The organism is Nocardia arthritidis NBRC 100137 (assembly GCF_001612765.1).
Taxonomy (GTDB): Bacteria; Actinomycetota; Actinomycetes; order Mycobacteriales; family Mycobacteriaceae; genus Nocardia; species Nocardia arthritidis.
On the sequence record NZ_BDBB01000015.1, the window covers coordinates 1 to 57,196 of the forward strand.

General features: G+C 69.4%; 53 protein-coding genes and 1 pseudogene (1 of these 54 cut by a window edge). 21 read left to right on the forward strand and 33 right to left on the reverse strand.

Features of this window, described 5'->3' with window-relative positions; all coding sequences use genetic code 11:
• Positions 1–191: 191 nt before the first annotated feature.
• Positions 192–1,100 carry a LysR family transcriptional regulator gene (locus NA8_RS11990; RefSeq protein ID WP_063050472.1) on the forward strand — a complete coding sequence of 303 codons (909 nt, stop codon included), beginning with the start codon at positions 192–194 and terminating at the stop codon, positions 1,098–1,100.
• Positions 1,101–1,123: 23 nt separating this feature from the next.
• On the opposite strand, the gene NA8_RS11995 is transcribed toward NA8_RS11990, so the two are convergent.
• Positions 1,124–1,615 (reverse strand): pyridoxamine 5'-phosphate oxidase family protein, encoded by a 492-nt coding sequence (locus NA8_RS11995; RefSeq protein WP_063050473.1) that lies wholly within the window; start codon positions 1,613–1,615, stop codon positions 1,124–1,126.
• Positions 1,616–1,679: 64 nt separating this feature from the next.
• Between NA8_RS11995 and NA8_RS12000 the strand changes: the two genes are divergently transcribed.
• Entirely contained in the window at positions 1,680–2,651 is a 972-nt protein-coding gene (locus NA8_RS12000; protein ID WP_063050474.1) for a helix-turn-helix transcriptional regulator, read from the forward strand.
• Positions 2,652–2,779: 128 nt separating this feature from the next.
• On the opposite strand, the gene NA8_RS12005 is transcribed toward NA8_RS12000, so the two are convergent.
• Positions 2,780–4,009, reverse strand: a complete 1,230-nt coding sequence (locus NA8_RS12005) for an epoxide hydrolase family protein (RefSeq protein WP_063050583.1) — start codon at positions 4,007–4,009, stop codon at positions 2,780–2,782.
• Between the two features lie 62 nt (positions 4,010–4,071).
• On the opposite strand from NA8_RS12005, the gene NA8_RS12010 reads away from it, so the two are divergent.
• Positions 4,072–5,049 (forward strand): helix-turn-helix transcriptional regulator, encoded by a 978-nt coding sequence (locus NA8_RS12010; protein WP_063050475.1) that lies wholly within the window; start codon positions 4,072–4,074, stop codon positions 5,047–5,049.
• Here NA8_RS12010 and NA8_RS12015 read toward each other — a convergent pair.
• The 5 genes from NA8_RS12015 to NA8_RS12035 form a co-directional block, all read right to left on the reverse strand.
• Positions 5,046–6,146: an FAD-dependent monooxygenase gene (locus tag NA8_RS12015; RefSeq protein ID WP_063050476.1), complete on the reverse strand. Its 1,101-nt coding sequence runs from the start codon at positions 6,144–6,146 to the stop codon at positions 5,046–5,048. The genes NA8_RS12010 and NA8_RS12015 overlap by 4 nt on opposite strands.
• Before the next feature lie 162 nt (positions 6,147–6,308).
• Complete coding sequence (locus NA8_RS12020; protein ID WP_439957383.1) at positions 6,309–7,604, reverse strand: type III PLP-dependent enzyme domain-containing protein; 1,296 nt, start codon at positions 7,602–7,604, stop codon at positions 6,309–6,311.
• A 38-nt stretch (positions 7,605–7,642) separates the two neighbouring features.
• Complete coding sequence (ppc, locus tag NA8_RS12025; protein WP_439957379.1) at positions 7,643–10,414, reverse strand: phosphoenolpyruvate carboxylase; 2,772 nt, start codon at positions 10,412–10,414, stop codon at positions 7,643–7,645.
• A gap of 66 nt (positions 10,415–10,480) precedes the next feature.
• A complete protein-coding gene (locus NA8_RS12030; protein WP_063050478.1) occupies positions 10,481–10,900 on the reverse strand; it encodes a VOC family protein in 420 nt (139 codons plus the stop codon).
• A gap of 125 nt (positions 10,901–11,025) precedes the next feature.
• Positions 11,026–11,625 carry a GTP-binding protein gene (locus tag NA8_RS12035; RefSeq protein ID WP_245663789.1) on the reverse strand — a complete coding sequence of 200 codons (600 nt, stop codon included), beginning with the start codon at positions 11,623–11,625 and terminating at the stop codon, positions 11,026–11,028.
• A gap of 283 nt (positions 11,626–11,908) precedes the next feature.
• Here NA8_RS12035 and NA8_RS34340 point away from each other — a divergent pair, with 283 nt between their 5' ends.
• Complete coding sequence (locus NA8_RS34340) at positions 11,909–12,409, forward strand: DUF3558 domain-containing protein (RefSeq protein ID WP_169810494.1); 501 nt, start codon at positions 11,909–11,911, stop codon at positions 12,407–12,409.
• 7 nt (positions 12,410–12,416) lie between these two features.
• Here the strand turns inward: NA8_RS34340 and NA8_RS12045 are convergent, their stop codons facing one another.
• The 6 genes from NA8_RS12045 to NA8_RS12070 all read right to left on the reverse strand — a co-directional run bounded on the left by NA8_RS12045 (position 12,417) and on the right by NA8_RS12070 (position 20,005).
• Positions 12,417–13,436: a hypothetical protein gene (locus NA8_RS12045; RefSeq protein WP_063050481.1), complete on the reverse strand. Its 1,020-nt coding sequence runs from the start codon at positions 13,434–13,436 to the stop codon at positions 12,417–12,419.
• Between the two features lie 43 nt (positions 13,437–13,479).
• Positions 13,480–13,998: a PspA/IM30 family protein gene (locus tag NA8_RS32650; protein ID WP_084466721.1), complete on the reverse strand. Its 519-nt coding sequence runs from the start codon at positions 13,996–13,998 to the stop codon at positions 13,480–13,482.
• Positions 13,999–14,037: 39 nt separating this feature from the next.
• On the reverse strand, positions 14,038–14,805 hold the full coding sequence (locus tag NA8_RS12055) for an alpha/beta hydrolase (protein WP_063050586.1): 768 nt from the start codon (positions 14,803–14,805) through the stop codon (positions 14,038–14,040).
• A gap of 4 nt (positions 14,806–14,809) precedes the next feature.
• Positions 14,810–17,317 (reverse strand): phenylalanine--tRNA ligase subunit beta, encoded by a 2,508-nt coding sequence (gene pheT / locus NA8_RS12060; protein WP_063050482.1) that lies wholly within the window; start codon positions 17,315–17,317, stop codon positions 14,810–14,812.
• A gap of 33 nt (positions 17,318–17,350) precedes the next feature.
• Complete coding sequence (gene pheS, locus NA8_RS12065) at positions 17,351–18,412, reverse strand: phenylalanine--tRNA ligase subunit alpha (protein ID WP_063050483.1); 1,062 nt, start codon at positions 18,410–18,412, stop codon at positions 17,351–17,353.
• Positions 18,413–18,577: 165 nt separating this feature from the next.
• A complete protein-coding gene (locus NA8_RS12070; RefSeq protein ID WP_063050484.1) occupies positions 18,578–20,005 on the reverse strand; it encodes an MFS transporter in 1,428 nt (475 codons plus the stop codon).
• Positions 20,006–20,152: 147 nt separating this feature from the next.
• On the opposite strand from NA8_RS12070, the gene NA8_RS12075 reads away from it, so the two are divergent.
• Positions 20,153–20,680: a TetR/AcrR family transcriptional regulator gene (locus NA8_RS12075; protein ID WP_245663790.1), complete on the forward strand. Its 528-nt coding sequence runs from the start codon at positions 20,153–20,155 to the stop codon at positions 20,678–20,680.
• A gap of 75 nt (positions 20,681–20,755) precedes the next feature.
• Here NA8_RS12075 and NA8_RS12080 read toward each other — a convergent pair whose 3' ends face one another.
• The 4 genes from NA8_RS12080 to infC form a co-directional block, all read right to left on the reverse strand.
• Entirely contained in the window at positions 20,756–21,553 is a 798-nt protein-coding gene (locus NA8_RS12080; protein WP_063050486.1) for a TrmH family RNA methyltransferase, read from the reverse strand.
• A 40-nt stretch (positions 21,554–21,593) separates the two neighbouring features.
• Complete coding sequence (rplT, locus tag NA8_RS12085) at positions 21,594–21,974, reverse strand: 50S ribosomal protein L20 (protein WP_039797323.1); 381 nt, start codon at positions 21,972–21,974, stop codon at positions 21,594–21,596.
• A 110-nt stretch (positions 21,975–22,084) separates the two neighbouring features.
• The gene (rpmI, locus tag NA8_RS12090) at positions 22,085–22,279 is read right to left on the reverse strand and encodes a 50S ribosomal protein L35 (RefSeq protein WP_039797322.1); all 195 of its coding nucleotides are present in this window, start codon (positions 22,277–22,279) and stop codon (positions 22,085–22,087) included.
• Between the two features lie 61 nt (positions 22,280–22,340).
• Positions 22,341–23,003 (reverse strand): translation initiation factor IF-3, encoded by a 663-nt coding sequence (gene infC / locus NA8_RS12095; RefSeq protein WP_084466723.1) that lies wholly within the window; start codon positions 23,001–23,003, stop codon positions 22,341–22,343.
• A 336-nt stretch (positions 23,004–23,339) separates the two neighbouring features.
• Between infC and NA8_RS12100 the strand changes: the two genes are divergently transcribed.
• The 3 genes from NA8_RS12100 (at position 23,340) to NA8_RS12110 (ending at position 25,162) form a co-directional block, all read left to right on the forward strand.
• Positions 23,340–23,867 carry a DinB family protein gene (locus NA8_RS12100; protein WP_063050488.1) on the forward strand — a complete coding sequence of 176 codons (528 nt, stop codon included), beginning with the start codon at positions 23,340–23,342 and terminating at the stop codon, positions 23,865–23,867.
• 4 nt (positions 23,868–23,871) lie between these two features.
• Positions 23,872–24,213: a DUF1844 domain-containing protein gene (locus tag NA8_RS12105; RefSeq protein ID WP_063050489.1), complete on the forward strand. Its 342-nt coding sequence runs from the start codon at positions 23,872–23,874 to the stop codon at positions 24,211–24,213.
• A 238-nt stretch (positions 24,214–24,451) separates the two neighbouring features.
• Positions 24,452–25,162: an alpha/beta fold hydrolase gene (locus NA8_RS12110; protein WP_063050490.1), complete on the forward strand. Its 711-nt coding sequence runs from the start codon at positions 24,452–24,454 to the stop codon at positions 25,160–25,162.
• Positions 25,163–25,216: 54 nt separating this feature from the next.
• On the opposite strand, the gene uvrA is transcribed toward NA8_RS12110, so the two are convergent.
• Complete coding sequence (gene uvrA, locus NA8_RS12115; RefSeq protein WP_063050491.1) at positions 25,217–28,168, reverse strand: excinuclease ABC subunit UvrA; 2,952 nt, start codon at positions 28,166–28,168, stop codon at positions 25,217–25,219.
• A 488-nt stretch (positions 28,169–28,656) separates the two neighbouring features.
• Here uvrA and NA8_RS12120 point away from each other — a divergent pair, with 488 nt between their 5' ends.
• Complete coding sequence (locus tag NA8_RS12120; protein ID WP_369690252.1) at positions 28,657–30,246, forward strand: sensor histidine kinase; 1,590 nt, start codon at positions 28,657–28,659, stop codon at positions 30,244–30,246.
• Between the two features lie 3 nt (positions 30,247–30,249).
• Here NA8_RS12120 and NA8_RS12125 read toward each other — a convergent pair whose 3' ends face one another.
• Both NA8_RS12125 and NA8_RS12130 read right to left on the reverse strand, forming a co-directional pair.
• Complete coding sequence (locus NA8_RS12125; protein ID WP_245663791.1) at positions 30,250–30,960, reverse strand: sigma 54 modulation/S30EA ribosomal C-terminal domain-containing protein; 711 nt, start codon at positions 30,958–30,960, stop codon at positions 30,250–30,252.
• A 249-nt stretch (positions 30,961–31,209) separates the two neighbouring features.
• On the reverse strand, positions 31,210–32,352 hold the full coding sequence (locus NA8_RS12130) for a beta-ketoacyl synthase N-terminal-like domain-containing protein (protein WP_063050588.1): 1,143 nt from the start codon (positions 32,350–32,352) through the stop codon (positions 31,210–31,212).
• A gap of 276 nt (positions 32,353–32,628) precedes the next feature.
• Here NA8_RS12130 and NA8_RS12135 point away from each other — a divergent pair, with 276 nt between their 5' ends.
• From NA8_RS12135 to NA8_RS12145, 3 genes and pseudogenes are all read left to right on the forward strand, one after another.
• On the forward strand, positions 32,629–33,978 hold the full coding sequence (locus NA8_RS12135; RefSeq protein WP_063050493.1) for a diguanylate cyclase domain-containing protein: 1,350 nt from the start codon (positions 32,629–32,631) through the stop codon (positions 33,976–33,978).
• A gap of 5 nt (positions 33,979–33,983) precedes the next feature.
• A pseudogene (locus NA8_RS12140) lies at positions 33,984–34,268 on the forward strand (antibiotic biosynthesis monooxygenase family protein); the annotation flags it as partial.
• 171 nt (positions 34,269–34,439) lie between these two features.
• Positions 34,440–36,737 (forward strand): HelD family protein, encoded by a 2,298-nt coding sequence (locus tag NA8_RS12145; RefSeq protein WP_439957380.1) that lies wholly within the window; start codon positions 34,440–34,442, stop codon positions 36,735–36,737.
• Between the two features lie 85 nt (positions 36,738–36,822).
• Here the strand turns inward: NA8_RS12145 and NA8_RS12150 are convergent, their stop codons facing one another.
• From NA8_RS12150 to NA8_RS12160, 3 genes are all read right to left on the reverse strand, one after another.
• A complete protein-coding gene (locus NA8_RS12150) occupies positions 36,823–37,275 on the reverse strand; it encodes a universal stress protein (protein WP_040866066.1) in 453 nt (150 codons plus the stop codon).
• Between the two features lie 487 nt (positions 37,276–37,762).
• Entirely contained in the window at positions 37,763–38,176 is a 414-nt protein-coding gene (locus NA8_RS12155) for a DoxX family protein (protein WP_063050495.1), read from the reverse strand.
• A 28-nt stretch (positions 38,177–38,204) separates the two neighbouring features.
• The gene (locus NA8_RS12160) at positions 38,205–39,104 is read right to left on the reverse strand and encodes a helix-turn-helix domain-containing protein (RefSeq protein ID WP_084466724.1); all 900 of its coding nucleotides are present in this window, start codon (positions 39,102–39,104) and stop codon (positions 38,205–38,207) included.
• A gap of 52 nt (positions 39,105–39,156) precedes the next feature.
• Between NA8_RS12160 and NA8_RS12165 the strand changes: the two genes are divergently transcribed.
• Positions 39,157–39,627 carry a VOC family protein gene (locus NA8_RS12165; RefSeq protein WP_063050496.1) on the forward strand — a complete coding sequence of 157 codons (471 nt, stop codon included), beginning with the start codon at positions 39,157–39,159 and terminating at the stop codon, positions 39,625–39,627.
• A gap of 65 nt (positions 39,628–39,692) precedes the next feature.
• On the opposite strand, the gene uvrB is transcribed toward NA8_RS12165, so the two are convergent.
• Positions 39,693–41,882 (reverse strand): excinuclease ABC subunit UvrB, encoded by a 2,190-nt coding sequence (gene uvrB / locus NA8_RS12170; protein ID WP_063050591.1) that lies wholly within the window; start codon positions 41,880–41,882, stop codon positions 39,693–39,695.
• A gap of 500 nt (positions 41,883–42,382) precedes the next feature.
• Here uvrB and NA8_RS12175 point away from each other — a divergent pair, with 500 nt between their 5' ends.
• Complete coding sequence (locus NA8_RS12175; RefSeq protein ID WP_084466725.1) at positions 42,383–43,033, forward strand: ribonuclease FAU-1 family protein; 651 nt, start codon at positions 42,383–42,385, stop codon at positions 43,031–43,033.
• A 56-nt stretch (positions 43,034–43,089) separates the two neighbouring features.
• On the forward strand, positions 43,090–43,614 hold the full coding sequence (locus NA8_RS12180) for a ribonuclease FAU-1 family protein (protein WP_063050497.1): 525 nt from the start codon (positions 43,090–43,092) through the stop codon (positions 43,612–43,614).
• Positions 43,615–43,672: 58 nt separating this feature from the next.
• Here the strand turns inward: NA8_RS12180 and coaE are convergent, their stop codons facing one another.
• Both coaE and NA8_RS12190 read right to left on the reverse strand, forming a co-directional pair.
• Entirely contained in the window at positions 43,673–44,884 is a 1,212-nt protein-coding gene (gene coaE, locus NA8_RS12185; protein WP_063050498.1) for a dephospho-CoA kinase, read from the reverse strand.
• Positions 44,885–45,922: 1,038 nt separating this feature from the next.
• Entirely contained in the window at positions 45,923–46,345 is a 423-nt protein-coding gene (locus tag NA8_RS12190; protein ID WP_063050499.1) for a MarR family winged helix-turn-helix transcriptional regulator, read from the reverse strand.
• A 105-nt stretch (positions 46,346–46,450) separates the two neighbouring features.
• Here NA8_RS12190 and NA8_RS12195 point away from each other — a divergent pair, with 105 nt between their 5' ends.
• On the forward strand, positions 46,451–48,049 hold the full coding sequence (locus NA8_RS12195) for an MFS transporter (RefSeq protein WP_084466726.1): 1,599 nt from the start codon (positions 46,451–46,453) through the stop codon (positions 48,047–48,049).
• Here NA8_RS12195 and NA8_RS12200 read toward each other — a convergent pair.
• Positions 47,991–48,356: a hypothetical protein gene (locus tag NA8_RS12200; RefSeq protein WP_218019441.1), complete on the reverse strand. Its 366-nt coding sequence runs from the start codon at positions 48,354–48,356 to the stop codon at positions 47,991–47,993. The two genes, NA8_RS12195 and NA8_RS12200, sit on opposite strands and share 59 nt — an antisense overlap.
• Before the next feature lie 58 nt (positions 48,357–48,414).
• On the opposite strand from NA8_RS12200, the gene NA8_RS12205 reads away from it, so the two are divergent.
• On the forward strand, positions 48,415–49,011 hold the full coding sequence (locus NA8_RS12205; protein WP_063050501.1) for a TetR/AcrR family transcriptional regulator: 597 nt from the start codon (positions 48,415–48,417) through the stop codon (positions 49,009–49,011).
• A 65-nt stretch (positions 49,012–49,076) separates the two neighbouring features.
• Here NA8_RS12205 and NA8_RS12210 read toward each other — a convergent pair whose 3' ends face one another.
• Positions 49,077–49,520, reverse strand: coding sequence for a TetR-like C-terminal domain-containing protein (locus tag NA8_RS12210; RefSeq protein ID WP_245663792.1), 444 nt, complete (start codon positions 49,518–49,520; stop codon positions 49,077–49,079).
• Here NA8_RS12210 and NA8_RS12215 point away from each other — a divergent pair.
• A complete protein-coding gene (locus NA8_RS12215) occupies positions 49,498–50,160 on the forward strand; it encodes an NAD(P)-dependent oxidoreductase (RefSeq protein WP_245663798.1) in 663 nt (220 codons plus the stop codon). The two genes, NA8_RS12210 and NA8_RS12215, sit on opposite strands and share 23 nt — an antisense overlap.
• 114 nt (positions 50,161–50,274) lie before the next feature.
• Positions 50,275–50,814 (forward strand): hypothetical protein, encoded by a 540-nt coding sequence (locus tag NA8_RS12220; protein ID WP_157106659.1) that lies wholly within the window; start codon positions 50,275–50,277, stop codon positions 50,812–50,814.
• A 68-nt stretch (positions 50,815–50,882) separates the two neighbouring features.
• On the opposite strand, the gene rpsA is transcribed toward NA8_RS12220, so the two are convergent.
• Positions 50,883–52,349, reverse strand: a complete 1,467-nt coding sequence (gene rpsA, locus NA8_RS12225) for a 30S ribosomal protein S1 (protein WP_040866056.1) — start codon at positions 52,347–52,349, stop codon at positions 50,883–50,885.
• A gap of 240 nt (positions 52,350–52,589) precedes the next feature.
• Between rpsA and NA8_RS12230 the strand changes: the two genes are divergently transcribed.
• Positions 52,590–53,441, forward strand: coding sequence for a class I SAM-dependent methyltransferase (locus NA8_RS12230; protein WP_063050503.1), 852 nt, complete (start codon positions 52,590–52,592; stop codon positions 53,439–53,441).
• Here NA8_RS12230 and NA8_RS12235 read toward each other — a convergent pair.
• The 4 genes from NA8_RS12235 to NA8_RS12245 form a co-directional block, all read right to left on the reverse strand.
• A complete protein-coding gene (locus NA8_RS12235; RefSeq protein ID WP_157106660.1) occupies positions 53,419–53,727 on the reverse strand; it encodes a hypothetical protein in 309 nt (102 codons plus the stop codon). The two genes, NA8_RS12230 and NA8_RS12235, sit on opposite strands and share 23 nt — an antisense overlap.
• Before the next feature lie 171 nt (positions 53,728–53,898).
• On the reverse strand, positions 53,899–54,057 hold the full coding sequence (locus tag NA8_RS34345; RefSeq protein ID WP_168434213.1) for a type II toxin-antitoxin system antitoxin: 159 nt from the start codon (positions 54,055–54,057) through the stop codon (positions 53,899–53,901).
• A 12-nt stretch (positions 54,058–54,069) separates the two neighbouring features.
• Positions 54,070–54,954 (reverse strand): SPFH domain-containing protein, encoded by an 885-nt coding sequence (locus NA8_RS12240; RefSeq protein ID WP_063050505.1) that lies wholly within the window; start codon positions 54,952–54,954, stop codon positions 54,070–54,072.
• Positions 54,955–55,032: 78 nt separating this feature from the next.
• Entirely contained in the window at positions 55,033–56,394 is a 1,362-nt protein-coding gene (locus NA8_RS12245) for an FAD-binding oxidoreductase (RefSeq protein ID WP_063050506.1), read from the reverse strand.
• 71 nt (positions 56,395–56,465) lie between these two features.
• Between NA8_RS12245 and NA8_RS12250 the strand changes: the two genes are divergently transcribed.
• Positions 56,466–57,196: the 5' portion of a LysR family transcriptional regulator gene (locus NA8_RS12250; RefSeq protein ID WP_063050507.1), read on the forward strand. It continues 169 nt past the right edge of the window; 731 of the gene's 900 nt are visible here — the first part of the coding sequence; it begins with the start codon at positions 56,466–56,468; its stop codon lies beyond the right edge, outside the window.

The window sequence follows — 57,196 nt, forward strand, 5'->3', positions numbered from 1 at the left end:
CTCGGGCGATCTGTCGGGCGATGCCCGATCCACCGCCGACGATGACGAGCTTCTTGCCGTCCAACGTGCCTGTCATGAGTGTGCCTCTCGGTAGGTGGTGTGCTGTCCCCCACCGAGAGGAACGAGCTGGGCGACCACCCGTCATCCCGTCGTGAGATCGATAGTTTCGTGCTTTGCCATAGAATTTCCGAATGCCTACGCTGCGCGCGCTGGAGTGCCTGATCGCCGTGCTGGACTCCGGGTCGGTGACCGAAGCCGCCGCGCGACTGCATCTGTCGCAACCCGCGCTGTCGCATCAGATCGCCGCGCTGGAGCGCGAACTCGGCACGCCGGTGTTCGAGCGGCTCCCGCGTGGGGTACGGGCGACGGCCGCGGGCCGTGCGATCGCCGCGGACGCACGCGCCGCGGTGGCTGCCGCCGAACGGGTGGTCGCGGGCGGCCGCGCCGTCGCCGCGGGCGCGACCGGGCAGTTGCGCATCGCGTGTGCGGACAGCATGTCCGCGAGCCTGCTCGCGCCCGTATTGCGCGTCTGGCATCGCCGTCGTCCAGAGGTGCGCCTCACCCTGTCCGAGTTGTCCAGCGCCGACGCCATGGCCGAGATGGTGGCCATCGGCACGGCCGATCTCGCTCTCGGGCCGAGGCCGTCACGCTGGGAGGGCCACCTCGTCGTGATCGGAACCGAGGAGATCGTCGCGGCCTTGCCGGACGACGCCGGGAATCCCCCCGCGGCGATGACACTGGCGGACATCGCCGAACGCCCGGTGGTGCACTACCACCCCGACCACGGCCTCAGCGCCTGGCTCGACGAAGTCGCCGCAGGCCGAGGAGTGGCGCTGACCGCGGCGACCAGGACCCGTCACGCCACCACCGCCGCCCAGCTGGCCGCCGCCGGTCTCGGCACCGCCCTCGTGCCCACCAGCGCGCTGACCGCGACGTTCCCCGGCGCCGTCCGCAGCTTGCGGCCGCCACTGATGCGCGAGGTCGTCTGCCTCACCTCCACCCCGGGCGATCCCCTCGTCCGCCGATTCCTCACCGACCTGCACCGCCGCGGTATCCCGGTTCCGAGCCCGATCGCCGCCCAGCTGACGGCGCGGGAGTGAGGTCGTCGCGCCGAGCCGCCGGCTCAGTGCTTGTGCACCACGCGCTCGCCTTCGCCGGGCTTCCAGATGGTGATGTCGAGGCGGTTCCCGGCGACCTCCACCGTCGACGCCCCGGTGAGATCGGCGACGTAGAAGTGGTCGAACTCCCGGCCGCGGACGTCGAAACCGGTCGCGTCGAACAGGTGCTGGGCGAAGCGGGCGTGCACGTCCCGGTCGGGAAGGTCGACGACGGTCCCGAAGAGTTTGGCGTCGCCGTCGGACACATTCGTGTCCACGGTCGCGGTGTGCAGGCAGAAGCGCGGATCCCGAGCCAGATCGCGGAACTTGGTCGTGCCCGGCATCCCCGCGAGCACGAGGAATTCCTCGAAGATTCGCGGCTCGACCGGGCTGATCCGCGGGTATCCGTCGGAACGAAGCGTGCCGAGCATGCAGAGATTGCCCGCGGCGCGGTGCCTGCGCAGGAAGATCTCGGCGACGTGCGGCGCTTCTTCGATGAATCGGCTCCAAGAGGTCATGGCGAGGACGGTACGGCGAATACTTGCCAACTGCTGTCAGGTTTCCCCGGCTAGTCTCGCTCGCATGCGGGCGAGTCGACTTGTGCAACTGCTTTTGCTGTTGCAGACGCGAGGCAGGGTGACCGCGCCCGAACTCGCCAGGGAGCTGGAAGTGTCGGTGCGCACCGTCTATCGCGACGTCGAGGCACTCTCGGCCGCTGGGGTCCCGGTGTACAGCGAACCGGGGCGCGGGGGCGGCGTCCGACTGGTGGACGGCTACCGGACGCGGCTGACCGGACTAACCACCGACGAGGCCGACGCGGTGCTGTTGACCGGGTTGCCCGGCGCCGCCGCCGATCTCGGGCTCGGCACCGTCTTGGCCACCGCGCAACTGAAAGTGCTCGCCGCGCTGCCGCCGGAACTGCGCGGCCGCGCGACGCGCATCGCCGAGCGGGTGTACGTCGACGCGCCGGGCTGGTTCCACCGGCCGGACCAGACGCCGACGCTCGCCACGATCGCCGAAGCGCTCTGGCACGATCGTAGGCTGCGCGTGCGCTACGACCGCAAGGACAAGGTGGTCGAACGCGTGCTCGACCCGCTCGGCCTGGTGCTCAAGGCAGGCACCTGGTATCTGGTCGCCCGTGGGGAGACGTCGCCGCGCTCCTATCGAGTGGGCCGAATCCGCGACGCCGAGCCGACCGGCGAAACCTTCGTCCGCCCCGCGGAATTCGACTTGCGCGCGCACTGGGCCGAGGCCGCCGACGATTTCGCGCGTTCGATGTTGCGCGTGCGAGCCCGTTGCCGGATCGCCGCCACGCATCTGCGCCTTTTGCGGTTGATGAACGACCCCGCCGCGTTCGCCGAGGCGCTGGCGTCCGCAGGGCAGCCCGACGCCGAGGGGTGGGTGGAGGTGGTCGTGCCGTCGGAGTCCTACGAGGTGCTCGCGCACGGCCTTCTCCCGCTCGGCGAATTCGCCGAAGTGCTGGAGCCGCCGCACCTGCGTGCCCGGCTCGCGGCGACAGCCGCCGCCATGCACGCGCGCTACCGCGGGAGTTAGACCACCCCGCCCACCAGGTCTCGGCCGCGCACCGGCCCCGGTCGCGGGGCACGGGCGGCTCCCCGGCGCAGCCGTCCGTGCCCCGGGCGGATTCGCTCAGCTCACGACGGGCCGGCGTGACCGCACCGCTACCCGCGAGACATCGGTCGGCGCAAGGTGCGGAAGAATTCGCGCACGTCCGCGATCAGCAGGTCCGGCGCCTCCATCGCCGCGAAATGCCCGCCGCGGTCGAACTCGGTCCACCGGACGATGTTGTGCGCATCCTCGGCGAGCTTGCGAACGGACATGTCGCCGGGAAAAATCGCCGCCGCGGTCGGCACATCGGACTTCACCACCGGCGCGCCCCAGGCCGCGGATTCGCTGTAGAGCCGCACCGAGGAGGCGAATGTTCCGGTGAACCAGTACAGGCTGACGTTGGTCAGCAGCGCGTCCCGGCCCACCGCGTCGTCCGGCAATTCGATCGCCGGGTTGGTGTACTGCCGGAACAGGTCGGCGATCCAGGACAGCAGCCCGGCAGGCGAGTCCTGGAGGCCGATCGCCAGCGTCTGCGGGCGGTTGGCCTGCACGGTCGCGTAGTCGTAGCGGGCGTAGCTCTCCGGGCCGGTCAGCGTGGCCAGCCTCGCCTGGTCCTCCGTGCTGTACTCGGCCTCCGACTCCTCCGGGGACCACTCGGCCGGAGCGGACGCCGCCGTCCCCCACGATTCGCCGTCGCCGCTGTCCCAGGAGGGAATCGTGATCGGACCGTTGACATGCAGGCCCGCGACGTGTTCCCGAGCGATATGGCCCAGCTGTGCGGCGATGAAGTACCCGGCGTCGCCGCCCTGCACGCCGTAGCGGTCGTAGCCCAGGCGCGCCATGAGTGCCGCGACCACCTCCGCGAACCGCTCGGTGGAGCCCGCACCCGGATCCGGGGACACCTCGGAGAACGCGAACCCCGGCAGCGAGGGAACGACCAGGTGGAACGCGTCGGCGGGGTCGCCGCCGTGGGCGCGCGGATCGCTCAGCGGGCCGAGCACGTCCAGGAACTCGACGAACGACGCGGGCCAGCCGTGACCGAGCACCAGCGGCAGCGCATCCGGCTCCGGCGAGCGCACGTGCAGGAAGTGCACCTGCTGCCCGTCGATCGCGGTGACGAACTGCGGCAGCTCGTTCAGCGTCGCTTCCACTGCGCGCCAGTCGAATTCGGTACGCCAGTACTCGGCCAGCGGCCGCAGGTAGGACACCCGCATGCCCTTGTCCCATCCCGCGCCGGGCAGGTCACTCGGCCATACCGTCTCGGCGAGTCGCCGGTGCAGGTGGTCGATCTTCTCCTGGGGGATGTCGATGCGGAAGGGGCGAATGTCCGGTTCGGTTGTCATGTCGGCCACGATAGGAAGCGCTTAGGACGGGATCGTTCCTATCTTTTCGGCATTCTGGTGTGATGCTGGAAACGTCGGCTCGCCTGCTCGCCCTGCTGACTCTGTTGCAGACCCGTCCCGACTGGACCGGCGCCGAACTGGCCGCACGGCTCGGCGTCACCGGTCGAACCGTGCGCCGTGACATCGATCGGCTGCGCGAACTCGGCTACCCGGTGCATGCCACCCGGGGCGCCGCTGGATACCGGCTCGGCGCGGGCGCCGCATTGCCGCCGCTGCTGCTGGACGACGACGAAGCGGTCGCGGTGGCGGTCGGGCTGCGCAGCGCCGCCGGTGGCAGCGTGACCGGACTCGAGGAGGCGTCGCTGCGCGCACTGAGCAAGCTGGAGCAGGTACTGCCGCCCCGGTTGCGCCACCGGGTCCGCACGCTGCGCGGCGCCACCCTGCGCGTCGCGGCACCGGTGCCCGAGGTCCATCCGGACACGCTCATGGCCATCGCCGAGGCGTGTCAGCGCCACGAACGGCTGCGGTTCGACTATCGCGCGCGCAATGGAGCGCTCGGCCTGCGCACCGTCGAGCCGCACACCCTCGTGCACTTCAGCAGGCACTGGTACCTGGTCGCCTGGGACGTCGACCGCACCGACTGGCGCACCTTCCGAGTGGACCGGATCACCCCGCGGACTCCGACCGGCCCCCGCTGCGCACCCCGCGAGCCGCCGCAAGGCGATGTCGCGGCGTATCTTTCGATGCGGCTGTCGGCCCGCGCCTGGCCGCATCAGGCGACGGTGCTGTTGCACCGCTCTGCCGATGACGCCGCCGACCGCGTGTGGCCGGGAACCGGCGTCTTGGAAGCCGTCGACGAGCACAGCTGCCGCCTGCACGTCGGCAGCGAGTCCCCGGAGCAGCTGGTGTGGATGATCACCTCGGTCGATCTCGACTTCACCCTGCTCGACGGCCCACCGGAACTCGTCGAGGCGCTCCGCGCCCAGGCCGCCCGCTGCGTACGCGCCGTGCGCGACTTCCGTAGCGAGCGCACCGGCTAGCCGCGCCAATCCAACACGGCACCGAGCGATCCGAGTTGCACCGAGTCGGGGACCGCCCGCATCAAGGCGTCGCGGATCGCGACGACGGGCGCGGACGACAGTTGCGCCACCGCGCCGATCAGGCGTGAGCGCGTGGCGATCATCCGAGTGCGCGGCCTGCGTTCGCGGTCGTAATCGGTCAGGTCACCGCCGCTGTCGGCCACCCGGGCCAGTACCACGGCGTCCTCCAGCGCCTGGCAGGCGCCTTGCCCGAGGGTGGGCACCATGGCGTGCGCCGCGTCTCCCACGAGCGCGATCCGGCCTGCCACGAAGCTTTTCGGCGTGGGCAGGTCGTAGAGGTCGTGCTTCAGCACCTCGGCGTCCCCGGCCGCGGCGAGCAGAGCGGGGATCGGGTCGTGCCATCCGCCGAACCGGGCGCGCAACTCGTCCACCCCGCCGCCCGCTTTCCCCGCGGGCATGTTAGCGGTGGCGAAGCAGTAGACACGGCCGTCCGCGAGCGGAACGTACCCGAAACGCTCACCGCGCCCCCAGCTTTCGCCCATCTCCGGCACCGGCTCACGCGGTGTGACGACCACCCGCCACGCCGTGTAACCGGCGTAGCGGGGGCGGATCTCACCGCAGACGGCGCGACGCACGACGCTGCGAATGCCGTCCGCGCCGACGACGATGTCCGCGCTGGAGGTTCCGGCCGAGTGCACCACCGTGCCGTCGACTCCGGCCTCGGCCACGGTGACGCCGGTGCGCAGCGCCGCCGCCGGTATCGCGGAGCGCAGGATGTGCACCAGGTCGGCGCGGTGCAGCATGACCGGGCTGCCGTACCGAGCCCGGATCGCCTCGGCGTCCATCCTGGTCAGCCACCGTCCGGCGTGATCACGAATGCCCGCCGCCCCATGCTCGACGGCCCGTGCTCGCACCTCCTCGCCCAAGCCGAGGGCGTCGAGGGCACGAATCGCGTTGGGCCACAGCGACAGTCCAGCGCCGACTTCGGTGATCTCGGCGGCCCGCTCGAGCACTTCGACGCGGCGGCCTCGCCGCAAGAAGGCCACCGCGGTCGCCAGGCCACCGATGCCACCGCCCACGATGAGCGCCTCGGCCATCGCTTCCCCTTTCTCCGAACCGCTCGACGAGCAGCTATCGCAACGATACTACAGATGTAGTGACGGGTGGATGATCGGTGAACGCAGAGCCGAGCCGTGGCGCGAGCGCCCGGCATCGCTGTGGTCGAAGCTTCTCGGCTACCGGGGAACTCGCGTCGGCCCCTAGAAGAACGTGTGCAGCAGATCGACCACCCGGGGCGTCTGGGCGTCGGCGTCGTCGATCACCGGGATCAGTCGCCATTTGTCGAAGGCGGTGCACGGATGCGACAGCCCGAGCCGCACGACCGACCCGATGGGCAACTCCGCGGCGCCGACCGGCAGCCGGAGGTAGGCGTGCTGGTCGTTGAGCGCGGAGACCGTCGCGCCCGCGTCCAGCGCACCGCCCGGAAGTCCCGCGACTCGTTGCGGAATCGGCAGCCCCTCGTCGAAGGGCAGATCGCGTTTGCCCGCGTCCAGCAAGGCGAGCCCCGGCTCCGGGCGCGAAAGGGTGCGCGCCCAGCCGTGCATCGCCGAGCGCAGCGGCCGCGCGCACCCGGGAGCCGCCAGCGGCGACATGCTCGCGTAGAAGCCGTCGTCGTGGATGACGTACGCACCCGAGCGCAGGACGACCGTCGTCGCGACGCCCTGCCCGCCCTGCTCGTCGGACAGCGGGGCGAGGTACTCGAGCGCCAGCTCCGGATAGGCGCTGCCACCGGCGGTGACAACGGCCGGACCGCGGTACCGCCCCGCGGCGAGGAGTTCCCGGTGCAGGCGGGCGAGTTCGCCGAGGTAGTCACGCACCGCGCGAACGCCGCTCGCGGTGCGGTCGTGCGCGAGCGCGCCCTCGTAACCACCGACGCCGGCGAGCGTCAGCCGGGACGCCGCGCCGATCGCCCTCGCAACAGCATGCGCCTGCTCCACCGTGCGCGCACCGGTTCGGCCGTGCGGGCCGCCGAGTTCCACCAGCACCCGGATCCGCGCCGACTCCGGGGCGGTGCGCAGGTGCGCGTCCATCAGCGCGACTGTCTCGACGCTGTCGGCCCAGCAGACGAACTCGAAGGATTGGTCGCGCGCCGATTCCGCCGCGACCCAGCGCAATCCGACCGGATCGACCAGCGCGTTGGCCAGCAGCACCCGCGCGACGCCGAACGATCGGGCCACCTGGGTCTGCCAGATCGTGGCCAGTGTGATGCCCCACGAGCCCGCGGCCAACTGGTCGGCCCACACCTGCGGCGCCATCGTGGTCTTCCCGTGCGGCGCCAACCGCACACCGGCCGCGCGCACCCAGTCGGCCATGACGGCGATATTCGTCCGCAAGGACGCGCGGTCGACGGTGAGCACCGGCGTCTCCAGCGAGTCGAGCGGCACAGCGCCGGTGCGGAATTCGCGCACGCTCAGCCCCCATGACTCGGGTGGCATGCCCTTGTGCTCGGGACCGATCCGGCGGTCCGCGAGCGCCTCGACGGCGGCTTCATCGATCGACACGACATTCCTTCCCGGCCGGGCCCCTCGGCGGCTCAGCCCGAGTTGCGCAGCGCGGTGGCCAGGCCGTTCATGGTCAGCAGGATGCCGCGTTTCACCAGTTCGGAATCGTCCCCGGCGCGCAGCCGGCGCAGCAACTCCACCTGCATCTGATTGAGCGGTTCCAGGTAGGGGAACCGGTTGTGGATGGATTCGGCCAGCGATGGGTTGTCGGCCAGCAGGTGATCGTTGCCGGTGATCGCGGCGTGCATGCGGACGGTCCTGGCGTGTTCGTCGCGGATCATGCCGAAGATCTGCTCGCGCAACGCCACGTCGTCCACGAGGTCGGCGTAGCGCGCGGCGATGTCGAGATCGCTCTTGGCCATCACCTGAGCCAGGTTGGACAGCACCGTACGGAAGAACGGCCAGCGCCGGTACAGGTCCGCCAAGGTGGCCAGGCGTTGCGGGTCGCCGCCGATCCACTCCTCCAGGGCGGCGCCGGTGCCGTACCAGCCCGGCAGCATCACCCGCGCCTGACTCCAGGACATCACCCACGGGATGGCCCGCAGGTCCGCGACCGAATTCGTCGGCTTGCGCGAGGCGGGCCTGCTGCCGATGTTCAGGTCGCCCACCTCGGCGACCGGCGTGGACTGCCGGAAGTACTCGACGAATCCCGGGGTCTCGTGCACCAGCCGCGCGTACGCGGCGCGGGCGCGGGCCGCGAGGTCGTCCATGATCCCGTAGGACGGCTCGGCGTCGGCGCCGAGGCCCTCCACGTCCAGCAGGGTCGATTCCAGGGTGCCCGCGATCAGCGATTCCAGATTGCGGTGCGCGCTACCGGGTTCGGCGTATTTCGCGGCGATCACCTCGCCCTGCTCGGTGAGCCGCAGCGAGCCGCGCACCGCCCCCGCAGGCTGGGCGAGGATCGCGTCGTAGCTGCGACCACCGCCGCGGCCTACCGTGCCGCCGCGGCCGTGGAACAGCCGCAGCCGGATGCCGGTTTTGCGGGCGACCTCGATCAGATCCAGCTCGGCCCGGTACAGCGCCCAGTTCGCCGCGAGGTATCCGCCGTCCTTGTTGGAGTCGGAATAGCCGAGCATCACCTCTTGGCGCATGCCTTGCGCGGCGACCAGGTCGCGATAGACCGCGACTTCCAGCGCCGCGGACAGTGTCGCCGCCCCGGCGCCCAGGTCCTCGATGGTCTCGAACAGCGGGACGATGCCCACCGGGCAGCTCGGCGGCCCGTCCGGCTCCCCCGGGTCGAGCAGCCCGCCTTCCTTCAGCAGCAGGGCGGCCTCGAGCAGATCGCTGACCGATGTGCACATGCTGATGATGTAGTTCGGCACCGCCGCCGCGCCGAGCGTGTCCACCACATCCCGCGCGGCGCGCACGATGTCGAGCTCCTTGGCGGCCGACTCGGTCAGCCGTGCGTGCGGGCCCAGCAGCGGGCGGCGAGTGCGCAGCTCGGCGGCCAGCAGTTCCACCCGGCGCGCCTCCGGCAGGCTCGCGTAGTCGGAGTGGACCCCCGCCCAGGCCAGCAGTTCGGCGACGACCTGCTCGTGCACTTCGGAGTTCTGCCTCAGGTCCAGACTCTGCAGGTGGAAGCCGAAGGTTTCGATGGCGTGGCGCAACGCGGCGAGGCGATCATCGGCGAGCAAGCCGTCGCCGCTGCCCCGCAGCGAGGCGTCTATCGCGTCCAGGTCGTCCAGCACCGTCTGCGGAGTCGGATAGGGTCGCGCACCGGCATCCAGGCCGTTCGGGGGAACCTCGCCGAGCGCGGCCAGCGCGGTGGCGGTCAACCGGGCCCGGACATGGTGCAGCGCACGGCGATACGGCTCGTCGGCATGCGCCGCCGGATCGGGGTATCCGGTCTCGGCCAGCGCGGCGACCTCGGGCGTCACGGTGATCAGCCGCGCCGACAGCGACAGCGTCTTCTCCAGTTCCACCAGCTCGCGCAGGTAGCGCTCGAACGCGACGCCCGCGGCGCGGAACGCGGCCTGACGCACGACCTCGGCGGTGACGTACGGGTTCCCGTCGCGGTCGCCGCCGATCCACGAGCCGGGACGCAGCATCGGGCGCGGCAGCAGCTCGACGCCCGGCCAGCGCGAGCGCAGCGCGGCGCGCACTTCGGCGTTGATCGCCGGGATCACGTCGAACAGGGTGAGGTCGTAGTAGCGCAGACCCACCGAGATCTCGTCCTGGATGCGCAAGCGGGCCAGGCGGATCAGCCCGGTGCGCCACAGGCTCAGTACCTGACGGCGGATCCGCAGTTCGAGGTCGGCTCGCTCACGCTCGTTCTCGGCGTAGCGCAAGCGCAGGCGCATCAACTCGGTGATCCTGGCCTGCGCGTCGAACACGGTGCGGCGGCGCGTTTCGGTCGGGTGCGCGGTGATCACCGGCGACACCAGCGCGTCGGCCAGCAGATCCGCGACCCGGGCTCCGTCGAGCGCCGCCGCGTCCAGTTTGCGGTAGGTGGCCGCCAGCGACGAGTCCTGTGGCGGTTCGCCCGCCGCCTCGTGCGCGGCGCGGCGGCGGTCGCGTTGGATGTCCTCGGCCAGATTGGCCAGCAGCACGAAGTAGCTGAACGCGCGGATGAGCGGGAGGGCGACCGCGATGTCGACACCGTCGAGCATCTCCGCGACGGCGCTGCGCTCGACCTCCTCGCGGCGCACCCGGAACGCCTCGATGCGCACCCGCTCGATGAGGTCGAAAACCTCCGGACCCTCGTGGTCGCGAATGGTGTCGCCGAGTACGCCGCCGAGGAAACGGATGTCGTCGCGCAGCGGCCGGATGGCGTCCTGTTCGGTCTCGCTCATCGATTCGCCCATGATCAGACAGTATTGCCCTCCGGGCCGCGGGGATATGCGACGCGGCCCACACCGGCCACCCGCGGCTCAGCCCAGGAGTTCGGAGAAGCGCAGGTAGTTGCCCCACGGGTCGCGGAACCCGCAGTCGCGTACGCCGTACGGCTGCGAGATCGGCTCTTGCGTCACCTCGACGCCTGCGTCGCGCAGCCGGGCGAAGGTGGCGTCCACGGCATCGGTGGTGAAGATCAACGTGCCCTGCGCGCCGCCGGCCAGTCGCGCCCGCGCCGCCGCGCCGGCCGCCTCGTCGGGCACCATCTCGGGGGTTTCCAGAATGAACTCGATGCCCGGTTGCTTCGCCGGGCCGACGGTCACCCAGCGCCCACCGGCGAACGGCATGTCCGCCCGCACCTCGAGGCCGATCACGTCGCGGTAGAACTCCAGGGCCTTGTCCTGGTCGCCGACCAGGACGCCGATGTGGGTGAGGGCCAGATCCGCGCTGTTGCTCATGATGGTGCTCCTTGTCTTCGTCAGGGCTGGGCAAGAGTACAGACGACGGGCACGCGAAGAATTCATCGGCGGCGGGTTCACACTCTCGGCGGATGCCGCGCTCGTGGCGAGCACCCGCGCCGCGCTCAGCCCGCGGTCCGGGCGGTGAGGTGATCCGCGCGGTGCGACACGACCTGTTCGGCCAGGGTGACCAGCACCTTCTTGACCGAATCACGCTGCCTGGCATCGCAGTCCAGAACCGGGATCCAGTGTGCGAGCCCGAGCGCCGAGCGAACCGCACGGACATCGAGGTGGTCACCGCCGTCGACGCGGTTGACCGCGACGACGAAGGGCGTACCGCGTTCGGCGCAGTAGTCCAGCACAGGTTGACAATCCTCGACGCGGCCGGTGTCGACCACGATCACGGCGCCGAGCGCTCCGTCGACCAACTCCTCCCACAGGAAGACGAGACCGTCCTCGGCAGGCGTGCCGAACAGGTACAGCAGCAGTGAGCTGTCCAGGGTGATGCGCCCGACGTCGAGGGCGACACCGGGCCGCGGGTCGTCTGCCCAGCTCTCCGGATCGTCCGCGCCGAGGGGGATCTCGGCCGCCGCCGCGGCTACCAGCGGCTCGATTTCGGAGACGGCCCCGATGAACGTCGTCTTCCCGACGCCGTGACCACCGCCGACCACGATTTTCACCGAAGACGGCATGGTCGGCGTTCGCGTGTCGGAATACCCGGACAAGCTCCCTGCTCCTCTCGATGGCAGCGGCGGCGCACCGGTCGGCGGCGCGCACGGTCGCGGATCGGTCGGCCGGGTCGCTGACGACGACTCGGCGTCCCGATCCGGACTTCCGGCGCGCTACCGATGTTCGGCGATGGAATGCGGCCGCCGGCACCGACGCACGAGCAACCATGTACCCGCCCTCGCCCGCCCCGAAACCTCGCGGCGCGACTCTGATACAGTCCGGCGCGATATACCCGGAGGGCAAGAGGGCTGGATGGCGCACCGAATTACGTTGATTCCCTTGGCAATAGCAGTAGTGCTCGGAGCGGCCGCCTGCGGCGACGAGTCCAGCGGGTCACCGGCGACGACCACCACGCAGGCCGCGAGCACGGCCACCCAGCTGTTCGATCCCTGCACCGGCATCCCCGACGCCGCGCTGACCAGCGCCGGGCTCGATCCCGCGAGCAAGCAGGTCGGTGTGGGCGGGGTCGAGCAGCCGGGCTGGGAGATCTGCGGATGGAAGGGCGCCGACTTCACCCTCGGCGTGTTCTCCAACGGCGCGTCCGTGGCCGAATTCGAACGCAAGCCCGGCAATGTCGACTTCCAGGACGTCACCATCGCCGGACGGCCCGGCCGCCAGTTCCGCGTGGACGACGCCGCCAAGGACCAGATGTGCGACGTGCTCTTCCCGGCTCGGCAGGGGTTGCTGCAACTGACGCTGGTCAACCGGGCCGCGGACCAGAACCCCTGCGATCGCCTTACGACCGTCGGCGAATCGATCGTCCCGGCGCTGCCGAAATAGCGCAGCCTCACCCCGCGAGGATGCGAAGTACCTCGTCGGAGGCGTAGAAGGGCGCGAGGCGTTCACGGATCAATCCGGCCAGAACGCCTTCCCGCTTCGCGCTCTCGATGACCGCCGGTCCGTACCGCAGGATCTCCGCGGCGATATCGTCACCGGTGAGACCGAGTTCGGGCAGCATGGCCGCCAGGGTGTAATCGCCGTATTTGGTGAAGAACACCTCCACGCACTCGTCCAGCAGCAGGCCGAAGTACTCCTTCTCGCGGGTGGTGACGGCGATTTCGTAGCACAGCAGCACCAGTTCGTTGAGGTCCTTGCGGCTGAGGTATTCGCGCAGACCGCTGACCGGTTCGTCGGCGTGCAGATCCCAGAACTCCATCGCGGCGGCGTGCACCGGCGCGTCGCGCAGCATCTCGCGGATGGCGTTGTTGGTGCGCTTGAGGGCGAACAGCGCGCCCTTGCCCGCCAGGTCGCCGACGAACGTGCCGTCGGCGGCCTTCTTGGCGCGATTGGCCGCGGACTGGCCCAGCGACATCAGCGAGGAGACGCCCGGGATCTTCTCGGCGCGCTCGCGGTTGGCCTGCATGAAGTCGTTGATCAGCTTGTCCACGAATTTCGACGCGACGGTGGCGACCAGCGGGCTCTCGGTGAGCCGGTCCAGGATGCGCTCCTGTGCCTGGTGCATGCCGAAGATCTTCTCCAGCAGCGCCTCGACCGGCTCGCGCTCGACCACCTCGCCGAGGGTGTAGTCGTTGTTGGTTGCGATGTGGTCGTAGATGGAGTCGGCGAACACACCGACCATGTCGGCGAACACAGGACTGCCGCCGATCAGCTCGACGATGGTGCGGACGGTCTGCTTGGCCTGCTCGACCTCGACGACGTCCCGGAAGACGATCGTGTCGGCGACTCCGAGGACCGCCTCGGTGTCGCGCGCGATCACCTCCGCGAAGCGCTCGCCGGTGACCTCGGCGAGCAGGAATTCCACCTGGGCGTCCAGTAGCCGTTCGGCGATCTCACGCGGCTCGCTCATCGAATTCCACCCATCATCCTTCATCCGGCGTGCCCGGCCCGGTTCACGACTGGTGCGGCTCGGCGTCGTTGCCGTGCAACGATTCCCGGATCCGGTCCAGTCGCTCACGCGCGGCCTTCTCGCGTGCCTGCCATTGTTCGTCCGCGCTGCGGCCCGCTGGAGTCTGCCGGTCGAGTTCGCCCATCCCCTGCGCGGTGCCGTAGCGCTGCTCGACCTTATCGCGAACTGACTCGAAAGTAGGAACACCGGAGACCGAATATCCGCCGCTCGGGGCGGTGCCGGGCATACCCGGCGGCGGTACCGGTACCGCCGGTACCGCGGAACCGCCGCCTACCTGGCCGGATACCTCCGACCCCTGCCCTGGCAGCGCGGTGCCGCCGGCCGGGGTGGTAGGAGTCACATCCCCGGCGGTACCGGTATCCCCCGTCTCCACCAGCCCCAGCAACGCGGCGTGGACCGCCGCGAATCCGGGACGGCCCGCCGTGGCGACCAGCAGGACACCTGCCAGTTCCGCGTCGGACAGCCCGCCCAACCGGCTCGCGATATCGCTGTTGTCACTCATACCGCCAGGCTACGCAGCCACGATCGCGCCGCACGTGGTTCACGACCGGACGAGTGCGCCCGCCCAGTCGCGCACGAGGTCGTACCACGCCGAGCCGCCGACGACGATCAGATCGTTGTGCCCGGCCCCGGGAAACACGACGAGCCGTTTCGGCTCCGGCGCGGCGGCGTAGAGACGGTGCGCGTGCCGCAGCGGCAGTAGCTCGTCCTGGTCGCCGTGCATGATCAGCACCGGAGCGCGCAGCGTGCGAATGCGGCGTTCGTTCGGATAGGCGTTCGGCACCAGGGGCGCGGGCAGGAACGGATACACCGAACGAGCCGCGTCGCGCAGACCGCTGAAGGTGGACATCAGCATCACCCCCGCAGGCGGATGGTGCTGCGCCAGCTCGAGCACGACGCCGCCGCCGAGGGACTTGCCCAGGTACAGCACACGATTCGGATCGACACCCGGTTGCGCGAGCAGCGCCCGGTGCGCGGCGTGCGCGTCCAGGTAGGTGCCGTGCTCGGTCGGTTTGCCGGTGCTGCGCCCGTACCCGCGGTAATCGAAGGCCAGCACGTCGAAACCGGCCTCGGTGAGCAACGCGTAGATCGGCACCCGGTCGCCGAGGTTGCCCGCGTTGCCGTGCGCGAAGAGGATGTGCCCGACCGAGTTCCGTGCGGGCATCCACCACGCGTCCACGATCTCCCCGTCCGAGGTGGGCAGGAACAGCTCGGCGTACTCCATGCCGAGCACTGCCGGGGTCTGCAGCACCGTCCGCTCCGGCAGGTAGGTCAGCGCGTTGAGGATCGGACGGGCCGGGTGCCGCACCGCGTCAGCCTCGCAGCACCGCGCCCACGGCGTCGGCCGCCGCCGCGACGGCCGCGTCGCGCGCCGCACTGGCCTCGTCTTCGGTGAGGGTCCGGTCGGCGGCGCGGAAACGCAGGGCATAGGTGAGCGACTTGCGTCCCTCGCCCGCCTGAGCGCCTTCGTACACGTCGAACAGCGCGATGTCCTCTAGCAGCTCCCCGCCGCCGGCGCGCAGCGCGGCCTGTACGGTCGCCGCCGGAATCGTCTTCTCGACGCTCACCGAGACGTCCTGCAGCACCGCGGGGAACGGCGACACCGTGGGAACCGGACGCGCTTCCCGCAGCGGCAACGCGTCGAGGTCGAGTTCGACGGCACACGTGCGCGGCGGCAGACCCGAACGTTCCAGCACGGCCGGGTGCAGTTCACCCGCGTAGCCGACGACCGTTCCGTCGACCACCAGCTCGGCGCAGCGACCGGGATGCCAGGGCAGCTGGGCCGCCGCCCTGCGCTCGATGGTCACACCGGCCGCGTCGGCGACGGCGTCGGCCAGTGCGAACGCGTCGGCGGCCTCGACGGCACGACCCGGACCCCACGGCCCGCGCGGCTCGCGACGGCCGGTCAGGACGGCGGCCACGTGCACCGGCTGCTCGGGCAGCGAGTCGAGCAGCTCGGCGATCTCGGCGTCGGTGGGGCGCCGGTCCACCGGCAGCGGGTCGACCGCCCTGATGTTCGCCCCGGGCCGCACGACCTGCGCGATGCCATAGATCGCCAGATCACGCGCACCCCGCGAGATGTTGCGGACGGCCACTTCGAGCAGGCCGGGCAGCAGGGTGGTGGCCAGTTCGGCACGCTCCACGTCGAGTGGATTGAGCACCCTGGTGGTGGCGCGGCGCGGGTCGTCGGCATCCAGGCCCCAGGTGTCGAACACCCCGGCGGCCAGGAACACCGGCGGCAGAACCTCCACGGCGCCCGCGAACGCCAGTGCGCGGCTGACGGCGCGGCGGCGGCGCTGGGTCGGCGTGAGTCCCCGCCCGGCCGGTGCGGTGGGCAGCACGGACGGAATCTGCTCGAGGCCTTCCAGCCGCAGCACCTCTTCCACCAGGTCGGCGGGCTGGGCCAGGTCGGGCCGCCAGCTGGGCGGGGTCACCACCAGTTGGCCGTGCCCGGCCTCGCTGACGGCGACCTCCACGGTGCAGCCGATCTGGGCCAAGCGGCGCGCGGAGGTTCCGGTGGGGTAGGTGACGCCCGCGACGCGGTCGGCCAGGTCGATGTCCATCCGGATGGGCTCGGGTGCCGGGATCGGGGCCCGGAAATCCGTCAGCACGGGTTCGACGGTGCCACCCGCGATTTCGGCGAGCAGGGTGGCCGCGCGGTCCAGCGCGGCGACGTTGATCTCCGGATCGACGACCCGCTCGTACCGCTTGCCCGCCTCGGACACCAGCTTGTGCCTGCGCGCGGTCCGGTAGACCAGCAACGGGTTCCAGGTGGCCGCCTCGAGCAGGATGTCGGTGCTCTGCGCGCCGACCTCGGTGCTCGCGCCGCCCATCACGCCCGCCAGCGAGACGACACCCGAATCGTCGGCGATCACCACGTCCTCGGCGTCGAGCGTGCGCTCCACCTCGTCCAAGGTGCGCAGCGTCTCGCCCTTGTTCGCGGCGCGGACCACCAAGCCGCCCGACACCTTGGCCGCGTCGAAGGCGTGCAGCGGCTGCCCCAGCTCCAGCATCACGTAGTTGGTGACGTCCACCGCCGGCGAGATCGGGCGCACGCCCGACAGCAGCAGCCTGCGCTGCAACCACCAAGGGCTGACCGCCTTCGGGTCGATGCCGGTGACCCGGCGGGCCGCGAAACGGGTGCACCGGGAGTCCGGCTCGACCCGGATCGACCAGGCTTCCTGCTCGTGGTCGGGCAGGGTACGCACCGCCGGGTCGGCGTATTCGAGATCGAAGCCGCAGGCCAGCTCCCGCGCGAGACCCCGCACCGAGAAGCAGTAGCCGCGGTCGGGGGTGATGTTCAGTTCGATGACGGTGTCGTCCAAACCGAGCAGCGCGTTGGCGTCGGTGCCCGGCTCGGCGGTGCCCGGTTCCAGCACCAGGATGCCGGAATGGTCCTTGCCGATACCGAGTTCGGCGACCGAGCAGATCATTCCGTTGGAGACGTGGCCGTAGGTCTTGCGCGAGGTGATCCGGAAGCCGCCGGGCAGCTCGCCGCCGGGCAGCACCGCGACGACCAGGTCACCGACCTCGAAATTCCGCGCGCCGCAGATGATCTCCTGCAGATCTGGCTTGCCGATGTCCACCTTGCAGAAGCGGATCGGCTTCTTGAACTCGGTCAGCTCGGTGATCTCGGCGACCCGGCCGACCACCAGCGGCGGCTCGCCGTCCTCCGGGCCGGCGACCCGCTGGAGCTTGTCGACCTCTTCGACTTCCAGTCCGACCCGGACGAATCCCGCGTCGAGCTCCTCCGGCGTCACCGACCACTCCGGGTTGGTGCGCTGGATGATGTCGGTCAGCCAGGACTGCGCTACTCGCACTTGACGTTTCGCTCTCTCGATCGAAGGGTGAGGTCAGGACCGGATACCGAAGGGCAGCGTGAAACGCACGTCGCCCTCGACGATGTCGCGCATGTCCGGGATGCCGTTGCGGAACTGCAGCGTCCGCTCCAGGCCCATGCCGAACGCGAACCCGCTGTACACCTCGGGATCGATCCCGCTGGCGATCAGCACCTTCGGGTTCACCATGCCGCAGCCGCCCCACTCGACCCAGCCCGCGCCGCCCTTCTTGTCCGGGAACCACACGTCGACCTCGGCCGAGGGCTCGGTGAACGGGAAGTAGTTCGGGCGCATGCGAGTGCGGGTCTCCGGGCCGAACAGTGCCCTGGCGAACGCGTCCAGCGTGCCGCGCAGATGCGCCATGGTCAGGCCCTTGTCCACCGCCAGGCCCTCGACCTGCGAGAACACCGGAGTGTGCGTGGCGTCGAGCTCATCGGTGCGGAAGGTGCGGCCCGGGCAGACCACATAGATCGGCAGGTCGCGTTCCAGCATCGAGCGCACCTGCACCGGAGAAGTGTGCGTGCGCAGCACCTGCCGCGAGCCCTCCGGCGCGATGTGGAAGGTGTCCTGCATGGTGCGGGCCGGATGGTCGGGCAGGAAGTTCAGCGCGTCGAAGTTGAAGTGCTCGGTCTCCACCTCGGGACCTTCGGCGACCTCCCAGCCCATCGCGACGAACACATCGGCGATCTGCTCGGAGATGACGGTGATCGGGTGCCGGGCGCCCACGGCCGCGCGGCCCGCGGGCAGCGTCACGTCGATGGCCTCGGCGACCAGCACGGCGGCGTCGCGCTCGGCCAGCAAGGTGACGCGGCGCGCCTCGAACGCCTCCGACACCCGGGACCTGGCGACGTTGACCCGCTTGCCCGCGTCGGCTTTCTCCGACTTGGGCAGGCTGCCCAGCGCACGCTGCGCCAGGGCCAGCGGCGCCTTTCCGCCGAGGTGCTCGGTTTTCGCGACCGCGAGCGCATCCAGGTCGGCGGCAGCGGCGAACGCCTTCTCGGCGGCCGCCGCTGCCGCGGCCAGTGCCTCCTCGGTCAGCGCCGCGTTCTGCTCGCCTGCGTCGATGTCGTCGGCCACGATGCTCCGTCTCTCCCCTGGGGATCGGTTCACGGGCACGGCTGCCGCCTGCCCGCATTGCTGCTGGTCGCAATCGTATTCGATGCGCTATGGCGGATTCACCCGGATTACCCGCGACGCCGCGCGAGCCGTGTGGTAGCCACGCGGGCCGCGCACCCGCGGCGGTCAGCGCGCGACGGCGATGCGGGCGGGCAGCCACCGCGACACCACCGCGCCGACCGCGACGATCGCGGCGCCGACCCACACCGCAGGCACCAATCCGTCGACGTAGCTCTGCGGATCCTCGTAGGAGCCCTGAGCGGCGAAGACCGACGCCAGCACCGCGACGCCCATGGCCACCCCGACTTCCCGCAGGGTGTTGTTGGTTCCCGACGCTATCGCGCGGTCCTCCTCCGCCGCCGCGGCCATCACCACGGTGGCGCTCGGCGCGAAGGTCAGGCCCATGCCGATGCCGCCGAGCAGGAACGGACCGACGAACGACAGGTAACTCGCGTCGACGGAAGTGACCGCCGCCATCCAGGCCAGCGCGACGGCCAGCAACGCCTGCCCGGTGGAGAGCAGCGCCCTGGCGCCGACCCGGTCGACGATCAAACCCGCCAGCGGAGCGACGACCATCGGTGCCATCGTCCACGGCATGGTGCGGATACCGGATTGCAGCGGCCCGTAGCCCTGCACGACCTGGAAGTACTGGGCCAGCAGGAAGATCGAGCCGAACACGCCCATCGAGAAGGTGAAGCCGGTCGCATTGCTCACCCGGAAGGCGCGGGAGCCGAACAACCGCAGCGGCAGCATCGGCTCCGGCGTACGCAGCTCCCAGGCGATCAGGCAGCCGAGCAGCGCAACGCCGCCGACCAGCGCAGACAGCACGCCGGGAGACGTCCAGCCATCATCGGCGCCGTGGATCACGCCCCACACCACCGCGAGCACGCCGCCCGCCGACAGCAGCAGCCCCAGCAGGTCGACCCGCCTGCTGCCGCCGTGCGACTCCCCTAGTACCCGCAGCGCGAACGGCAGCACCAGCATGCCGATCGGCACGTTCACCCAGAAGATCCACTGCCAGCTCAGCCCCTCGACGACCGCGCCGCCGATGAGCGGACCCAGTGCCACGCCGAGGCCCGCGATCCCGCCCCAGATCCCGATGGCGGCGCTGCGCATCTTCTCCGGCACCGCCGCCGACAACAGTGTCAGCGACAGCGGCATCACCGCCGCCGCGCCGAAGCCCTGTACCGCCCGCGCCGCGATGAGCATGCCCGGTCCGGTCGCCAGCGCGCAGATCGCGGAGGCCACCGTGAACACCGCGATGCCGAGCAGGAAGATCCGGCGTCTGCCGAGCCGGTCACCGAGGGCGGACGCGGTGAGCAGCAGCGAGGCGAACGACAGCGTGTAGGCGTTCACGAACCATTGCAGGTCGGCCAGCGAGGCGCCGAGTTCGGTGCGGATCACCGGAAGTGCGTTCGTCACGACCAGGTTGTCCAGCGTGACCATGAACATCGGGATGCCGACCGCGGCCAGTACGGCGGCGAGCCTGCGACCACCGATCGTGGCCGCGGGCGCGGCGACGCGCGCCGCGGCGGGTGGAAGGGTCTCGGTCATGTCCAGTCCTTGTTGTAATCGACTGATAACTAATCCGGAAAACGTTATGCATCGACTGATAACATGTCAAGACCGAGCCCAGACCAGCGAACACGGAGCACGATGGCGACCAGGACCAGGATGACGGCGAGCGAACGGGGCGAACAGGTGCTGCGCGCGGCGATCCGCGCGTTCGCCGAATCCGGTTACGCCGCCACCCGGACCGACGAGATCGCCCGGCGCGCGGGGGTGTCACAGCCGTACGTGATCCGGCTGTTCGGTACCAAACAGAATCTTTTCCGCGCCGCCCTGCACCGCGTGTGCGACCGGATCGAGGAGGTCTTTCGCGCCGCGCGCGCGGAGGCGGCGCCCGGCGCGGACCCCGAAGCGGCTTTGGCGGCGCTCGGGGGCGGCTATTCGGTCTTCCTCGCCGAACGCGAGCTGCTCCAGCTCTTGCTGCACGGGTTCGCGGCCAGCATCGAGCCGGAGATCGGCAACCAGGTCAGGGACCGATTCGGGGAGATCTACCACTTGATCCGGGAGTTGACGGGTGCACCGGAAACGGAAGCGAGGCGCTTTCTCGCCACCGGAATGCTGCTCACCGTCATGAGCGCGATGCGCGTGGCGGGACCGGACGCGGTTCCCGCGACATGGGCGACGGAGCTTCTGGAAAACCTGAGTACCCACGGCGATTGACGATCTGGCCTTCGGTCTCTGGCGGGCAACGCTGAATTACGAAAACAGCCGCGAGAGCCGGCTGGGCACCGGAGATCAAGCACCGTATCGAACGCGGGAGTTCGCGTAAAGGCAGATGGCGGCGGCCGTCGCCAGGTTCAGGCTCTCGGCGCGGCCACGAATGGGAATGCGGATGCGATGGTCGGCTCGGCGCGCCACCGCCGGGTCCAAGCCGTGCGCCTCGTTGCCGAACAGCCAGGCCACCGGGCCGGTGAACAGTGCGTCGGCGTCGTCGAGGCCGACTTCGCCGTTCGCCGCCGTCGCCAGGATCGTGATACCCGCCGCGGCGATCGCGTCCAGCGTCTCGGCCACATCGCGGTGCCGCGCGATCGGCACGTGGAAGATGCTGCCCGCGCTGGCCCGCACGCACTTTCCGTTGTGCGGGTCGACCGTGTCACCCGCCAGCACCACGCCATCGGCGCCGACCGCGTCGGCGACCCGCACGAGCGTGCCGGCGTTCCCGGGCTCGGCCATCTCGACCGGGACGGCCAGCATGCGCGGTCGAGCGTCCAAGATCCGGGCCAAGGGCACGTCGAGCAGGTCACAGACCGCCACCAGCCCCGGCGCGGTCACGGTTTCCCCGAGATGCTGTGCCGCTCGATCGCTGACCAACGTGGTGCGGACCCCCACCGCGGCTGCCCCCGCGATCAGCGCGTGGTCTCGTTCGGCCGCTACCGCTGAGTAGAACAACTCGTGGACGTGCGCGGTCTCCAGCGCCGCGGCTACGGCATTCGCGCCCTCGGCGAGGAATCGGCCCGTTTTGCGACGCTGCGCGCCACGCTGCAGCTTGACAGCGGAAACGACCCGCGGATTGCGCTCGCTGAGCGCTTCCACGGGTCGTTCCGAAAGTTGTCCGTGTGCCAACGGATGCGACTCAGGCGGCCGGCGCGTTGACGTCCTGCGGCAGGGCGGCCTTGGCGACCGCGACGAGACCGGCGAACGCCTCGGCGTCCGACACCGCGAGCTCGGCGAGGATCTTGCGGTCCACCTCGACACCGGCGGCCTTCAGGCCCTGGATGAAGCGGTTGTAGGTGATGTCGTTGATCCGCGCGGCGGCGTTGATGCGCGCGATCCACAGCTTGCGGAAGTCACCCTTGCGCGCCCGGCGGTCCCGGTAGGCGTAGGTGAGCGAGTGCAGCTGCTGCTCCTTGGCCTTGCGGTACAGCCGCGAGCGCTGGCCGCGGTAACCCTTGGAGGCCTCGAGGATGGAACGGCGCTTCTTCTGAGCGTTGACGGCCCTTTTGACGCGTGCCACTGGTCAGTCCTGTTCGATCTGGGGGCGCGGGGCAGCGCCCGGAAATGGGTCGGTGGGTGGCGACGGAGCTGGTCCGGTCGCGGTGTGCCTATCGGTCTGCGCGGGCGCGATCAGAGACCGAGCAGCTTCTTCACGCGACGGACGTCGGCGGAGGCGACAACTTCCACGCCGTCCAGACGACGAGTCCGGCGGCTGGGCTTGTGCTCGAACAGGTGGCGACGGTTCGCCTGCTGGCGCAGCAGCTTGCCTTTACCGGACACCTTGAATCGCTTCGAGGCGCCGCTGTGGGTCTTCATCTTCGGCATGGATTCCTCTATCTGTCGTCCCGGCGGTCGGGGCGGACCGCCGGTGTTCTGATCGGTGTTACTACGGGCCGGCCGTCTCGGCCTGCTCCGCAGCGGGCTGACCGGCCGGGGCGGCGCTGGGCGCCGGCCGCGGGGCCGACTCCTGCTGCGCCTTCACCCGGGTCTTCGCACCCTTGTGGGGGGCGAGGACCATGGTCATGTTGCGACCGTCCTGCTTGGCCGAGGTTTCCACGAATCCGAGCTCGGCGACGTCGGACGCCAGGCGCTGCAGCAGCCGGAAGCCGAGTTCGGGGCGGGACTGCTCGCGTCCCCGGAACATGATCGTGACCTTGACCTTGGACCCGGCCTCGAGGAAGCGAACGACGTTGCGCTTCTTGGTCTCGTAGTCGTGGTCGTCGATCTTCGGGCGGAGCTTCTGCTCCTTGATCACCGTCTGCTGCTGGTTCTTCCGAGACTCGCGCGCCTTCTGCGCCGTCTCGTACTTGAACTTGCCGTAATCCATGATCTTGCAGACCGGCGGACGGGCATCCGGTGCCACCTCGACCAGATCGAGGTCGGCTTCGAGGGCGACGCGTAGTGCATCTTCAACACGCACGATCCCAACCTGCTCGCCGCCCGGTCCGATGAGCCGGACCTCGGGAACACGGATGCGATCGTTGATGCGGGTCTCAGTGCTGATGGGGCCTCCTAGGTCAAGCGGTGTCGTCGGACGACCGCGCGCAATAACTGCAACCCCTGTTCAACACGAAGGCCCCGGTGCGGTATTCCGCGACGGGGCCCGATGTCGACCGATCGCCGGCCATGAGCGAACTCGGGCCGACCCTCGTATCCCGGTTCTCCACGAGAACCTCGGCACGAGAAACCCGCCCTCGCGGGGCGGGCGACCGGACCGTTGGCCGTACGATGATTCGTCGGCAACGGTGGGAGTCGGGCTCCACTTATCAGCCCCGGGGCAAGCCCGGGGCGGTCGTCACCGGGAAGTCTAACATTCCGTTCGGCTATCGCCGAATCGGGCCGAAAATCCCTTGCCCGGCCATGTCCCGCATGCCACGCTCCCCCGGTGCTCACATCACGCCGTGACCTGCTGCGATGGCAGTTCGACCTGACCTGGTCACTCGCCGGAATCCACCTCGACGCGCTCACGCCGGAGGACTTCCTCTGGGAACCCGTCGAACTCAGCTGGACGGTCCGGCCCGATGCCGACGGCGTATGGCGGCCGGATTGGGCGGACACCGAACCCGCCCCTGTGCCCGTCCCCACTATCGGCTGGCTCACCTGGCACATCGGCTGGTGGTGGGGCGCCGCCATCAATCATGCCGAAGGTGTCACCCCGCCCGCGCGGGAGGACGTGCACTGGCCCGGCGACGGCGCCGCCGCCATCGCCTGTCTGCGCGATCTGCACAGCGAGTGGACGCGCGTGCTCGACGGGCTCGACGAGACCCATCTGGACCGCCCTTCGGCCTATCCGTGGCCCGCCGAGGCCGGGTTGACCGTCGCGCACCTGGTCGGCTGGGTGAACGCGGAGCTGATGAAAAACGTCACGGAGATCGGCCACCTCCGGATGCTGCGCGCGGCGTCGCTAGCCTGAACGCATGACTGACGAGCTCGACGCCTCCGTACGCGAACTGGCCGACATCCCCGCGGTCGAGGTGATCAGCCGCGCCGCGGTGATGCTGATGAGCTCGGCGGCGGAGAAGCTCGGGCTGGCGGACGAGGACCCGGACACCAGCCCGCGCCGCGACCTGGACGAGGCGCGCCGCCTGATCACCGCGCTGGCCGGACTCGTCACGGCATCGGTGGAGTACCTGGGCCCGCACGCCGGCCCGATTCGCGAAGGGTTGCAATCGCTGCAACGCGCCTTCCGTGAGTCCTCCGCGCATCCCGACGAGCCGGGCAAGGGCCCTGGCGAGAAGTACACCGGCCCGGTCTACTGACCGGCTCGGCCATGGGGCACGAGGACGTCGCGCACCCAGCGGCTCGATCCCGGCGCTGAGCGAGGACGCCCGGTGTCGCGCTGTGCCGAGCCGCCGACCGCGGGCGGCATACGGCGAGGACATACCCGTCGGGCCCCGGCCCGACGGAATTCCGAATCGCGGCAGAAATTGTGGGCGAATCACGCACTGAGACAACGATGTTTAGGAAATTTCCCAACGGTTAGGGCACAGTGAGCCCATGGCTACTCGGATTCTGCTCGCTCCCGGATTCTGGCTCGGTGCATGGGCGTGGGACGAGGTCGCACCCGATCTGCGGCAGCGCGGCAACGAGGTAATGGCGCTCACGCTCCCCGGCCTGGACGCGGCTGATCCCGATCGATTGTCGGCCACCTTGGAATCCCAGGCGCAAGCCATCATCGACGCGGTGCCCGCGGGCGAGACCGTCGTGCTCGTCGCGCACTCCGGCGGTGCGGCGCCCGCCTATCTCGCCATCGATCGGGCGCCCGCCCTGTTCCGCCGGGCGATCTACGTCGACAGCGCGCCGCTGCCCAACGGCTTCGTCATCAACTCCGCCCTGGACATCGCCGCGCGCGAGTGGGCGCTGCCGGAATGGTCCGAACTGGAGGCGGGAGGCAGCAGCTTGGCGGGCCTGGACGAAGCCGCCCTGGCGCGCTTCCGGGAGCGCGCCGTGCCGGAGCCCACGTCCGTCGCGGCCGCGCCGCTGCGATTGAGCGATTCGGCCGAGCGGCTGGCGGTTGCCACCACCGTGATCTGCAGCAGCATGACCGCCGGTCTGGTCGAGAAGCTGCGGGACAACGGGGAAGCAGCCATCTTCGCCGAACTGGCGCGCATCGATGCCGAGTATGTCGACCTGCCGACGGGGCACTGGCCGATGTGGTCGAAGCCGAAGGAACTCGCCGGACTTATCCATACCATCGCCAACCGCTGAGGCGAAAGCGGCGCGGCCCCGGTGCATCGGGGCCGCGCCGCATCGGACGAGGGGTCAGCCGACCGCCGCGGTCTTCTTCACCGCGCGCTTGGTGGCCTTCGCCGCGGTCTTCTTCGCCGGAGCCTTCTTCGCGGCGGTCCGCGGCGCGGGCGGCTGGTCCAGCACCTCTTTGAGGAACTGGCCGGTGTAGCTGTGCGCGACGGCCGCGACCTCTTCCGGCGTGCCCTCCGCCACCACGGTGCCGCCGCCCGAGCCGCCCTCGGGGCCCATGTCGATCACCCAGTCCGAGGTCTTGATGACGTCCAGATTGTGTTCGATGACGATCACCGTGTTGCCCTTGTCCACCAAGCCGTTGATGACGTTGAGCAGCTTGCGGATGTCCTCGAAGTGCAGGCCCGTGGTCGGCTCGTCGAGGATGTACACGGTGCGGCCGGTGGACCGCTTCTGCAACTCGGCGGCGAGCTTCACCCGCTGGGCCTCGCCACCGGAGAGGGTGGGAGCACTCTGCCCGAGGCGCACATAGCCGAGCCCGACGTCCACCAGGGTCTTGAGATAGCGGTGGATCGAGGTCACCGGCTCGAAGAACTCGGCGGCCTCCTCGATGGACATGTCCAGCACCTCGGCGATGGTCTTGCCCTTGTAGTGCACCTCGAGGGTTTCCCGGTTGTACCGGGCCCCGTGGCAGACCTCGCAGGGGACGTAGACGTCCGGCAGGAAGTTCATCTCGATCTTCAGCGTGCCGTCGCCGGAGCATGCCTCGCAGCGACCGCCCTTGACGTTGAACGAGAACCGGCCCGGCTGGTATCCCCGCACCTTCGCCTCGGTGGTGGCCGCGAACAACGTGCGGATCTTGTCGAACACGCCGGTGTAGGTGGCCGGATTCGACCGCGGCGTGCGGCCGATCGGCGACTGGTCCACCTGCACCAGTTTGTCGAGGTGGTCGAGGCCGTTGACCCGGGTGTGCCTGCCGGGCACCTGCCGCGCGCCGTTGAGCCGGTTCGCCAGCACCGTCGCCAGGATGTCGTTCACCAAGGTCGACTTGCCCGATCCGGAGACGCCCGTCACCGAGGTGAGCACGCCGAGCGGGAATCCGACGTCGATGCCCTGGAGATTGTGCTCGCTCGCCCCGACGACGGTCAGCTGGCGCTTCTTGCCGACCGGACGGCGCACCATCGGCACCTCGATCCGCTCCCGGCCCGACAGGTACGCACCGGTCAGCGAGTTCGGGTCGGTGAGCAGTTCTTCGTAAGGCCCGCTGTGCACCACCGTGCCGCCGTGCTCGCCTGCGAACGGGCCGATGTCGACCACCCAGTCCGAGGCGCGGATGGTGTCCTCGTCGTGCTCGACCACGATCAATGTGTTACCGAGATTGCGCAGGCGCGTGAGGGTTTCGATGAGCCTGCGATTGTCCCGCTGGTGCAGGCCGATGGACGGCTCGTCGAGCACGTACAGCACCCCGACCAGACCGGAGCCGATCTGGGTGGCGAGCCGGATGCGCTGCGCCTCACCGCCGGAGAGCGTGGCGGCCGCGCGGGACAGCGTGAGGTACTCCAAGCCCACATCGAGCAGGAAGCCCAGCCGCGCCTGTACCTCCTTGAGCACCTGCCCGGCGATGGCCGCCTCGCGCTCCCCCAGGGTGAGCGAATTGAGGAACGCCGAGCACTCGCCGATGGACAGGTCGCTGACGTCGGCGATGGACTTCTTGTCGCCGTTCGCGGCGATGGTGACGGCGAGGATCTCCGGGCGCAGCCGGGCGCCGTTGCACACCGGGCACGGGATGTCGCGCATGTACCCGTCGTAGTGCTCTTTCATCTGCTCGGACTCGGTGCTCTCCAGGCGCCGCTGCAGGAACGGCATCACGCCCTCGAAGTCCGCGTAGTACGAGCGCTTGCGGCCGTAGCGGTTGGTGTAGGACACGTGCACCTGGTCGGCGCTGCCCTCCAGCACCGCTTTGCGCGCCTTGGGCGGAAGATCCTGCCACGGGGTGTCCATGGAGAAGCCGATGGCGTCGGCGAGACCGGACAGCAGCCTGGTGAAGTACTCGGCGGTCTGGCCGCGCGACCACGGCGCGATGGCGCCGTCGTTGAGGCTCAGCGCCGGGTCGGGCACCACCAGTTCCGGGTCGACCTCCTTGCGGATGCCGAGGCCGGTGCAGTCCGGGCAGGCACCGTAGGGCGAGTTGAACGAGAACGAGCGCGGCTCCAGGTCCTCGATGTCCAGCGGGTGACCGTTCGGGCAGGCGAGGCGCTCGGAGAAGCGGCGCTCCCGGTCGTGCGCGTGCTCGTCGCGATCGACGAAGTCGAGCACCACGATGCCGTCGGCGAGCCGCAGCGCGGTCTCGATCGAGTCGGTCAGCCGCTGCTTGGAACCCGGCTTCACCGCCAGCCGGTCGACCACGACCTCGACGTCGTGCTTCTCCTGCTTCTTCAGCTTCGGCGGGTCGGTGAGCGGATACACCACGCCGTCGACCCGCACACGGGAGTAGCCCTGGGAGTTCAGCTGGTCGAACAGGTCGACGAACTCGCCCTTGCGGGTGCGCACCACCGGGGCGAGCACCTGAAAGCGGATGCCCTGCTCCATGGCCAGCACCTGGTCGACGATCTGCTGCGGCGTCTGCTTGGCGATCAGCTCGCCGCACACGGGACAGTGCGGCGTGCCCGCCCGCGCGTAGAGCAGCCGCAGATAGTCGTAGACCTCGGTGATGGTGCCCACGGTGGAGCGCGGGTTGCGGTTGGTCGACTTCTGGTCGATGGACACCGCGGGCGACAGGCCTTCGATGAAGTCGACGTCGGGTTTGTCCATCTGGCCCAGGAACTGCCGCGCGTACGCCGACAGCGACTCGACGTAGCGGCGCTGCCCTTCGGCGAAGATCGTGTCGAAGGCCAGGCTCGACTTGCCGGAGCCGGACAGACCGGTGAACACGATGAGGCTGTCGCGGGGCAGGTCGAGATCGACACCCTTCAGGTTGTGCTCCCGAGCTCCGCGCACAGTGAGGCGTTCCGCCACAGGCCGTCCCTTCTCCTTCGTGTTCGGCGTCCAGACATACCCCCGGCCGCCATGCTAGGCATGGGCACCGACAAGTTTCGCGGACCGCCCGTCACCTCGACGAATGGCGGGAACCGGCGACCGGACATTACGGATCGGGCCGGGGAAACAGGCCAGGACGCCTCCGTAGCATCGCCCTCCCGACACGACTGGTCAACAGCGCGCCCACACTCGGCATTCCCCTCGCCACGGCCGTCACGCTGCCGTCGCCGCCCACACCCGAGGCAGCCGGGACCTGGGAGGCGAGTGATCGACAGCGGAGTGGCGCGGCCACCCGGCGGACGCGCGGTGCTCGACGTCACCCGCGTGTGTGTGACGACCCACATCGCGACCCTGGAACTCACGCCGGCCGGGACCACCGGGACCTCCGGCCGCGCCGACTCGTACGGGTCGTCGCTCGGCGCGACTTCGCAACGCACACCCGGACCGCCGATTAGACTGAGCGCGCTGTGCGCCCCCCACCGGCCTCCCCCGACTCCTTCATGACGGAACTCACCCCCCATCTCTCGTCAACGGTGCTCGACACTTTGCGTGCCCTCGTGCGGACCGCCACCCGTCTGGTCGACGCCCGCTACGGGGCGCTCGGTGTACGCGGACACGACGACCGGCTCGTCGAATTCATCTTCCAGGGCGTCGACGACCTGACGTCGGCCCACATCGGCCGCTCCCCACAAGGGCAGGGCGTCCTGGGCCTGCTGCTGGCGCACCCGCGACCGATCCGGCTGGACGACCTGTCGGAACACTCCGCCTCCGTGGGCTTTCCGCCCGGCCATCCGCCGATGGGCAGCTTCCTCGGCGTCCCGGTGCGGGTCGGCGAGGAGATCTTCGGCAATCTGTACCTCACCGAGAAGGCGGGCGGGCAACCGTTCACCGACGACGACGAGGCCATCGTGCTGGCGCTGGCCGCCGCGGCGGGCATCGCGATCGAGAACGCCAGGCTGTACGAATCCGCGCGGACCAAGCAGGCGTGGATCGAGGCGACCCGCGACATCGCGACCGAGTTCCTCGCGGGCACGGCGCCGGATCTGGTGCTCGCGCAAGTGGTCGCCCGCGCCCGCGCGCTGACCGGTTCGCAGCAGGCGCTGCTGGCCGTGGTAGCGCCCGCTACGCCGCCCGACGAAGCCACCGAACTCGTTGTGGCGCAATGGTTCGGTCCCGGGCCGGGCCCGGAGCGGGTGCGCATCGCGGGCACCGTCACCGGTACGGCGTTCACGCAGCGCGCGCCGGTACAGGTGCCGCAGGCCGCCGCGGCGGATCTCGGCGCCGCGGTGGGCCCGGCGGGGCCCGCGCTGGTGCTGCCGTTGCAGACCGCGGATCTCGCGCTCGGCGTGCTGATCATCGCCCGGCCACCCGGGGCTCCCCCCTACCCCGGCGAATTGGTCGAGCTGACCGCCGCGTTTACCGACCAGGCGGCCCTGGCCATGCAACTGGCCGAGACCCAGCGCCGGATGCGCGAACTCGACGTGCTCGCCGACCGTGACCGCATCGCGCGCGATCTGCACGACCACGTCGTCCAACGATTGTTCGCGGTCGGTCTCGGGTTGCGGGCGACCGCAGCACGCACGCAGGATCCCGAAGTCCGGCAAAGGCTTTCGGCCGAGATGGACGGTTTACAGGAGGTCGTCCAGGAGATCCGCACGTCGATCTTCGACCTGCACGGCGGCGACCCGCTGCGGCGGCGACTGGAGGACGCGATCCGCCAGCAGACCGCCGACGGCGCCTTCCGGACCAGTGTGCGATTCGCCGGACCGCTGTCGGTGGTGGGCGACGCGCTGGCCGACCACGCGGAAGCCGTGGTGCGCGAATCGGTCAGCAACGCGGTGCGTCATTCCGGCGGCAACCGGCTCGCCGTCGAGATCACCGTCGGCGACGAGCTGACCGTGCTCGTCGAGGACAACGGCGCGGGCATGCCCGCAGAGGTCACACCGAGCGGGCTGGCCAACCTCGCGCAGCGCGCGAGCATGTCCGACGGCCGCTGCACGGTCGGGCGCGCCGAGAGCGGCGGCACCAGGGTGCACTGGTCCGCGCCGCTGGCCTAGCGATCAGACGGGGGCGACGAGCGCCAGATCGCCGTCGTGGCGCCGGTACAGCAGCCCGCCCCGGCCGCTGCCCGGGTCGGTACAGAACAGGAACGGCAATCCGCTGCGGCACAACACCGTCGCCGCCTCGGCCGGAGGCAGGCATGCGGCCGGCTCCGCGTCCACGACGATCGGCGGGGCGCCCCGGACCAGCTCCGGCGACCGGATCGGCGGATACGTCGCCTGCTGGCGGATGAGCCGCACGCCCGGCGCTGCCCAGTGCACCACCGCGTCCTGGCCGGTCTCGGCGTCGGTGAACAGGTGGGCCTCGTAATCCATGGCGTCCAGCACCGCGACCGCTTCGGCGGGCGTGCAGGTGGACAGGGCACACTGCTTGCGGCGAACGATCGGACGCGGCTCCCCGGCACACGCCAGCGGCGGCCGGGCCGGTTCGGGCCAGGTCCGCGCTTCCCGCGCGGCCAGCCGGGCCAGTCGGCGGTCGAGCCGCTCGGCGGCGAAGGTCACCGCGAACCCGCGCGGCCCGGTGGCCTGGACCCGGGTCACGACGTCCCGGTGGCGGACGTCCACCTGCACCACCGTCGCGGCCTCCGGGCCGGGCAGCGCGCCGAGGCGCACCCGGGCGGGAGCGTCGAGATGGTGTCTGCGCAGCACGCGGGAGACGGCTCGCACCGCCCGCGTGACGTCCAACGCGGCCACCTCCCCTCGTGTGGTCACCGCGACTTCCGGCCCCGCGGCCGTCGTCCACTGATCCGATACGCACCGCGGCCCCGATGAGACCATCTGCATTGCCCCGCTCTCCGGATCGATCCGTCCCGCCCTATGCCAGCACCACGTGCGGTGCCGCGAACAGGGCCGAAAGTCCCCATCGGCGAAAAGTGCTGGCACAGGCCCGAATCAGGCTCGCGAGCCGGGCCGGGGGTAATCCGCGTGGCGAATCGCGATCGGCGACCGCGCCGACCACGGTCAGGCGGCGCCGAGCACTACGACGGAGTTGTTGCCGCCCATGCCGAGGGAGAGCTTCAGGGTGACGCCGCCCTCGAACGGCGTCGGGCCGTCCAGCAACCGTGGATGCGCGGGCGCGACGATCGGGGCCGCGGGCACGATGCCGCGGTCGTAGCCGAGCGCGGCCGCCGCCACCTCGACGGCGGCCGCCGCGCTCTGGCAGTGGCCAGCCAGCGGCTTCAACGCGTAGATGTGCGGATGGCCGGCGAACAGGTGCTCGATCAGATGATGTTCGGCCACATCGCACTGCCGGGTCCCGGTGCCGTGCGCGTTGAAATAGCGCACGTCCGCGGCGGCGACCTCCGCGGCGGCGAGCGCGCGGCGAGCGCAGTCGAGGATCTGCTCGTGCGTCGGGTCGACCGAGACCACGTGATAGGCGTCGTTGGACATCGCGCCGCCGAGTACCGCGGCGTAGGGCCGGTCCGCCGAACGGGTCAGCACGAACGCCACCGAGGCCTCCCCCATGCTGAACCCGCGGCTGCCCTGCTGGAAGGGGCGGCACGCGTCCAGCGGTTCGGCGTCGGCGACCGCGGCGCCGAGCCGGACGAAGCTCTCCACCATGTCCGGGGTGGCGGACAGGTCGGTCGCCACGAAGATCACGTCGTCGGCCATGCCCGCGTCCAGCCAGAGCTTCGCGGTGATCAGCGCGACATTGGCGGAACTGCACGCGGCGGACACGTTCATGGCCGGACCATGGAAGCCGAACTCCTGCATCAGCATCGAGACCGGGGTGGAGGGCAACAGCCGCAGGTAGTCCCTCGACCGGCGGTTGCCCCCGTCGACGAGGTAGAAGTCGCGCCAGTCGGCCACGTCGCCGAGCACGATGGCGTGCAGCAGACCGACCGTGCGGCCGGGCCGCCAGCCCCGCTCGCGGGCGTCGGCGACGGCCTCCCGCGCCGCCTCGTGCACCGCCCGCCCGTAACGGCTCGTGCTCAGCTCGGGATCGCCGCCGTCGGGCACCAGCGAGACCCACGCGTCCTCGTCACGGCCGGGCCCGTAGCCGGGCTGCAGGGCGGCGGCCGACTTGCCGCTGAGCAAGCCGTCCCACAGCCGTTCGCGTCCCCACCCGTAGCCGGTGATCGCGCCGATCCCGGCGATGGTCATGAGATCTCGATGCCTCGGCGGAGTTCGCAACCGCGCGGCGGTGTTCGGGTCGGCACCCGGCATGTTTCGCTCCTTCACCGGCTGCCCGGGGCGCTCGAGTGGTTCGCCCCTTCTCGACTCGGCAGCCGGTATCTGCCATGATCGCCGGACCTCGGCCGAGAACGTGCCAGTACTGTGATCGAAGCAATACCGTGGACGATGTGATCTTGTACACGTCGATACCAGAATGATCCCGTGTTCCAATGGCCATAATCGGGTCGATGATCGGGGGTTCGAGTGGGTGACGACAAGCTGGCCGCCGCGGTCGACGCCGCCGAACAGCTGGCCGCGCGCTACCGTTCCCTGGTCGAACACACCCCGGACGGAATCTGTGTGCACGAGCGCGGCCGGGTCGTCTACGTCAACCCGGCGACCGTCCGCCTGCTCGCCGCGGAGAACGCCGAGGAAATCGTCGGCCGCCCGCTGACCGACTTCGTCCACCCCGCGTCCGTCCCCTCGATGCTCGACCGCATCAGCACCCTCACCACCGCGGGCGCGGCCTCGATCCCCACCGAGATGACGCTGATGCGGGTGGACGGCGGCACCGTCCCCGTGGAGACGGTGTCGGTGCTGACCGCCTGGCACGACCACCTCGCCTACCAGGTGGTGATCCACGACCTCACCGCCCAGCGCCACGCCGAGGCCGCGCAGCGCAGAGCGGAGCACTACTTCACCACGGTCGTCTCCCAGTTGGAGGAGGGCGTCGTGGTGATCGATCCGGAGGGCCGCATCGAATCGATGAACCCGGCGGCCAAACGCATCTTCGGCACCGAGGGACCCGACCGCCAGGTGATCGGGCGCACCATCCAGTCGCTGCCGCTGGTGCTGCTGGACGCGAACGCCCAGTTGCTGCCGCCGAGCCGCCATCCCGTGGCGCGCACGCTCGCCACGGGCGAGACCATCACGGGCTACGTCTTCGGCGTCGACCGGGTGGACGGTCAGCGCCGCTGGCTGTCGGGCAGCAGTCGCCTGCTCAACCCCGGCGACCCGCGCTCCTCGGCCGTGTCCTCCTTCGCCGACATCACCGAATTCCGTGCCAGCAGGCGACAATTGGAGTATCAGGCCACGCACGACTCGCTCACCGGGCTGGCCAACCGCTCGCTGATCCTTTCCCAGCTGGCCGCCGCGCTGGCCAGCACCGACGAACTGCTGCCGGTGTCCACCGTGCTGTTCATCGACCTGGACGGGTTCAAGGCGATCAACGACACCCTCGGGCACGCCATCGGCGACACGGTGCTGCAGATCGTCGCCCAGCGGTTGCAGCGCGCACTGCGCAGCGACGACATCGTCGGCAGGCTCGGCGGCGACGAGTTCCTGGTGCTGCTGTCCGGCCGAACCCGCCGCGTCGACATCGAAGCACTGATGAGCAGGTTGCGTTCCACCATGGCCGAGCCGATCATCGCGCGCGGGCACCGGATCGAGGTGAACGCCTCGATCGGCGTCACCGAACTCGAGGTGGGCGACCGGCGCAGCCCGGAAGCCGTGCTGCACGACGCGGACCTGGCGATGTACCGCGCGAAGCCGCCGGGGCGACGCGAAGGCACTGTCACCAAGGGCCGCAGGCCGAACAGCACCCACGCCTCCTGACGCCCATGATCATCGAACACGCCCTGTTGCCGGTTCGTCCCGAGAGGGCGGCAGATTTCGAGGCCGCTTTCGCCGCGGCGCGACCGATCATCGCGAGCATGCCCGGCTTCCGGTCGCTGTCGCTGTCGCGCGGTGTGGAGTCGCCGGGCAGCTACCTGCTCCGGGTGGAATGGGACCGGCTCGACGATCACGTCGTCGGATTCCGCGGCTCGCCGGAGTATCAGCGCTGGAAGGACCTGCTACACCACTTCTACGATCCGTTCCCGGTGGTCGAGCACTTCACGCCGGTACCACTCACCCCGGACGACGACCCGGGCACCGCTTCGCAGCCGGGGCCATCACCTGCGGTTACGGCGAGCCCGCCGCCGCCCCGGTAGAATCGACAACTCTGCTTTCCGCGCGTTCACCTGCCCGGCCGGGGTAGCGTGCGCGCGCCTGTTCGCGGTGACAAGGAGTTCAGTTTGCCCGACCTCACTCAGGACCGTGCCGCCCACGACGGCACCCCAGAGCGGACCCGCGAGACCGACCGGGAACAGGCGTACCTGTCGGTGCTGTACGAGCGGCTGGACGAAATGCGCGATTACGCGCGCAACCGGTTGCGCACGGTGCTGCTGGAGACCGGGGGCACCCCGCAGGCGCGCAGCGAACGAGAGTCCTTCAGCCAGCTCTACACCGAGGACCTGGCGAAATACGACGCCGCCGAGCACGGCCTGTGTTTCGGCCGCATCGACCTCGACGGCGAGCAGGAGGAGTACCGCTACATCGGCAGGCTCGGCATCCTCGACGAGAAGGACGACTACGAGAGCCTGCTGCTGGACTGGCGCGCCCCGCTGGCGCGTCCGTTCTACCTGGCCACCACCGCGGCGCCGGACGGCGTGACCCGGCGCAGGCACATCCGCTCGCGCAATCGCAAGGTCACCGCGATCAACGACGAGTACCTCGACCTGGAGGCCGCGCGCCGGGCCGGCGTCACCGACGCCGACGGCGGCGTCGGCAGCGAGAGCGCGCTGCTGTCCGCGCTCAACGCCGCGCGCACCGGTCACATGAACGACATCGTCGAGACCATTCAGCACGAGCAGGACGCGATCATCCGCTCCGAGCACAAGAGCGTGCTCGTCGTGCAGGGCGGGCCGGGCACCGGCAAGACCGCCGTCGCGCTGCATCGCGCGGCGTATCTGCTCTACACCTATCGTCAGCAGCTGGCCAAGAGCGGCGTGCTGATCATCGGCCCGAACGCCACCTTCCTGGACTACATCGGCCAGGTGCTGCCGTCGCTCGGCGAGACCGGCGTGCTGCTGTCCACCATCGGCGATCTGTACCCGGGCGTGCGAGCGGCCCGCGAGGACTCGCTGCGCGCCGGCGAGATCAAGGGTTCGCTGACGATCCTGGAGGTGCTCAAGCAGGCGGTGCGCGACCGCCAGGAAGTGCCAGCCGAACCCGTCCTGCTCAGCTTCGACGGCTATCCGGTGACGCTGGATCGCAAGATCGCCACCAAGGCCCGCGGCCGCGCCCGGTCCTCGCGCCGCCCGCACAATCTGGCCCGGCCGATCTTCGCCGCGTCGGTGATCGACGCGCTGACCGATCAGCTGGCCGAGACCATGGGCTCCGATCTCTCCGGCGGCCCCAGCCTGCTCAGCTCGGCCGACCTCACCGAGATCCGCGACGAGATGCGCGCCGATCCGCAGATCCAGGCCGCCATCGCGGAACTCTGGCCGATCCTGTCCCCGCAGGACGTGCTGGCCGACCTGCTCGCCGACCCGAAGCGGCTGGACCGGGCCGCGAGCTCGCTGGACCCGGCCGACCGCGCCGAATTGCTGCGACCGGACGACGGGCGGTTCAGCGCCGCCGACGCGCCGCTGCTGGACGAGCTGGCCGAGCTGCTCGGCGTGGACGACACCGAGGAACGCGAGCGCGCCCGTCGCCGCTGGCGCGCCCGGATCGCCGAGGCGCAGGACGCCCTCGACATCCTCACCGGCTCCGCCCCGCAGGATCTCGAGGACGATCTCGATCCCGAGATCCTCATGGCCTACGACCTGATCGACGCGAGCCAGTTGGCCGAACGACAGGACACCCGCACCCGCCAGACGACCGCGGAGCGCGCCGCGGGCGACCGCACCTGGACCTACGGTCACGTGATCGTGGACGAGGCGCAGGAGCTGTCGGAGATGGCATGGCGCATGGTGATGCGGCGCATTCCGAACCGGTGGGTCACCGTGGTCGGGGACGTCGCGCAGACCGGCGACCCGGCGGGCGCGTCCTCGTGGCAGCGGATGCTGGAGCCCTACGTCGCGTCCCGGTGGAAACTGACCGAGCTCACCGTCAACTACCGCACTCCCGCGGAGATCATGGACGTCGCGGCCGACGTCCTTGCCGAAATCGATCCGGCGGCGACCGCACCGCGTTCGGTCCGCGAGACCGGCGTCGCGCCGCGTGCGTACCGGGTCGCGCCCGTCGAGGTGAACGCGGAGGTGGCCCGGCTGGTAGCCACCGAGACGGGGCCGGGCACCACGGCGGTGATCGCGCCGCAGGCGCTGGTGGCGGAGTTGGCCGATCTCGCGGGCGAGTCGGTGCGGGTGCTGACCGTGCACGAGGTGAAGGGCTTGGAGTTCGACGCGGTCTACCTGGTGGAACCGCAGGAAATCCTCGGCGAATCGCCCCGCGGGCTCAACGATCTGTACGTCGCGCTGACGCGCGCCACCCAGCGGCTCGGCGTGGTGCACGGTGCGGACCTGCCCGGCGTGCTCGCCCGGCTGCGCTGATCGGCGCCCGGCGCTCGGAACGAGAAAGGCTCCGCGCCACATCGCGATTCGCGACGGACACGGAGCCTTTCGATCGTCGCGAGACTCAGCGCACGGTGTGCACGATCAGGACGTCGGAGCGGGACTTGCGCGCCACGTCGGAGGGCACCGAGCCGAGCAGCCGCCCGGCCAGGGTGTTCAGGCCCCGGTTACCGACGACCAACAGGTCGGCGTCGACCTCCTTCATCAGCGCGAGCAGCGATTCCACCGGCTCGCCGACGATGGCGCGCTCGACGATGTCGGCCGCACCCGCCGCGATCGCCTTGTCGCGGGCGATGCGCAGGATCTCGTTGGTCGGCGCGGAACCGCGTACCTGGTAGGCCTCTTCCTTGAGCACGTCGGCCGCGGCCGCGACATCGCGGTCGTCGGTCGGGTAGTACGCGCAGGCGATGACCAGGGTCGCGCCGGACACACCGGCCAGGGCCCCTGCCTTCTCGACGGCGACATACGACGAGTCCGAGCCATCGGTACCGACGACAATGGTCCGGTAGGCGGTCATTCTCTCCTCCAACTATGCGGTGGGTCAGGTGCCGCGCGCGGGTTCGTCCCGGTTCGACCGGGCCGCCGGCGCGGCGACTGGGCTCGACCATAGCGGCAAACCGGGCGGAAATATCAGAAATCGCAAGACATCACACTCGGGGTGTTCGGCCATTCCCGCCGCGGATTCGCCAGGGAATGCCGGAAGGGCCTGAGCAACCAGGGCAGACTCAATTCCGGGGAACTAAACCTGTGAAGTGCCACAACCGCGTCGAACCGTTTTGCGGCCCTGGGATATTCATCACAGAGCCAGGTCCGTCACATGAAGACCGGTCCGTCCGGCCCGTGAATCACGCGTCGGGAACAGGCCGATGAGAACCGGACTACCGTGCCGCCAGGGCCACTGCCGATACTTTGCCCGAAATATGCCAAGAATCGCTCCTATGCGGTCCATGGCTTGCTCTTCCTGCGCTGAAAACGATGCGCAATATTAGCGCGAAGGGGCTGGACTAGAGGTCGAAAAGGGGCCCGGTGATGGTCAATCCGAGTTCGTCGACGTGTGCGAAGAACGCGAACAACATCAGGGCGGCGCCCACCAGAGCCACGTCCTTGCTGAACTGGATCAGCTCGCTCTGCCTGGTCTCCTCGTCGGTCTCCTGCCAGAACCGGTGCATCACGACGGCGGTGGGCAGCAGCGCGAGAACGAGCAGCAGTGCACCGAGGTCGGCCCAGACACCCAGCAGCACGCTCAGGCCGCCGAGGGCGAACAGCAGGCCCGAGCCGAGCACGGCGGCCTTCGCCATCGGGACTCCCTTGCTCTGGGCGTACCCGGCCATCGCCTCGGTCCGGGCGAAGTGCCCGAGGGCGGAAGTCAGGAACAGCACCGCGAACAACACTCGTCCGATCAATACCACGACGTCCATGTCCGGCTCCTCGTCGGCAGTCCGGCAACTAATCCCGCGTCCGTACGACCTTCGCGGTAACCTCGTTGCGGAAGCGTAGCGAATTCTTGGCGTATTCGAGGGGGGCCATACCCACTTCCATGGTGAACTCACGCGAGAAGTGCGCCTGGTCGAAATAACCGAGTTCCGCGGCCAATGCCGCGAGATCTTCGGTACGGCCCTTCGCGAGCAGATCGGCGCCGTCCTGCAATCGGTAGCGCCGCAGCACCCATTTCGGACCCACACCGACGTACCGGCGGAACATGCGCTGCAGCGTACGGGCGGGCACATCGAATCGCTCGGCGATCTGATCGACCCTGGTCAGCTCCTGGTCGGTGGCCATGGCGTCGACGATGCGCAGCACCAGGTGATACGTCGGGTCCGCCACGGCGGGATGGTCCGCGAGGTAGTCCTCGACGGCAAGGCGGCGCCACTCGGCGGTCGGTGCGTCGAATATCCGCTCGGTCAGGCTCGCGGCGTCGGGCAGCACGTCGTCGATGGGCACGGCGCGGTCGCGGAACGAACCGACATGGAGGCCGGTGAACGCGCCGAACCCGCCCGCGCGGAAACGGACCCCGAACGTCTCCCCCTGCCCGCTGAGTTCACGGATGAATTTCGTGGTGACCACGCCGTTGACGAATCCGCCGGTGCGCGTCTCGGACCGTTCGAAGGTGAGGTTCACGCTCGGGTAGGAGAGCACCTCGGCTCGGTACGGCGGCCTGCCGCGCAGATCCCAGCGCACCGCCCAATACCACTCGACGTAGCGGTCCACCGCCGGGCTCGGCGGCAAGCGGAGCAGGGAGCGATGCTTCGCCTGCTCGTCCGGGTGCAGGATTCCCTTGGTGTCGGTGAGCGCGGCGGGGTTGCGAGCCTGCGGCGGCTCGGCGGCGGATTCGGCACTAGGCGGCACGGTGTCGCTTTCTTACAAGACCCACCGGCCGCGATCGGCGAAAGTGGTGGGCATGACGAACACAGTGAATCCCATCGCCGACGGCTACCACTCGATCACCTGTTTTCTCGCGGTCGGCGACGGCAACAAAGCGATCGATTTCTACACCGCCGTCTTCGAGGCCGAGGTGATCACTCGCAACGACCTGCCCGATGGTCAGCCGGCGCACGCGGAATTGAAGATCGGCGACTCGACCCTCCAGATGGGGATGCCCATTCCCGACAACGGCGTCTTGGCACCGAACGGGGAGTGGGTGCACACCTCGATCGTGCACTACTGCCCGGACGTCGACGCGGTCGTGCGGCGCGCCGTCGAACACGGCGCCCGCAACGTGGAGGAGCCGCAGACCTTCGTCACCGGCGATCGGTTCGCCGTGGTGATCGATCCCTTCGGCCACCGCTGGGCGGTGCTCACCAAGGTCGAGGACGTCTCGCGCGAAGAGGCCGAGCGCCGGGTGAACGAATGGATGGCCACCCAGTCCTGATGGCTCGGCTGCCTCCGCGGTTGTCCGGCGAACGGCCCGCGGAGGCAGCGCGGCTGCGATCCGGATCAACTCAATCCGGCGGCGTCCATGCCGCGCAATTCCTTCTTCAGATCCGCGATCTCGTCGCGCAGACGTCCGGCGAGCTCGAACTGCAACTCGCGCGCGGCGTTCATCATCTGTGCCGTCAGTTCTTTGACGAGATCGGCGAGTTCGGCGCGCGGCATCGACTTGACGTCGCGGCCCTCGTACACGCCCGCGCTCACCGCCCGGCCGGGCTCGCCTTGCGCACGCCTGCCGCGGCTGGCATTGCGGCCGGAGCCGCCCACCTCCACCTCGGTCTCGTCGGCCTCGCGGTACACCTGGTCGAGGATGTCGGCGATCTTCTTGCGCAGCGGCTGCGGATCGATGCCCATCTCCTCGTTGTAGGCGATCTGCTTCGCGCGGCGACGCTCGGTCTCGTCGATGGCGAACTGCATGGAGTCGGTGATCTTGTCCGCGTACATGTGCACTTCGCCGGAGACGTTGCGCGCCGCGCGGCCGATCGTCTGGATCAGCGCGGTTGTGCTGCGCAGGAATCCCTCCTTGTCGGCGTCGAGAATCGCTACCAGCGACACCTCGGGCAGGTCGAGGCCCTCGCGCAGCAGGTTGATGCCCACGAGCACGTCGTATTCGCCGAGCCGCAGCTGCCGCAGCAACTCGACGCGGCGCAGGGTGTCGATCTCGGAGTGCAGGTAGCGCACCCGGACCCCCAGCCCGAGCAGGTAATCGGTGAGATCCTCGGCCATCTTCTTCGTGAGCGTGGTGACCAGGACGCGCTCGTCGCGCTCGGTGCGTTGCCTGATCTCGTGGATCAGATCGTCGATCTGGCCCTTCGTCGGCTTCACCACCACCTTGGGGTCGACCAAGCCGGTCGGCCGGATGACCTGCTCGACCACCTCACCGCCGGTCTGCCCGAGTTCGTACGGGCCGGGGGTGGCCGACAGGTAGACCGTCTGCCCGATCCGATCGGCGAATTCCTCCCAGGTCAGCGGCCGGTTGTCCACCGCGGACGGCAGCCGGAAGCCGTATTCCACCAGATTGCGCTTGCGCGACATGTCGCCTTCGTACATACCGCCGATCTGCGGAACGGTGTTGTGCGACTCGTCGATGACGAGCAGGAAGTCCTCCGGGAAGTAGTCCAGCAGCGTCGCGGGCGCCGAACCGGCCGGGCGGCCGTCGATGTGGCGGGAGTAGTTCTCGATGCCGGAGCAGAAGCCGACCTGGCGGATCATCTCCAGGTCATACTGGGTGCGCATACGCAGCCGCTGCGCCTCGAGCAATTTGCCCTGGCGTTCCAGCTCGGCGAGCCGACCCTCGAGTTCGGCCTCGATGTCGCGCACCGCGCGCTCCATCCGATCCGGTCCGGCTACGTAGTGAGTGGCGGGGAAGATCCGCAGCATGTCCACCTGGCGGACCACGTCACCGGTGAGCGGGTGCAGGTAGTACAGCGCTTCGATCTCGTCACCGAAGAACTCGATGCGGACGGCCAGCTCCTCGTAGGACGGGATGATCTCCACGGTGTCGCCGCGCACCCGGAACGAGCCGCGGGTGAACGCCATGTCGTTGCGGGTGTACTGCACGTCGACCAGCAGCCGCAGCAGCGCGTCCCGGTCGATCTCGGTGCCGACCTGCAACTGCACCGAGCGATCGAGATACGACTGCGGCGTGCCGAGGCCGTAGATGCACGACACCGAGGCGACCACCACCACGTCGCGCCGGGACAGCAGGCTGGAGGTCGCCGAATGGCGCAGCCGCTCGACATCGTCGTTGATCGAGCTGTCCTTCTCGATGTAGGTGTCGGTCTGCGCGATGTACGCCTCGGGTTGGTAGTAGTCGTAGTAGGAGACGAAGTACTCGACGGCGTTGTGCGGGAGCATCTCGCGCAGTTCGTTGGCCAGCTGGGCGGCGAGCGTCTTGTTCGGCGCCATCACCAGCGCCGGCCGCTGCAACCGCTCGATCAGCCAGGCCGTGGTGGCCGACTTTCCGGTACCGGTGGCGCCGAGCAGCACAACGTCGCGCTCCCCCGCTTTGATCCTGCGCTCCAATTCGGCGATCGCGGCGGGCTGGTCTCCCGCCGGCTGGTGCTCGCTGACCACCTCGAACCGGCCGCCGACGCGCTCGATCTCGCCGACGGGGCGGAACTCCGAGTGCGCGAGCGGCTGCTCGGCCGCCCTGTCCTCGAAGCCCTCCGCCGGAATCTCGGTTGCGAATGCCATGCTCACCAGCGTAGGCCCACCCACCGACAGGTTTCCCGGGGTGGCGAACGGGCCCGATTCCGGCGACTGCACGGGACCAGACCCGCCATGTGAATTCAGTCACACTCGAAGTGGTCGGCGATCTACCGGCCGCCGGAGGCGGGGCGCGGGGATGAGTCCGCGCCTACCCGGAAACTTGCCGCCACCCGAGACCGAGCGATACGCGACTGCGCATCGTGGGTACACCGATATCGAGTCCTGCCAATCACTTTCGACGAAGCGCTGCGCGCAGAATCCCGATCACTCACGGTGGCACGGGGTTATCCGAAGCGGACGCGTGGACGCCCGGCGCGCCGGCGTCCTCACAACCGGGCCGAGACCGCTCGGCGCATTCGGTTACATGTCCGAAATGTCCGTTGCCGCAATAGGTTTCGTGTTCGAGAACACCTTATCGCGAACCGCGCGGTGACCCCGCGCCAGGTGTAACCTGATCTGGTTGTTCGGACGTGAGGACAAGAGCCATGAGCGGTCTGATTCCATTGCTCGTTGCCATGCCGGCCGTGACCGGCCTCGCCGGGTACGTCGCCAGAGACATCCGCGCGGTGGTTCCCTCCGTCGGCGGCGCCACACCGGCAGCGCCACCGGGGCCACTCGACGCGACCGCCCCGGCGCCACACCGGCCCAGGGTGGAATTCTTCAATCTGGCCGAACTCACCAATACCGATGCCAAGGGCTTCGTCCGCCCGGTCGAGCGTTTCCACGTCGAGCCGTGGGGCCTGTACATGGCACGCCCGGTCGCCGGCCCGGATTCGCACTACCTCGAATCCTGGTTGCTGCCGGAACTCTCGTTGCGCGCGACGCTGACGCGGACCAACCCGGCACACCATCGCGAACGCGTCTATCGCCTCGACATCGGGGAGTTCACCCGGGTCGGCCCGAAGCGCTGGAAGGCCGTCGACCACTACCTCGACATCGCTGTGCGCCCGCGCCACACCGCCGAACTCCTCGGGGTCGACGAGCTGCTGGCCTCGCATGCCGCCGGGCTGGTCGACACGGCACAGGCGCACCGGGCGTTCGAACGGGCCACGGCGGTGCTGGACGGGCTGGCCGCGCACGATCACTGCGTGGAGGAGTGGCTGGCCACCCACGGCATCACGCTCACCTGGATGTAGCCCGCCGATCACTGCATCGACTCGACGGGTCGAGCGCGACGGTAGATTCTTGATACATGACGCAGGCACCTACCGTCGACGTGCACCGCCCGAAGGTCGAGTACTTCAACATCGCGGATCTGACGAACACGGATCCGAAAGGCTTCGTGCGCCCGGTCGAGAAGTACCGCGTCGAGCCGTGGGGCCTGTACATGGCGCGCACGTCGGACCATCCGCAGTTCCACTACATCGAGTCCTGGCTGCTGCCGAAGCTGCACCTGCGCGCGACGGTCTTCCACTACCTTCCGGCGCATCGGCGCGACCAGGACTACTACCTCGACGTCGGTGATTTCACGGCGGTCGCCCCGAAGAAGTGGAAGGCCGTCGATCACTATCTCGACATCATCGTGCGCTCCTCGCGCGACACCCAGCTGCTCGACGTCGACGAGCTGATCGCCGCGCACGCGGCCGGGCTGATCACGCTCGCCGACGCCGAGGCCGCCGTGCAGCACGCGACCGCCGCCATCGACGGCATCGCCGCCAACGGCCACACCCTCGAGGGCTGGCTGGAGACCATGGACATCACCTTGACCTGGCTGTAGCTCCGGTGCCCGCTCCGCGGTAGGACGCTGCCCGCCCGGCTCGGACACTCGCAGGCGGCTAGGACGCCGACGAATCCCGCCAAGCAAGAGCCCTGGGATAGGCGGCGTCGAACCACGGCTCCTTGACGTCGAGGTAGGCGGCGGTCGCCGCCGCGCCCGTCAACCCCGCCGCCGCGGCTTCGCCCTCGCGCTTGACGGCGAGATACTCCGCGCGCGCCTCGTCGTCCGCGCGCAGCCAATCCCGCAGCAGCAGCGCGTACTGCTGCCCGGGCGAGCCCTCGGCACGCACGTGTACGTTCGCCAAACGGCCCGGGTCGGCGTTCTGATGGAAACGTTTGGTCCACAGCGCGGTATCGACGCCCGCGGGGTCCCGCGGTGTCGGCTTGGGATTGTCCTGGGTGGCCTCCGGCCGCACCGGGAATCCGGCCGCGCCGAGGGCGTCGCGCAAACCGTCGGCGGCATTCATATCGGTAACCGTGATCTGCAGATCGATCACGTCCTTGGCGGGCAGCCCCGGCACCGAGGTGGACCCGACGTGGTCGATGCGCGACGCGGCGCTGCCGCAGGCCACCCACAGACGGGCGATCAGCCGCAGCGCCTGCGCGGGCCAGGCCGGATCGGCCGGCACGAGCCGGATGCCGTCGCGGCGGGCGGGTGTTCCGGCACGCAGGTTCCGTTCGAACGGCACCAACCGCTCGGCCCACAGCCTGCGCACCTCGGCCTCGACCTTCCCGGGCGCGCCACTGTTGTCCAGCAACACATCGGCAACGGCTCGGCGCTGTTCATCGGTGGCCTGCGCCGAGATACGCGCCCGCGCATCGGCTTCGGCGACGCCACGGAATTCCACGAGGCGGCGAATACGTGTTTCGGCGTCGACGTCGACGATGAGCACGAGATTCATCAACGGCGCGAGACCGTTCTCCACCAGAAGCGGAATATCCTGCACGACAATGGCGTCCGCGGGCGCGGCCGCGATCAATTCCGCGGTGCGCTTTCCCACAAGCGGGTGGGTGATCGAATTCAGTTGCGCGCGCGCCGCGTCGTCACCGAATGCCTTGGCCGCCAGGGCAGGCCGGTCGAGGCTGCCGTCCGCGGCGAGAATGTCGGCACCGAACGCCTCGACCAGAGCGCCCAGCCCTTCGGTGCCCGGTTCGACCACCTCCCGGGCGATCAGGTCGGAGTCGATGACCACCGCGCCCAGGTCGGCGAGTGCCCGAGCCACCGTCGACTTCCCCGCGCCCATGCCTCCGGTGAGGCCGATTCGTAACATTCGACCAGTCTCGCATCCGGCGCACGCCCGAGCATCCGCCGCCCCGATCCGGCCCCGACGGGTAACGAGCCCGCGGAGACCGCCGGTCCGGTCGATTACCCGATGGGCTCGCGCATTCCACCACGGATGGCGCCATTTGCCCGATCCGTGACTGCGCCGAGACCGATTCGCAACAATTCCGGATGTTTACGGTTCGGCCGCGACGACTTTCCGACACGCCGAGGCAATTAGTCGGGCAAAATACTCTGCCGCGCAGTTTCGTTCCGCTAATCTTCGCCGTGGCGATCCAGGCCGACACCAGCGAAGCAAAGGAACACCATTGGGCACCAGAATCAACCAGACGGGTCGCCACCGCCTGGGCATGGCGGGGCGAGTGCACTGCATTCACATCCCCGCTGTCGCGGCGGCGCTCGCCGAGCACCGCCGCTCTTGGTTCACCGCGTTCATCAGTCCCGCGCGGCACAGTTTCGCTGCCATGCGGAACCGTCCGGCCGCACCCGCGGTCCGGTGGGTACCTGCAACCGCAAGCTGAACCCGAGTTCGAAGTGGCCCAGCCTCTCGCCAAGGCTGGGCCACTGTTTTGCGTGCCCGGAGCACGGTCGGGAATGAAGCAGAGCACCGTCCGACATCACCGTTCGTCGGCCGGCGAAATATCACCGAAGAATTCCCATGACCGAGCGATGAGCACGCGGGGTGCCGCCACGGTGGCCGGACTGCGCGGGCGCTCGATTCCATTTCGGACGACAATCGCCGCGGGCGAGATAGTTCCCGCACCCCCGGGACGATTTTCTCGCTAATCGCGATACCGCGCGAAAGACCGCGAGACAGCCGCATCCCCGTTCGCCATTTCGATGTGCCATGTTTCGCATCCCGCATACGAGCACGCGCTGCCGAGTCGTCGGGGAGCCCGGCATACACCGATGACGGCAAATTTCTGGACACGGCCACCGATCTGAGCTCATTTCCTCACCACTCGGCGGCTGGAAGCCGGGACGCTTCTCCTCCAGTGACCGCCCGGCGGCGCCCAGACCGACCGGCTCAGCCGGTCGTCACACGTCGTAGCAGCCCGTACAACTGCTTGCGCTCCGCCTCGTCGAGCACAGCCAGCGCGGGAACATCGCCGAACACCTCCCGGTCGAGCGTCTTCCGCAGTTCCTCCCCCCGGTCGGTGAGCGTCAACAGGCGCGCACGGCGATCGGACGGGTGAATCTCTTTGCGCACCAAGCCCAGCGCCTCCAGGCGATCCACCACGCTCGCGGTATTCGACAGGTCGGCACCCAACTGGAGGGACAGATCTTTCGGCGTCAGCGGCGTCGCCAATCGCCCCAAGGCTCTCGCCTGCGCCGGAGTCACGCCCAAACGTGCTGTGGCGGCAGCGAAATGCGTGCGCACCAAGCCGACCGCACGCTGCAGCACGTCGACCAACTCCGCCGTGCTCGGCGTCTCCCGGTGTTCGCTCACTCGCCCAGCCTACCCAGAGCCGAAACAATTGGTGGTTGACCACCAGTATGTGCTGATGCCATGATGGCGCAGACATTAGTGGTACACCACCAATAAGAGGACAGTATGACCGCTCCGACTATCGCGCCGCGCACGATACCGACGGCCAATTCGGCGTTGACCCTGCTGTGCACGGTCCAGATGATGCTGAACCTCGACGACACCGTGGTGAACGTCGCGCTTCCCACGATCCAGCGCTCGCTCGGCATGTCCGAGGGCGCGCTGACCTGGGTCGTCAACGCCTACCTCCTGCTGTTCGGGGGTTTCCTCATCCTCGGCGGCCGGTGCGCCGATCTGTTCGGCGGCAGACGCGTCTTCCTCGTGGGCGTTACCGTCTTCGCGGCCTCGTCCCTGACCACAGGTCTCGCCCAGAACGAGGTCATGCTCGTCGCGAGCCGTGCGGGGCAGGGCATCGGAGGCGCACTCGCCAGTCCGGCGGCGCTCAGCATCGTCGCGGGGCTGTTCACCGATCCGCGAGCACGCAGTCGCGCCCTGGGTATCTGGGCCGGCCTCGGCGGCCTGGCCGCCACGCTCGGCGTGATGCTCTCCGGCGTCATCACACAGTACGCGAGCTGGCGCTGGTGCTTCTTGATCAATGTGCCGATCGCGCTGGTCGCACTGGTCGCGATCCCCCGGCTGGTCACCCCGGAGGCACGCACGACCGGAGGCAGGCCGCGCGTCGACGGGCTCGGCGCGGCCCTGATCACCGGCGCTGTCGCGGCCTTCGACCTCGGGCTGATCGACAGCGGCCGGACCGCCTGGCCAACGACGGCGTTGCGCCTGGGTGCAGGCCTGCTGCTGTTGATCGCGTTCGTCGTGCGCGAACGGCGCCACGAATCACCGCTGGTACCCCTGTCGTTCTTCCGGGATCGCGATCGCGCCGTCGCCAATACGGCCAATGTCATGTTCTGCTCGGCGATCCTGTCGATGCTGTTCTTCCTCACCCTCCATCTGCAGCAGGTCATGCACTACACCCCGGCACGCACCGGCGCGGCGTGGCTGCCGTTCTGCGCGTTGGTGATCGCGGGCTTCGCGACCTCGACGACCCTGACCCCACGCCTGGGCGTCCGCACGGTACTTACCACCGCCATGGTCGCCTGCGGCCTCGGCATGCTCGCGCTGTCGCGCCTGTCACCGACCGATGGATACCTGGAGCTACTGCCGGGCATGCTGGCGGCCGGATTCGGCATGGGCTTGGCGTTCGTATCGATCACCATCGCCGCTGTCGGCGAAACCCACGAGGACATCACCGGTCTGGCCTCCGGACTGGTGACCACCACCCAACAACTCGGCGGCGCCTTCGGACTGGGGTTGCTCAGCACCCTCGCGATTCACCGGAGCACCGCGTCGCTGGCGTCGGGGACGCCCGTCGAGGCCGCCCTCACTCAGGGTTTCCGACTCGCGTTCGAAGCCGGCTCGGCGATTCTCGCCCTGGCGGCGCTGCTCGTCGGAGTCGGCATCACAGCCGGAGCCGGTACCGCCCCGGCGCCGACCCGGTGCTTCCGCGCCCTCGAGACGCCGAATGTTCGCCCGAGGGCGGAGAGACCGACGACGAGGCATCCACGGGAAGCCTCGTCGAAGGTGCGCCACCGGCGCGAATCTCGGATCACGCCGCAGTTGAGTGCAGCTGACGAGGAGGATTCGGCAGACCCAAGGCGGTGTTGAGCCGGTAGGCCCCGCCCAGTCCGTGGAAGATCGCCATGCTCAGACCGCCCAGGCCGATCCCCACAGCGCCGGCCCACGGATGAGTCGGCAGGTCGGCCCAGGACGCGATCATCGCCGTCAGCAGCAGCCCGAGGAATCCGGCCACGGCGTTGCGGACCGGCGCATTACCCGTCACGTTCGGGAACTCCTCCCCCATCATGCCTTTCACGAAGTGCGGAACGGCGTTCACCCCGAGGATCCCGGCGACCAGCGACAGGGCGACGGTGGACCACATCGGAACCACCTCACTTTCCAGTTCAGTCAACATTTGTAGACCGAAACCTACCGCCGCGCGACTATTGAGTCAACACACGTAGACTGAATTCATGGATTCGATCCCCACGCGCGCTCAGCAACGCCGGAACACCGAGAACCGGATCCTGGCGGCGGCTGGCCGGCTGTTCGCGGAGATCGGATACGACCGGACGACCATCCGTGCCGTCGCGATGGAGGCGGACACCGATCCCAGCCTGGTGATGCGCTATTTCGGGTCCAAGGAGAATCTGTTCGCGCGCGTCGCGGTCTTCGCCGACGACCACCCGATCACCGGTACGCCGGAGCAGGTGGCCGAGCTCCTGCTCGACGCGCTCGCTATCAAACTCGCCGACCGGCCGGTCAACACCCTGGCGGCGATCCGCTCGATGCTCACCGTCCCGGAGGCCGCCGACGAGGTGCGCGCGGCCATGACCGCGCGCCAGCGCGAAGCGGCGGGGCAGCTCGACGACGACGAGGCGGACCTGCGCGCCGGGTTGCTCGGAGCCCTGACCATCGGTGTGGTGATCGGCCGCCACCTGCTCGAACTCGACGGGCTGCGCGACGCGCCGCCGCAACGGATCATCGCTTTGCTGCGGAACGCTTTTCACGACATCGCACATGGCCCCACCGAGCCGGAGTCACTCGCGACGGCACCGCAGGTCCGCTAGGTCACCGGCTCTCGTGGAGAGCCACTTCGGAGGCTCCGCGGACCCGCCTGCACCCGCGGGTTCACTCAAAGCCCGAGCGAGCGGACCAGGTCGCGCATTTCGGCGCGGAAAAGCTTTGCCGGGTCCTGGGATTGCGGGCGCAGATGGCCGTACACCTCGAGCGCGATCGGCCCGTGCATGCCGCCCCACATACGCAGCGCGAGGGCGAGTGCATCGGGCGGCAACTCCGGAAAGCCCGAGCGAACATGTGCGGCCAGATCCGCGTCGAAGTCGGACCACACGCAGTCGTCGACGGCTTGTGTCGCCGCGGCGTGTGGCCACGCGGCGGCCGCGAGGCCGACCAAGCCGGTGCACGCCCGCAATTCGGCCGCGGCGGCCGGCCCGCCCGGCGGGGGCCGATAGCCGGCGACCGGATCCCCGTAGATGAGCCGGAATTCGGCGGGCCGCTGCACCGCCCACGCGCGCACAGCCTCGGCCCAAGCCATGATGCGCCCGGCCGGATCCTCCATCGCCACGGCATCGCGCGCCGCACTGCGGCGGGGGCATCGGGTCACCGCCTTCACGCGTGATGCGGCGCGCTTCCCCGTCCGACGCGGAGCGGAGACGTGGGCGGTGGCCGACTGGCTGGACGCAGGCAGCATCGCGGACGCCATCGCCGGTCTCGACGTGGTCGTGAGCGCGGTGAACGCCGGGCACGGCATCGCCGGCACCATCGCCTCGGCCGACAACTTCGTGGTGGGCGCGCGGGCGATGGTCGCCGCGCTCGACCGGCAGCCGCGCGTCCGGCTGATCGCCGTGGGCGGGGCGGGCAGCTTGGAGGTCACGCCGGGCACGCAATTGCTGGACACCGGTGCGCAATTCACTCGCACCCTCACCGAAGTCCTCGACGTCCCCGCGGAGTACGCCCAGGTGGTGCGCGCGTTACGCGACGCCTTGAACATCTACCGGCTGTCCAACCGCAAGTGGACCTACCTGAGCCCCTCCTCGGGGCGAATCAATCCCGGCGAGCGCACAGGCCGCTTCCGGATCGGCGGTGATCAGCTTTTGGTCGGAGGCCCGGACATCTCAGCCGAAGACGTGGCCGTCGCGATCCTCGATGAAGCCGAACTGCCGCGTTTCGTGCAGCGCCGCTTCACCGTCGGCTACTGAGCGGACGGGTCGTACACGCCGTTTCTGTCGGACCCCTGCGGCACAATAGACAGTGTCGGACGTCGATCTGGTTGCCACGCAATGTAATCCGCAACCCGAGAGATAGAGGTCCCCATGCCCGACGTCCAAGCTTCGACGCCCGACCGACGCGCCGTGGACCACGAAGAGCTCGTGGCCTTCGCGGCCGAGATCGAGCGGCACCGGACTCTACTGCGCCACGCCGCGGAGGATTATCGGTGGCGCGTGGCCCAGCGGATCGAGCACTTGGACCCGTCGGACCAAGAGCCGTTTCTGCGGCAGGCGGAGCAATTCGTCGAGTCGCTGATGATCGACCCGATCCGGCACAGCACGCTGGATCTGGATGCTTACCGGGCCATCCGCGACGGCGTACCCGTGCGGTTCGACGCTGAACGCCGGGCCTACGTGTTGCGTCGTCCGGAGCGGGATCCGCTGGTGATCCGCCCCGGATTGCCGGAGCATCGGTTGGGCGTCATCGCCCGGCTGGCCTCGCTCGGGTTGCGGCTGGAGCAAATTCAGGTCGTCGCGCTCACCACCGCGCAGATGGTTGCGCCGCACGAGGCGGCGCGGCGGCCCGCCCACGTGCCACAAGTCAAACGCGGCACCACGAAACCCTCGCGCCGCGAGATCGTCTGACGAAGCAGCGAAACGACTGTGCCCCAACCGGAATCCGGTTGGGGCACAGTCGTTCGTACTGTTGCCGATCAGGCGTTGCCGGACAGCTTCTCACGCAGAGCCGCCAGCTGGGCGTCGCTCGCCAGCGAACCGCCGGCGGACTCGGCCTGGTTGGCGGAGGACTGCGAACCGCTCTCGGAGGAGTAGTTCGACGCGCCGCCGCCGTTCGCGGCCTCGGCCGCGGCGTCGGCCGCCATCTTCTCCATCTGCGCGGTGTGCATCTTGTGGCGACGCTCCGCCTCGGCGTAGCGGCCTTCCCACTCTTCGCGCTGCTTGTCGAAGCCCTCGAGCCACTCGTTGGTGTCGGGATCGAAGCCCTCGGGGAAGATGTAGTTTCCCTGCTCGTCGTAGCTGTCGGCCATGCCGTACTTCGACGGGTCGAACTCGGCGTGGTAGTCCTCGTTGGCCTGCTTGAGGCTCAGCGAGATCCGGCGACGCTCCAGGTCGATGTCGATGACCTTGACCATCGCGTCGTCGCCGACGGCCACGACCTGGTCCGGCACCTCGACGTGGCGCTCGGCCAGCTCGGAGATGTGCACCAGGCCCTCGATGCCCTCCTCGACGCGGACGAACGCGCCGAACGGAACGAGCTTGGTGACCTTGCCCGGCACGATCTGGCCGATCGCGTGGGTGCGGGCGAACTGACGCCACGGGTCTTCCTGGGTCGCCTTGAGCGACAGCGACACGCGCTCGCGATCCAGATCGACGTCGAGCACCTCGACGGTGACCTCGTTGCCGACCTCGACGACCTCGGACGGGTGGTCGATGTGCTTCCAGGACAGCTCGGAGACGTGCACCAGACCGTCCACGCCGCCCAGGTCGACGAAGGCGCCGAAGTTGACGATCGAGGAGACCACACCCTTGCGGACCTGGCCCTTCTGCAGCTGGTGCAGGAACTCGCTGCGGACCTCGGACTGGGTCTGCTCCAGCCACGCGCGGCGGGAAAGCACGACGTTGTTGCGGTTCTTGTCCAGCTCGATGATCTTGGCCTCGATCTCCTTGCCGACGTACGGCTGGAGATCGCGGACCCGGCGCATCTCGACCAACGACGCGGGCAGGAAGCCGCGCAGGCCGATGTCGAGGATCAGGCCGCCCTTGACGACCTCGATGACGGTGCCCTTGACGGCCTCGTCCTTCTCCTTGAGCTCCTCGATGGTGCCCCACGCACGCTCGTACTGCGCCCGCTTCTTCGACAGGATCAGGCGGCCTTCCTTGTCCTCCTTCGTGAGAACAAGGGCCTCGACCTCATCGCCCACGGAAACGACCTCATTGGGGTCGACGTCGTGCTTGATGGAGAGTTCGCGAGAGGGGATGACGCCTTCGGTCTTGTAACCGATGTCGAGCAGGACCTCGTCGCGATCGACCTTGACGATGGTTCCTTCGACGATGTCGCCGTCGTTGAAGTACTTGATCGTGGCGTCGATGGCGGCGAGGAAATCCTCGGCGGAGCCGATGTCGTTGACGGCTACCTGCGGCGAGGTGACGGTGGTGGGCATATGTCGGTTTGCTCCGGACGGATTGTGGTCGGTTGCGGACATTGGAACTTTCGGTACGCTGCGATCTCACCGCGAGGTGTGAAGACGGACACTTAGGAACGTACCGCACGCGACGCGCGTGAAACTCAGCACGGGTTGAACTTCGGTACGGTTGTACGGAAGACACTCGCGCGTTCAGCGTACGCGACCTCGGTCCGGGCGGGCAAACCGTCGGGTCGCCACGCCGATAGTCTGATCGGCGTGTCGGAAGATCGCCATGCGCAAGCAAACGCACTGCTCGGAACGACGGGGATCGCGCGGACCCGGATCGGATCGGCGGCCAGCAAGCTGGCCAGCCGGCGGTGGTGGGACGCCGACGCCGCCCAATACCACGAGACGCACGCGGAGTTCCTCGGCGTGGACTCCCCCGGCGGCGAGTTCGTGTGGTGCCCGGAGGGCCTGCACGAGGGCGATATGCGATTCCTCGGCGACGTCACCGGCAAGCTGGTGCTGGAGATCGGCTGCGGCTCCGCCCCGTGCGCTCGCTGGCTGGCCGGGCAGGGCGCGCGGCCGGTCGGGCTCGACCTGTCGCGGGGCATGCTCGAGCGGGGCCTGGCGGTGATGGCGCGCGGCGGCCCTCGAGTGCCGCTGGTGCAGGCGGACGCCGAGGCTCTTCCGTTCGCGGACGCGTCGTTCGATCTGGCCTGCTCGGCATTCGGCGCCGTGCCGTTCGTCGCCGATTCCGCGCTGGTGATGCGGGAGGTGGGGCGGGTGCTGCGGCCGGGCGGGCGCTGGGTCTTCTCGGTGAACCACCCGATGCGCTGGATCTTCCCGGACGATCCCGGTCCGGCGGGACTGACCGCCACCATCCCGTACTTCGACCGCACCCCGTACGTGGAGGTCGACGGCGACGACGTGCCCACCTACGTCGAGCACCACCGGACGATCGGCGACCGGGTCCGGGAGATCGTCGCGGCGGGACTGGTGGTGGAGGACATCGTCGAGCCGGAATGGCCGGAATGGCTCGACCGGGAATGGGGACAGTGGAGCCCGCTGCGCGGCGAGCTGTTCCCCGGCACCGCGATCTTCGTCACGAGGAAGCCCGGACGGTGAGGCGGCGGTCGTCGACCAGTTCGAGGATGGAGACCTCGTGGCTGACCAGCAGCATCTGCGTCCTCGGCAGGTCGATGAGCTGGCGCAAACCGTCCCGGAAGGCCTCGGCCTCCGCCGCGGTGTCGAAGTCGAGTTCGACGACCACCCGGTTGGGGTTGTGCGTGAATCGCGCCACGCGGCAGTTGCGGGCTCCCGCCTCCGCGAAGTACTGCTCGAGACCGTCGAACGCCGGCTTCCACGTGTCGTAGTCGCGCACGGTGTCGTCGATGTGCACAATCGTGGTCATCATTGCCCCTTTCGGTGATTGCCGCCCCTTTCGGTGATTGCCCCTTTCGGTGATTGCCGCCCCTTTCGGTGATTGCCCCTTTCGGTGCGGACAGCAGGACAGTCGCTGACACCTAGCCAGTCTTCGCGCCATGGGGCCGGGGCACCATCTCTGATCGGTATCGAGGTCGTGTCACTGCGACTTCGGTTTGCGCCCGGCCTGCTCCAGCGCCAGACGGAGCGCGTACTCGATCTGGGCGTTGATACTGCGCAGGTCGTCGGCCGCCCACTTCGCGATGGCGTCGTGGACGGCCGGGTCCAGGCGTAGCAGCAGTTTCTTGCGCTCAGCCATGGGCCGCCCGCCTCACGAGTACAGCGAACCGGCGTTGACGACGGGCTGGGTGGCGCGATCACCGCACAGCACGACGAGCAGGTTCGACACCATCGCCGCCTTGCGTTCCTCGTCCAGTTCCACCACGCCCTGCTGGGCGAGCCGCTCCAGCGCCAGGCCGACCATGCCGACGGCGCCCTCGACGATCCGGGTCCGCGCGGCGACCACCTGGGCGGCCTGCTGGCGGACCAGCATGGCCTGGGCGATCTCGGGCGCGTAGGCGAGGTGGGTGATCCGCGCCTCCAGCACTTCGATACCCGCCATCTCGGTGCGGTCACGCAGTTCGACGGTCAGCTCCTCGGCCACTTCGGCGCCGTCGCGCAGGCTGGTGCGGTCCGCTTCGTGCGCGTCGTAGGGATGCGTCGTGGCGAGGTGCCGGACGGCGGCCTCGGACTGGGTCTCGACGTACTCCTCGTAGTCGTCGACGGCGAAGGCGGCCTTGAAGCTGTCCACCACCCGGTAGACGACCACCGCGGCGATCTCCACCGGGTTGCCGTCGGCGTCGTTGACCTTGAGCTTCTGGGTCTCGAAGTTCCGCACGCGCAGCGAGATGCTCTTGCGGTCGGTCAGCGGGAGCACCGAGAAGAGACCCGGCTCGCTCACCGAGCCGATGTAGCGGCCGAAGAATTGCACCACTTTGGCCTCGTTCGGGTTGACCACGGTCAATCCGGTCGCCGCCAGCAGCAAGACGACGACCACGACGATCGCCGCCACCGCGCCGACCACGGCGAAGGCGTTGTCGTGCCGGGCGCTCGCGACTAAGCCGAGCACCGCCGCGCCGCCGAACAAGAGGGTGAGCACGAACCACCCCAGCAGCACGAGGAAACCGTTGACGTGGAACGCGGGTCGAAACTGCATGACATCCTCCGAATATCAAAGTGATATCACGAAGATACCATGACGCCGCCGCGCCACACCAGGCGCGGCGGCGGGAGATCACCCGGCGTGCGGCCGGATGTTGCGGTTGAAGCGGAACAGGTTGCGCGGATCGTGCCGGGCCTTGAGCACGGCCAGCCGGGCGTAGGTGTCCGGCCGATAACCCGCGCGGGTCTGCGCCTCGTCCGCGTCGGCGCCCGCGCCGTAGAGGAAATTGAGGCTGTGGCCCAGCGTCCACGGCGTCAGCGCGGCCCGGATGCCGGCTCGGGCCGCGGCGCCATCCGGGCCCGTGATGATCCGCACGACGTAGGCGGCTTCGCGATGGTCCACCGCGATTCCGGCGTCGCTCGCACGAGCCAGCGCGCCACCGAGGTGACGGACGTCGACAACCGCTCCGGCGCCGGATTCCGGCCCCGCGACCTCGAGCAACGCCGCAGCCGTCTCCTCGGTGAACTCGCCGAGCAGTGCGTTGGTGGCAGCGTAGGCATGCGGATGGTCGGGGTCGCTGTGAATGGTGTGCGACTCGGTGTACGGCATCGCGCGCAGGTCGTCCTTCAGTCGTTCCCCGACCGCTCGCAGCGGTGCGACCAGCCGTTCGCCTTCCTCGGCGGGACCGCTGTACGCGATGCGGATCGAGGCCACGTACCGCCCGCGCAACGGTGCGGGTACCTGCGGGAGGTCCGGGAAGGCGAGCATGCTCACCGTCGAGGTCAATTCTTCCGGCACGGTCGCGGTCCAGCGCCGCCACGCGTGCAGCGCCCGCTCGACCAGCGGCGTGTCGAACACGAGTTGTCCGCCGTAGACCGTCGTGACCGGGACCAGCCCGACCTCCAGCGCCGTCACCACGCCGAAGTTGCCTCCGCTGCCCAGAACGGCGCCGAACAGTTCGTCCTCCGGTGTCAGCGTGCGCACCCGGCCGTCGGCGGTGACCAGCTCGATCGTCCGCACGTACTCGGCCGCGTACCCGAACCGGCGCGCGAGCAGCCCGACTCCCCCGCCGAGCAGATAGCCCACCACACCGACCGACGGCGACGAACCGTTCAACGGCGCGAGCCCGTGCTCGGCCGCGGCCTCGACCAGCGCGCCCGCGCGGACCCCAGCGCCGACGTACGCGGTCCGGCGGGCCGGATCGATCCGGATGCCGGTCATCCGCCGGGTGCTGATCAGCACGCCGCCGTCCGTGGCGACGGACAGGCCGTGGCCGGTGGCCTGCACCGCGATCGGCAGTTCGCGGCGCGCGGCGTACTCCACGGCGGCGCGCACATCCTCGGCGTGTACGGCGCCGACGATCACCTCGGGCCGGTGCGTGTAGGCGGTCTGGAAGCCGGCGATCTCCGCGTCATAACCCTCGTCGCCCGGACGGAAGACCGGGCCGGCGAAGATGACGGCGTTTTCCTTGGCTTCTGCGGCGTCGTTTCCCATGACTTCGACCCTGCTGCACGGGTGGGAAGAAGTAAAACAGATAGTTCTTCTTATTCCTATAATGGTTGCTTATGGAATTGCGACAGCTGCGCTACTTCGTCGCGGTCGCCCAGGAGGCGAGCTTCACTCGCGCGGCGGCACGGCTGCACTTGGCCCAGCCCGGGCTCAGCGCGCAGATCCGGCAATTGGAACGCGAACTCGGCCACCCACTCCTGGACCGTGGCGGTCGCGCGGTCACTCCGACCGAGGTCGGCGCGGCCGTCCTCCCGCACGCGCGGGCGGCGCTGGCCGCCACCGAGCGGATCACGCACACGGTGCACGAGTTCACCGGCTTGCTGCGCGGCCAGGTGCGGATCGGGCTGATCTCCGGGGCGGCGGTCGAGGAATTCGACGTCGCCGCCGTGCTCGCCGATTTCCACCACGACCACCCGCAGATCGGTATCAGCCTGACCGAGGACACCTCCGAGCGGATGCTCGCCGCGCTCGGCCGCGGTGAGCTGGATATGGCCCTGATCGGGATGACCGGCGCGGAACTCGATCCGGCCATCGGCATCGACGTGGTGCTGGAGACGGCGGTGGTGGCGGCGGTGGCAGCGGCGGACCCCGGCTACGGCGCCGAGGTCGCGCTCACCGCGCTGCGGGATCGCCCACTGATCTGCCTCACGCCGGGCACCGGCATCCGCGGCGTCTTCGAGCGAGCCTGCGCGGCGGCCGGATTCGAGCCCGGGATCGCCTACGAGGCGGCGGCACCGGCTCTGCTGCTGCGCCTCGCCGCACGCGGTCTCGGCGTCGCCGTCGTACC

Bases quoted from the DNA above. Each gene is read 5' to 3' on its own strand.
- NA8_RS11990 (WP_063050472.1), top strand. From the start codon at position 192: ATGCCTACGCTGCGCGCGCTGGAGTGCCTGATCGCCGTGCTGGACTCC.
- NA8_RS11995 (WP_063050473.1), bottom strand. From the start codon at position 1,615: ATGACCTCTTGGAGCCGATTCATCGAAGAAGCGCCGCACGTCGCCGAG.
- NA8_RS12000 (WP_063050474.1), top strand. From the start codon at position 1,680: ATGCGGGCGAGTCGACTTGTGCAACTGCTTTTGCTGTTGCAGACGCGA.
- NA8_RS12005 (WP_063050583.1), bottom strand. From the start codon at position 4,009: ATGACAACCGAACCGGACATTCGCCCCTTCCGCATCGACATCCCCCAG.
- NA8_RS12010 (WP_063050475.1), top strand. From the start codon at position 4,072: ATGCTGGAAACGTCGGCTCGCCTGCTCGCCCTGCTGACTCTGTTGCAG.
- NA8_RS12015 (WP_063050476.1), bottom strand. From the start codon at position 6,146: ATGGCCGAGGCGCTCATCGTGGGCGGTGGCATCGGTGGCCTGGCGACC.
- ppc (WP_439957379.1), bottom strand. From the start codon at position 10,414: ATGGGCGAATCGATGAGCGAGACCGAACAGGACGCCATCCGGCCGCTG.
- NA8_RS12030 (WP_063050478.1), bottom strand. From the start codon at position 10,900: ATGAGCAACAGCGCGGATCTGGCCCTCACCCACATCGGCGTCCTGGTC.
- NA8_RS12045 (WP_063050481.1), bottom strand. From the start codon at position 13,436: ATGAGCGAGCCGCGTGAGATCGCCGAACGGCTACTGGACGCCCAGGTG.
- NA8_RS32650 (WP_084466721.1), bottom strand. From the start codon at position 13,998: ATGAGTGACAACAGCGATATCGCGAGCCGGTTGGGCGGGCTGTCCGAC.
- NA8_RS12070 (WP_063050484.1), bottom strand. From the start codon at position 20,005: ATGACCGAGACCCTTCCACCCGCCGCGGCGCGCGTCGCCGCGCCCGCG.
- rpmI (WP_039797322.1), bottom strand. From the start codon at position 22,279: ATGCCGAAGATGAAGACCCACAGCGGCGCCTCGAAGCGATTCAAGGTG.
- NA8_RS12105 (WP_063050489.1), top strand. From the start codon at position 23,872: ATGACTGACGAGCTCGACGCCTCCGTACGCGAACTGGCCGACATCCCC.
- NA8_RS12110 (WP_063050490.1), top strand. From the start codon at position 24,452: ATGGCTACTCGGATTCTGCTCGCTCCCGGATTCTGGCTCGGTGCATGG.
- NA8_RS12130 (WP_063050588.1), bottom strand. From the start codon at position 32,352: ATGACCATCGCCGGGATCGGCGCGATCACCGGCTACGGGTGGGGACGC.
- NA8_RS12150 (WP_040866066.1), bottom strand. From the start codon at position 37,275: ATGACCGCCTACCGGACCATTGTCGTCGGTACCGATGGCTCGGACTCG.
- NA8_RS12155 (WP_063050495.1), bottom strand. From the start codon at position 38,176: ATGGACGTCGTGGTATTGATCGGACGAGTGTTGTTCGCGGTGCTGTTC.
- NA8_RS12165 (WP_063050496.1), top strand. From the start codon at position 39,157: ATGACGAACACAGTGAATCCCATCGCCGACGGCTACCACTCGATCACC.
- uvrB (WP_063050591.1), bottom strand. From the start codon at position 41,882: ATGGCATTCGCAACCGAGATTCCGGCGGAGGGCTTCGAGGACAGGGCG.
- NA8_RS12175 (WP_084466725.1), top strand. From the start codon at position 42,383: ATGAGCGGTCTGATTCCATTGCTCGTTGCCATGCCGGCCGTGACCGGC.
- NA8_RS12180 (WP_063050497.1), top strand. From the start codon at position 43,090: ATGACGCAGGCACCTACCGTCGACGTGCACCGCCCGAAGGTCGAGTAC.
- coaE (WP_063050498.1), bottom strand. From the start codon at position 44,884: ATGTTACGAATCGGCCTCACCGGAGGCATGGGCGCGGGGAAGTCGACG.
- NA8_RS12195 (WP_084466726.1), top strand. From the start codon at position 46,451: ATGACCGCTCCGACTATCGCGCCGCGCACGATACCGACGGCCAATTCG.
- NA8_RS12200 (WP_218019441.1), bottom strand. From the start codon at position 48,356: ATGTTGACTGAACTGGAAAGTGAGGTGGTTCCGATGTGGTCCACCGTC.
- NA8_RS12205 (WP_063050501.1), top strand. From the start codon at position 48,415: ATGGATTCGATCCCCACGCGCGCTCAGCAACGCCGGAACACCGAGAAC.
- NA8_RS12215 (WP_245663798.1), top strand. From the start codon at position 49,498: ATGCGCCCGGCCGGATCCTCCATCGCCACGGCATCGCGCGCCGCACTG.
- NA8_RS12210 (WP_245663792.1), bottom strand. From the start codon at position 49,520: ATGGAGGATCCGGCCGGGCGCATCATGGCTTGGGCCGAGGCTGTGCGC.
- NA8_RS12220 (WP_157106659.1), top strand. From the start codon at position 50,275: ATGCCCGACGTCCAAGCTTCGACGCCCGACCGACGCGCCGTGGACCAC.
- rpsA (WP_040866056.1), bottom strand. From the start codon at position 52,349: ATGCCCACCACCGTCACCTCGCCGCAGGTAGCCGTCAACGACATCGGC.
- NA8_RS12235 (WP_157106660.1), bottom strand. From the start codon at position 53,727: ATGACCACGATTGTGCACATCGACGACACCGTGCGCGACTACGACACG.
- NA8_RS34345 (WP_168434213.1), bottom strand. From the start codon at position 54,057: ATGGCTGAGCGCAAGAAACTGCTGCTACGCCTGGACCCGGCCGTCCAC.
- NA8_RS12240 (WP_063050505.1), bottom strand. From the start codon at position 54,954: ATGCAGTTTCGACCCGCGTTCCACGTCAACGGTTTCCTCGTGCTGCTG.
- NA8_RS12245 (WP_063050506.1), bottom strand. From the start codon at position 56,394: ATGGGAAACGACGCCGCAGAAGCCAAGGAAAACGCCGTCATCTTCGCC.